Origin of the sequence: Fodinibius salinus (genome assembly GCF_008124865.1) — a bacterium.
GTDB classification, from domain to species: domain Bacteria; phylum Bacteroidota; class Rhodothermia; order Balneolales; family Balneolaceae; genus Fodinibius; species Fodinibius salinus.
This window is the reverse complement of record NZ_VNHY01000003.1, coordinates 1-57,671: the sequence shown is the minus strand read 5'-3', so window position 1 is coordinate 57,671 and position 57,671 is coordinate 1. Positions and strand designations below refer to the sequence as shown.

The 57,671-nt window shown below is 42.4% G+C and carries 49 protein-coding genes and 3 tRNA genes; 25 read left to right on the top strand and 27 right to left on the bottom strand.

Going from position 1 to position 57,671, the window contains the following annotated elements; translation table 11 throughout:
* Nucleotides 1-41 precede the first annotated feature (41 nt).
* A complete protein-coding gene (locus LX73_RS09410; protein ID WP_148899252.1) occupies nucleotides 42-410 on the top strand; it encodes a hypothetical protein in 369 nt (122 codons plus the stop codon).
* 165 nt (nucleotides 411-575) lie between these two features.
* Here the strand turns inward: LX73_RS09410 and acs are convergent, their stop codons facing one another.
* Entirely contained in the window at nucleotides 576-2,474 is a 1,899-nt protein-coding gene (acs, locus tag LX73_RS09405; protein ID WP_148899251.1) for an acetate--CoA ligase, read from the bottom strand.
* A gap of 340 nt (nucleotides 2,475-2,814) precedes the next feature.
* A complete protein-coding gene (locus tag LX73_RS09400) occupies nucleotides 2,815-3,381 on the bottom strand; it encodes an RNA polymerase sigma factor (RefSeq protein WP_148899250.1) in 567 nt (188 codons plus the stop codon).
* A gap of 409 nt (nucleotides 3,382-3,790) precedes the next feature.
* Between LX73_RS09400 and LX73_RS09395 the strand changes: the two genes are divergently transcribed.
* The 3 genes from LX73_RS09395 to LX73_RS09385 all read left to right on the top strand — a co-directional run bounded on the left by LX73_RS09395 (nucleotide 3,791) and on the right by LX73_RS09385 (nucleotide 7,657).
* A complete protein-coding gene (locus tag LX73_RS09395) occupies nucleotides 3,791-3,982 on the top strand; it encodes a hypothetical protein (protein ID WP_148899249.1) in 192 nt (63 codons plus the stop codon).
* Nucleotides 3,983-4,035: 53 nt separating this feature from the next.
* Entirely contained in the window at nucleotides 4,036-4,227 is a 192-nt protein-coding gene (locus tag LX73_RS09390) for a hypothetical protein (RefSeq protein ID WP_148899248.1), read from the top strand.
* 196 nt (nucleotides 4,228-4,423) lie between these two features.
* The gene (locus LX73_RS09385; RefSeq protein ID WP_148899247.1) at nucleotides 4,424-7,657 is read left to right on the top strand and encodes a CHAT domain-containing protein; all 3,234 of its coding nucleotides are present in this window, start codon (nucleotides 4,424-4,426) and stop codon (nucleotides 7,655-7,657) included.
* 37 nt (nucleotides 7,658-7,694) lie between these two features.
* Here LX73_RS09385 and LX73_RS09380 read toward each other — a convergent pair whose 3' ends face one another.
* Complete coding sequence (locus LX73_RS09380) at nucleotides 7,695-8,435, bottom strand: tetratricopeptide repeat protein (protein WP_148899246.1); 741 nt, start codon at nucleotides 8,433-8,435, stop codon at nucleotides 7,695-7,697.
* 284 nt (nucleotides 8,436-8,719) lie between these two features.
* On the opposite strand from LX73_RS09380, the gene LX73_RS09375 reads away from it, so the two are divergent.
* Both LX73_RS09375 and LX73_RS09370 read left to right on the top strand, forming a co-directional pair.
* Nucleotides 8,720-9,835 (top strand): glycoside hydrolase family 3 N-terminal domain-containing protein, encoded by a 1,116-nt coding sequence (locus LX73_RS09375; RefSeq protein ID WP_148899245.1) that lies wholly within the window; start codon nucleotides 8,720-8,722, stop codon nucleotides 9,833-9,835.
* Between the two features lie 10 nt (nucleotides 9,836-9,845).
* A complete protein-coding gene (locus LX73_RS09370) occupies nucleotides 9,846-10,424 on the top strand; it encodes a DinB family protein (protein ID WP_148899244.1) in 579 nt (192 codons plus the stop codon).
* Nucleotides 10,425-10,549: 125 nt separating this feature from the next.
* Here LX73_RS09370 and LX73_RS09365 read toward each other — a convergent pair whose 3' ends face one another.
* Nucleotides 10,550-10,996 (bottom strand): sterol desaturase family protein, encoded by a 447-nt coding sequence (locus LX73_RS09365; RefSeq protein WP_148899243.1) that lies wholly within the window; start codon nucleotides 10,994-10,996, stop codon nucleotides 10,550-10,552.
* A gap of 111 nt (nucleotides 10,997-11,107) precedes the next feature.
* Here LX73_RS09365 and LX73_RS09360 point away from each other — a divergent pair, with 111 nt between their 5' ends.
* Genes LX73_RS09360 through LX73_RS09350 form a run of 3 tightly spaced genes read left to right on the top strand, consistent with a single transcriptional unit; the run spans nucleotide 11,108 to nucleotide 13,583 of the window.
* Nucleotides 11,108-11,545, top strand: coding sequence for a LexA family protein (locus LX73_RS09360; RefSeq protein WP_148899242.1), 438 nt, complete (start codon nucleotides 11,108-11,110; stop codon nucleotides 11,543-11,545).
* 13 nt (nucleotides 11,546-11,558) lie between these two features.
* Nucleotides 11,559-12,257 carry a hypothetical protein gene (locus LX73_RS09355; RefSeq protein WP_148899241.1) on the top strand — a complete coding sequence of 233 codons (699 nt, stop codon included), beginning with the start codon at nucleotides 11,559-11,561 and terminating at the stop codon, nucleotides 12,255-12,257.
* Nucleotides 12,258-12,260: 3 nt separating this feature from the next.
* A complete protein-coding gene (locus LX73_RS09350) occupies nucleotides 12,261-13,583 on the top strand; it encodes an ABC1 kinase family protein (protein ID WP_148899240.1) in 1,323 nt (440 codons plus the stop codon).
* A gap of 82 nt (nucleotides 13,584-13,665) precedes the next feature.
* Here the strand turns inward: LX73_RS09350 and hflC are convergent, their stop codons facing one another.
* From hflC to LX73_RS09330, 4 genes are all read right to left on the bottom strand, one after another.
* Entirely contained in the window at nucleotides 13,666-14,613 is a 948-nt protein-coding gene (gene hflC / locus LX73_RS09345; RefSeq protein ID WP_148899239.1) for a protease modulator HflC, read from the bottom strand.
* Between the two features lie 6 nt (nucleotides 14,614-14,619).
* Nucleotides 14,620-15,633: an FtsH protease activity modulator HflK gene (gene hflK, locus LX73_RS09340; protein ID WP_148899238.1), complete on the bottom strand. Its 1,014-nt coding sequence runs from the start codon at nucleotides 15,631-15,633 to the stop codon at nucleotides 14,620-14,622.
* A 419-nt stretch (nucleotides 15,634-16,052) separates the two neighbouring features.
* On the bottom strand, nucleotides 16,053-16,499 hold the full coding sequence (locus tag LX73_RS09335; protein ID WP_148899237.1) for a BrxA/BrxB family bacilliredoxin: 447 nt from the start codon (nucleotides 16,497-16,499) through the stop codon (nucleotides 16,053-16,055).
* Between the two features lie 130 nt (nucleotides 16,500-16,629).
* Nucleotides 16,630-17,238, bottom strand: a complete 609-nt coding sequence (locus LX73_RS09330; RefSeq protein WP_148899236.1) for a superoxide dismutase — start codon at nucleotides 17,236-17,238, stop codon at nucleotides 16,630-16,632.
* 241 nt (nucleotides 17,239-17,479) lie between these two features.
* On the opposite strand from LX73_RS09330, the gene sthA reads away from it, so the two are divergent.
* Nucleotides 17,480-18,931, top strand: a complete 1,452-nt coding sequence (gene sthA / locus LX73_RS09325) for a Si-specific NAD(P)(+) transhydrogenase (RefSeq protein WP_148899235.1) — start codon at nucleotides 17,480-17,482, stop codon at nucleotides 18,929-18,931.
* Between the two features lie 133 nt (nucleotides 18,932-19,064).
* Here the strand turns inward: sthA and LX73_RS09320 are convergent, their stop codons facing one another.
* From LX73_RS09320 to LX73_RS09310, 3 genes are all read right to left on the bottom strand, one after another.
* Nucleotides 19,065-19,775, bottom strand: coding sequence for a DUF429 domain-containing protein (locus LX73_RS09320; RefSeq protein WP_148899234.1), 711 nt, complete (start codon nucleotides 19,773-19,775; stop codon nucleotides 19,065-19,067).
* Between the two features lie 16 nt (nucleotides 19,776-19,791).
* The gene (gene aspS / locus LX73_RS09315; RefSeq protein WP_148899233.1) at nucleotides 19,792-21,585 is read right to left on the bottom strand and encodes an aspartate--tRNA ligase; all 1,794 of its coding nucleotides are present in this window, start codon (nucleotides 21,583-21,585) and stop codon (nucleotides 19,792-19,794) included.
* Between the two features lie 170 nt (nucleotides 21,586-21,755).
* Nucleotides 21,756-21,829: transfer RNA gene (locus LX73_RS09310), tRNA-Met, on the bottom strand.
* Between the two features lie 277 nt (nucleotides 21,830-22,106).
* On the opposite strand from LX73_RS09310, the gene proS reads away from it, so the two are divergent.
* The 5 genes from proS (at nucleotide 22,107) to LX73_RS09285 (ending at nucleotide 26,990) form a co-directional block, all read left to right on the top strand.
* Nucleotides 22,107-23,573 carry a proline--tRNA ligase gene (gene proS / locus LX73_RS09305; RefSeq protein WP_148899232.1) on the top strand — a complete coding sequence of 489 codons (1,467 nt, stop codon included), beginning with the start codon at nucleotides 22,107-22,109 and terminating at the stop codon, nucleotides 23,571-23,573.
* A 9-nt stretch (nucleotides 23,574-23,582) separates the two neighbouring features.
* Nucleotides 23,583-24,260, top strand: a complete 678-nt coding sequence (locus LX73_RS09300; RefSeq protein WP_148899231.1) for a hypothetical protein — start codon at nucleotides 23,583-23,585, stop codon at nucleotides 24,258-24,260.
* Nucleotides 24,254-25,774, top strand: coding sequence for an NAD(P)H-hydrate dehydratase (locus LX73_RS09295; RefSeq protein WP_148899230.1), 1,521 nt, complete (start codon nucleotides 24,254-24,256; stop codon nucleotides 25,772-25,774). The genes LX73_RS09300 and LX73_RS09295 overlap by 7 nt, the downstream gene beginning before the upstream one ends.
* The gene (locus LX73_RS09290) at nucleotides 25,771-26,190 is read left to right on the top strand and encodes a VanZ family protein (protein ID WP_148899229.1); all 420 of its coding nucleotides are present in this window, start codon (nucleotides 25,771-25,773) and stop codon (nucleotides 26,188-26,190) included. Before LX73_RS09295 ends, LX73_RS09290 begins: the two co-directional genes overlap by 4 nt.
* Nucleotides 26,191-26,339: 149 nt before the next feature.
* Nucleotides 26,340-26,990: an energy transducer TonB gene (locus LX73_RS09285; RefSeq protein WP_148899228.1), complete on the top strand. Its 651-nt coding sequence runs from the start codon at nucleotides 26,340-26,342 to the stop codon at nucleotides 26,988-26,990.
* Between the two features lie 71 nt (nucleotides 26,991-27,061).
* Here the strand turns inward: LX73_RS09285 and LX73_RS09280 are convergent, their stop codons facing one another.
* Together LX73_RS09280 and LX73_RS09275 are read right to left on the bottom strand one after the other, a co-directional pair.
* Nucleotides 27,062-27,502: an NUDIX hydrolase gene (locus tag LX73_RS09280; protein WP_148899227.1), complete on the bottom strand. Its 441-nt coding sequence runs from the start codon at nucleotides 27,500-27,502 to the stop codon at nucleotides 27,062-27,064.
* An 11-nt stretch (nucleotides 27,503-27,513) separates the two neighbouring features.
* The gene (locus LX73_RS09275; RefSeq protein WP_246138216.1) at nucleotides 27,514-27,825 is read right to left on the bottom strand and encodes a DUF1844 domain-containing protein; all 312 of its coding nucleotides are present in this window, start codon (nucleotides 27,823-27,825) and stop codon (nucleotides 27,514-27,516) included.
* Nucleotides 27,826-27,985: 160 nt separating this feature from the next.
* Here LX73_RS09275 and LX73_RS09270 point away from each other — a divergent pair, with 160 nt between their 5' ends.
* Both LX73_RS09270 and serC read left to right on the top strand, forming a co-directional pair.
* Nucleotides 27,986-29,194, top strand: a complete 1,209-nt coding sequence (locus LX73_RS09270; RefSeq protein WP_148899226.1) for a DUF1015 domain-containing protein — start codon at nucleotides 27,986-27,988, stop codon at nucleotides 29,192-29,194.
* Between the two features lie 104 nt (nucleotides 29,195-29,298).
* Nucleotides 29,299-30,378, top strand: coding sequence for a 3-phosphoserine/phosphohydroxythreonine transaminase (gene serC / locus LX73_RS09265; RefSeq protein ID WP_148899225.1), 1,080 nt, complete (start codon nucleotides 29,299-29,301; stop codon nucleotides 30,376-30,378).
* A gap of 209 nt (nucleotides 30,379-30,587) precedes the next feature.
* Here the strand turns inward: serC and LX73_RS09260 are convergent, their stop codons facing one another.
* Nucleotides 30,588-31,205: a rhomboid family intramembrane serine protease gene (locus tag LX73_RS09260; RefSeq protein WP_148899224.1), complete on the bottom strand. Its 618-nt coding sequence runs from the start codon at nucleotides 31,203-31,205 to the stop codon at nucleotides 30,588-30,590.
* 163 nt (nucleotides 31,206-31,368) lie between these two features.
* Between LX73_RS09260 and LX73_RS09255 the strand changes: the two genes are divergently transcribed.
* A tRNA-Thr gene (locus LX73_RS09255) sits at nucleotides 31,369-31,441 on the top strand.
* 171 nt (nucleotides 31,442-31,612) lie between these two features.
* Here the strand turns inward: LX73_RS09255 and LX73_RS09250 are convergent.
* Both LX73_RS09250 and LX73_RS09245 read right to left on the bottom strand, forming a co-directional pair.
* The gene (locus tag LX73_RS09250; RefSeq protein WP_148899223.1) at nucleotides 31,613-31,846 is read right to left on the bottom strand and encodes a hypothetical protein; all 234 of its coding nucleotides are present in this window, start codon (nucleotides 31,844-31,846) and stop codon (nucleotides 31,613-31,615) included.
* A gap of 29 nt (nucleotides 31,847-31,875) precedes the next feature.
* Nucleotides 31,876-32,541: an RNA polymerase sigma factor gene (locus LX73_RS09245; protein WP_148899222.1), complete on the bottom strand. Its 666-nt coding sequence runs from the start codon at nucleotides 32,539-32,541 to the stop codon at nucleotides 31,876-31,878.
* Nucleotides 32,542-32,664: 123 nt separating this feature from the next.
* On the opposite strand from LX73_RS09245, the gene LX73_RS09240 reads away from it, so the two are divergent.
* The 3 genes from LX73_RS09240 to LX73_RS09230 all read left to right on the top strand — a co-directional run bounded on the left by LX73_RS09240 (nucleotide 32,665) and on the right by LX73_RS09230 (nucleotide 36,617).
* On the top strand, nucleotides 32,665-33,336 hold the full coding sequence (locus LX73_RS09240; protein ID WP_281289670.1) for a septal ring lytic transglycosylase RlpA family protein: 672 nt from the start codon (nucleotides 32,665-32,667) through the stop codon (nucleotides 33,334-33,336).
* Between the two features lie 77 nt (nucleotides 33,337-33,413).
* Entirely contained in the window at nucleotides 33,414-34,892 is a 1,479-nt protein-coding gene (locus LX73_RS09235) for a phytoene desaturase (RefSeq protein ID WP_148899221.1), read from the top strand.
* Nucleotides 34,893-35,054: 162 nt separating this feature from the next.
* Nucleotides 35,055-36,617: an amidase gene (locus tag LX73_RS09230; RefSeq protein WP_148899220.1), complete on the top strand. Its 1,563-nt coding sequence runs from the start codon at nucleotides 35,055-35,057 to the stop codon at nucleotides 36,615-36,617.
* A gap of 227 nt (nucleotides 36,618-36,844) precedes the next feature.
* Here LX73_RS09230 and fsa read toward each other — a convergent pair whose 3' ends face one another.
* Complete coding sequence (gene fsa / locus LX73_RS09225) at nucleotides 36,845-37,507, bottom strand: fructose-6-phosphate aldolase (RefSeq protein ID WP_148899219.1); 663 nt, start codon at nucleotides 37,505-37,507, stop codon at nucleotides 36,845-36,847.
* 224 nt (nucleotides 37,508-37,731) lie between these two features.
* Between fsa and LX73_RS09220 the strand changes: the two genes are divergently transcribed.
* The 4 genes from LX73_RS09220 to LX73_RS09205 all read left to right on the top strand — a co-directional run bounded on the left by LX73_RS09220 (nucleotide 37,732) and on the right by LX73_RS09205 (nucleotide 45,796).
* Nucleotides 37,732-38,973 carry an efflux RND transporter periplasmic adaptor subunit gene (locus LX73_RS09220; RefSeq protein ID WP_170245654.1) on the top strand — a complete coding sequence of 414 codons (1,242 nt, stop codon included), beginning with the start codon at nucleotides 37,732-37,734 and terminating at the stop codon, nucleotides 38,971-38,973.
* A 14-nt stretch (nucleotides 38,974-38,987) separates the two neighbouring features.
* Complete coding sequence (locus LX73_RS13135) at nucleotides 38,988-42,254, top strand: efflux RND transporter permease subunit (RefSeq protein ID WP_246138215.1); 3,267 nt, start codon at nucleotides 38,988-38,990, stop codon at nucleotides 42,252-42,254.
* A gap of 12 nt (nucleotides 42,255-42,266) precedes the next feature.
* A complete protein-coding gene (locus tag LX73_RS09210; RefSeq protein ID WP_148899217.1) occupies nucleotides 42,267-45,344 on the top strand; it encodes an efflux RND transporter permease subunit in 3,078 nt (1,025 codons plus the stop codon).
* Between the two features lie 122 nt (nucleotides 45,345-45,466).
* Nucleotides 45,467-45,796 (top strand): YtxH domain-containing protein, encoded by a 330-nt coding sequence (locus LX73_RS09205; protein WP_148899216.1) that lies wholly within the window; start codon nucleotides 45,467-45,469, stop codon nucleotides 45,794-45,796.
* A 159-nt stretch (nucleotides 45,797-45,955) separates the two neighbouring features.
* On the opposite strand, the gene rpoC is transcribed toward LX73_RS09205, so the two are convergent.
* From rpoC to LX73_RS09155, 10 genes are all read right to left on the bottom strand, one after another.
* Entirely contained in the window at nucleotides 45,956-50,308 is a 4,353-nt protein-coding gene (gene rpoC / locus LX73_RS09200; RefSeq protein WP_148899215.1) for a DNA-directed RNA polymerase subunit beta', read from the bottom strand.
* Between the two features lie 52 nt (nucleotides 50,309-50,360).
* The gene (gene rpoB, locus LX73_RS09195) at nucleotides 50,361-54,176 is read right to left on the bottom strand and encodes a DNA-directed RNA polymerase subunit beta (protein WP_148899214.1); all 3,816 of its coding nucleotides are present in this window, start codon (nucleotides 54,174-54,176) and stop codon (nucleotides 50,361-50,363) included.
* A 179-nt stretch (nucleotides 54,177-54,355) separates the two neighbouring features.
* Complete coding sequence (gene rplL, locus LX73_RS09190) at nucleotides 54,356-54,727, bottom strand: 50S ribosomal protein L7/L12 (RefSeq protein ID WP_148899213.1); 372 nt, start codon at nucleotides 54,725-54,727, stop codon at nucleotides 54,356-54,358.
* A 55-nt stretch (nucleotides 54,728-54,782) separates the two neighbouring features.
* Nucleotides 54,783-55,307: a 50S ribosomal protein L10 gene (rplJ, locus tag LX73_RS09185; RefSeq protein WP_148899212.1), complete on the bottom strand. Its 525-nt coding sequence runs from the start codon at nucleotides 55,305-55,307 to the stop codon at nucleotides 54,783-54,785.
* A 23-nt stretch (nucleotides 55,308-55,330) separates the two neighbouring features.
* Entirely contained in the window at nucleotides 55,331-56,029 is a 699-nt protein-coding gene (gene rplA, locus LX73_RS09180; protein ID WP_148899211.1) for a 50S ribosomal protein L1, read from the bottom strand.
* A gap of 15 nt (nucleotides 56,030-56,044) precedes the next feature.
* Nucleotides 56,045-56,476, bottom strand: a complete 432-nt coding sequence (rplK, locus tag LX73_RS09175; RefSeq protein ID WP_148899210.1) for a 50S ribosomal protein L11 — start codon at nucleotides 56,474-56,476, stop codon at nucleotides 56,045-56,047.
* A gap of 76 nt (nucleotides 56,477-56,552) precedes the next feature.
* Nucleotides 56,553-57,119 carry a transcription termination/antitermination protein NusG gene (gene nusG / locus LX73_RS09170; protein WP_148899209.1) on the bottom strand — a complete coding sequence of 189 codons (567 nt, stop codon included), beginning with the start codon at nucleotides 57,117-57,119 and terminating at the stop codon, nucleotides 56,553-56,555.
* Nucleotides 57,116-57,298: a preprotein translocase subunit SecE gene (secE, locus tag LX73_RS09165; protein ID WP_148899208.1), complete on the bottom strand. Its 183-nt coding sequence runs from the start codon at nucleotides 57,296-57,298 to the stop codon at nucleotides 57,116-57,118. Before secE ends, nusG begins: the two co-directional genes overlap by 4 nt.
* 25 nt (nucleotides 57,299-57,323) lie before the next feature.
* Nucleotides 57,324-57,396, bottom strand: a tRNA-Trp gene (locus tag LX73_RS09160).
* 181 nt (nucleotides 57,397-57,577) lie between these two features.
* Nucleotides 57,578-57,671: EF-Tu C-terminal domain-related protein (locus tag LX73_RS09155; RefSeq protein WP_148899207.1), on the bottom strand; the 94-nt coding region annotated here is incomplete at its 5' end.

Sequence of the window (57,671 nt, the reverse complement as noted above, 5' to 3'; positions counted from 1 at the left end):
AATTCCATATTAAAATTATGGCTTGTTAATTGCCTACTGAAATGAACAAAGAATTACATCCTAAAAATTTTCAGCGCATCTGTATCATCAACTGGCTACTAAGCGTTCCCTTCTTTGTTCTTTTCTCGTGGCCGTATCTTTATTTAGCGAACTATAGCGGTATCGAACAATCCATAGCCTATCTGGGAGCTATTTTCTTTTCTGTGCCCTTTATGATAACGATTCTCCACGGATATGTAACCATGGCCGTCGGCGAAGCACACCGACACCATTACTATCAGTGGCTTAGCGAACACCCGTTGACCTACGGCCTGCTCTTTCACCCGATCATGATACGCACACGATTTCGTCTGGTGTTATTAGTCATCAGCTTTCTACTTTTTCTGATGGGATCCCTGTTGCTCATTTAATTTCACTGCAGAGAAATCAAAATCGGGAGTAACCATAGCAAGAGAATCGCAGAGATACTCGGAAGGTAAAAATGAGCATTGTGCTTTTCGGTATCCCTGTAGATCCCGATGCGTAGCTCTGTGATTACCTCCCAACCCTCTGCAACTAATTTATATTGCTATTACTTAATATGCCTGGCCGTCTATAATGTCGTCGACCACAGAGGGATCAACTAATGTTGACGTATCGCCGAGATCGTCAGTTTCTCCAGCTGCAATTTTGCGTAAAATTCGGCGCATAATTTTCCCAGATCGGGTCTTTGGCAAGCCTTGCACGATTTGAATTTTATCGGGTTTGGCAATGGGACTGATAATCTTTGCTACCAAGTCATCAATCTCTTTCTTGAATGCTTCCGGATCAGCAATTTCCGAATTGCATGTCATAAAAGCGAAAACACCTTCCCCCTTCACATCATGCGGATAGCCGACAATAGCAGCCTCAACTACCTTATTGTGTTCGTCAATAGCATTCTCAATTTCGGCCGTTCCCAATCGGTGACCCGAAACGTTAAGCACATCATCTACACGTCCAGTAATGCGATAGTAACCATCCTCATCTCTGCGGCAACCGTCACCAGTAAAATAATATCCCGGATACTTATTAAAGTAGGTATTCATATACCGCTCGTGATTGCCCCAAACACCGCGCGTCATACCCGGCCAAGGCTGTTTGATGACCAAGTTTCCCTGCACATCATTTCCTTCAATCTCATTCCCGTCCTCGTCCATCAGCGCAGGTTCAATGCCGGGCAGTGGTAGTGTAGCATAGCCTGGTTTGGTCGGTGTAATACCTGCCATCGGGGAAATCATCATACCACCAGTTTCGGTTTGCCACCACGTGTCTACAATAGGACAATTTCCATTACCAATTTCCTCGTCATACCAGTGCCAAGCTTCTTCATTAATAGGCTCCCCAACGGTACCAAGCACCTCAAGTGAGCTAAGATCACAATCTCTAACATAGCTAATGTCCTCTTTCATAAGAGCCCGAATAGCTGTGGGAGAAGTATAAAAGTGAGTTACCTCATATTTTTCGCACACTTGCCACAGACGACCAGGGTTAGGATGCATGGGCGTACTTTCAAAAATAATACCCGTGAGTCCATTGAGTAGCGGCCCATAAATAATATAAGAGTGTCCCGTAATCCACCCCGCATCCGCAGTACACCAATACACATCATCCTGTCCAACCTGAAACACATTTTTGAGCGTAGAGCTCACGTATGTCATATAGCCGCCGCAGGTGTGAACCTGCCCCTTCGGCTTACCGGTTGAGCCCGAGGTATAGAGAATAAACAACGGATCTTCAGCCTCCATCACTTCCGCTTCATGGTCGGCAGAAGCATTAGCCATCAGATCGTGCCACCACTCATCGCGGCCTTCTTCCCAATCAATGTCGTTACCCACACGCTGGCAAACAATTACGTCGTTGACCATTGGACAGCTTTGCAGAGCCTTATCGGAAATTTCTTTCAGAGGTACCAACTTGGTTCCACGCTCCAATCCATCATTTGTAATAAGCATTTCTGCATCACAATCCTGAATACGATCAGCCAGCGACTGCGCCGAAAATCCCGCAAATACAATGGAATGCACGGCCCCGATACGTGCACAGGCCAGCGTGGCAATGGCAATTTCAGGCGTCATAGCCATATAAATTGCTACCCGGTCGCCCTTGCCTACTCCTTTTGATTCCAAAACATTGGCAAATTTACATACTTCTTCGTGAAGCTCGCTGTAAGTTAAATTGCGCGGTCCCTCATCGGGATCATTCGCTTCAAAATGGAAAGCAACCTTGTCTCCGTGCTCATCCAGATGACGATCGAGACAATTTTCGGTAATATTCAGCTTGCCCCCCTCAAACCATTTAACGTTACCGTCTTCAAAGCTTCCGCTATGCACCTTATCCCACTTACGGTGCCAATCAAAAGTTTCTGCTTTTTGCTCCCAGTACGCTTCCTTGTCCGTAATACTTTGCTGATGTACTTTTTTATACTCGTCGAAAGATGTTATATCGGATTGCATATTACCGTCGTCTTTATATTCGGGATTTCCGTTTCATACAGATGAAGTATGTTAACTAATCTGAGCCGAGAATCAAGTGTGAAATTAACTTTGCTATGATAATAGAGGATACAATTAGCAACAATCACGATAACTGTAGCAAACCAGTTTAAGTAATACAATCCTAAATCATATATAGCGGTAATGACAAATAAAAAACAATCCTGAGGATTATGAACTGTACCTGTCACATTGCGGGTCTCATCTTTTTTAATGGTTTCGAGACAGCTAAAAGCCAGTAATCATCTACAATCTCTACCTGGGCTATTTTTTGATGTTTTTGGACTAGTAGGTCTATAACCTACTGCTGTCTTTTTCGTTTATAGCACTCATGAAGTCGACTTAAAATACGCGATTTTCTGGTGCGGACATTAGCCCCGGAAATACCAAATTCTTCGCTGGCTTCTTTGGTAGTGGTATCGGGATTATCAAAAAAATAATCTATTAATTTTCTGGATCGCTCCTTAAGCTCATCCATGCAAATTTCCAAAATCTGCTGGCGTTCTTCGTCCAACAGATTCTGAAACTGTTCAGCCGGATCAACAAAATGATCTTCAGCTTCATCCAATGGAGTATTCAGAAATCCCTGCTCTCGTTTAAACTGTAAAAATTCATTGCGGGTTGTTCTCAGCAAATAACTATATATCGATCGGCTATCCTGAATTTTATCGGCTTCAATACGTTCATAAACCTCAAGCAAAGCTCGCTGCGTAACCTCATCAGCAGTTACTTTATCAGCACTCATTACCACCTGTAAATAGTCCCGTAAGCGACTGGTAATATCTTGAAGCAGTTCGTTCGTACGATCATGCTTATTCTGCTTGATCGCTTCTATCAGTTCGGAATAATCACTTCGAGAGGTAGCCAAAGTAAATGAATAAACTTAAGATGAAACCAATATTATTATGCCAAATCGTACTATTCAACTGCTTGATGAAATATATAACTATAGAATTATCAATCAAATATCAGCATTAATCGGACATTATTTTCAATTATATAAATAAACTTTATACTGAATATGATATAAAAACTTGTGGCCATAACATCCGATATACCGCTACAGGCACGGATTTATCCCTTAATTACACTAACGGTGAAAAATGTTACAACATAATTTTCGGGCATCCCAGATTGCAAAATGCGATTTTTTTGTAACAAATGCCCTGTTCATTAATCCTGTAATTAAGAAGGGGTATATACTTTTATATGGTTAAGCACGAAATACCCGTAAACAATTTTACTTACATAAATACGAACAAAACCAACAATCAATTATGAAATCTCTTATCAAAAAACTTTTCGCCCTCATTTTTATCGTAACTCTCACCGTCGGTTGTGCTTCTTCACTGACGGCACCTCAAGCAGAACAACAAGCTGACACCGAGCAGGTTAATGATGACCTGTCAGACAATGTAGATTTTGGTACGGATTCTGACATGAATACCATGCGTGACAAGCCTGAATAAATATCTCCACCGGCACTCTCTTACATAATTACAAACAAAACCAACAATCAATTATGAAATCTCTTATCAAAAAACTTTTCGCCCTCATTTTTATCGTAACTCTTACTGTCGGTTGTGCTTCTTCACTGACCGCACCCCAAACAGAACAACAAGCTGACACCGAGCAGGTTAATGATGAGCTGTCAGATAATGTAGATTTTGGTACGGATTCTGACATGAATACCATGCGTGACAAGCCTGAATAAATATCTCCACCGGCACTCTCGATTTTTACTGACAGTAAGAGGGGCAAAGCTCTGATAGCGTAATTCAATATTAAGCTCCGGTTAGCATTATTGACTGCAAGGAGGGATTTCCAACTCCCTCCTTTTCTTTTTGGTTTACTATCACGGCTACAGTAGATTTACTGTGTAAAAGTGATTGTATAAATTTCCCTAACTTATGTTATTAGCATTTTTTCTGGGCTTTCTTCAGGTATTTTCTGCTTCGGACAGTACAGGTATTGCCGAACAAACGAAATCGCAGGCTATACACTATATCAACCAAATAGAAGAAGAAACCAATGTGGCGGAAAATACCTGGGCCCTAACACTGCTGGGTAGTAAAAATGAAGCACTACAATCATTTATCGAGAAAAAAACCAGGCAGCGTTCCAGTGACTTAAAATCATTTCAACAATTTGAAGGCTCTTTTCCTGATCAGCTTCAAAAAAGCGTGTTTCAAACCGGATCCGCTGATCTTCTTATCGCACTATTACTCTCGGTGGAAAACAAAAATCAAAAGAAAAAGATATACCGCAATTTTGTTTCACGGTTTACTTTTCCTGAATCTCCCAGTATAAGGTATAAGAAGCTTTGTGAGACAATCATCCAGCAAACAGAAATAACAAATGATATGTTGACGGATGAGACTTTTCTGTTGCCGCATTTTTTCATTCTCTACGACAAAAATTATTCAACCTATTTTTCCGATGACTATCTGCAAAATATTACTCAAAGCTGGCGTTCTCAGTTTTCATCTGATAACACACTAGATAATACACTTGGCAAACTCAGCCGTTTTCGGGCGTTATATATAACGGACCAATATTCCGATATCCTCTCCCTCTATAACTTTATGATTGGGGATCAATTATTTCCAAACTCGCCCCTTAAATTACGATTATTTAAATACCTGGACTATTCTATGTACCGGCTGGGGCATTATGACAAAGGGTTAAATATTGTCCGAAAGCTTGCTATTCCATTGGCAAAAATATACGGTAGCCAATCAGTGATTTTGAGTCTCAAAATGAATCAGGCCACCTATCTCTACGATATTGGGAAAGTATTGGAAGCCCAACCACTTTTTGAGCGCATTATAGCTCAGGCAAACGAAGCCAATATTGCCTTACCCCGGGCCATTACCTATAACAACCTGGCGCTCACCTACTACAAGTCCGGACAATATAATAAATACTTGCAGCTTCAAAACCAGGCGTTGAATACCGCGAAAGAAAACAACAATTATGATCACCAAATTGAAATCTATAATAATTTATTTATCTACTATAGAAAATCCAGTGACAAGAAAAATGCCCTAACATATATCAATGAAGCCTTAAAATTGGCCCGGGAGAAAAAAAATAACACCGATCTCGGAACTATTTATGTATCAATAGGTTCATTCTACAAAAAATTTGGATCAAACTATGAACAAGCACTAGCATACTTCAAGAAAGCTGAAAAAAAATTGGACCCCAGTAATAACGCTGCTCTGTTTATCGACTTATTAAACGAAAAGGGTCTAACATTTGAACAACAAGGAAAACTGAGGCAGGCGATTGATATACATGATCAAATCATCAGTCTTACATCAGACAAAAAGGGTGTAAATTACGTAGATGCTCTTATAAATAAGACAGTAGTTAATTTAAAAATGGGCAATCTGACATCTGCGGGGCAGCTCATAACAGAATTCCAGTCTTTTAATATGGACCAGCTCGATTTTCACCAGATAATCAAAGCCCAAACAGTTGAAGCGGACTACCTGCATCAGAAAGGAAATTTCCAACAGGCATTACAAATACTGAATCCGGCGTTAAAGCAAATCCTGGAACGAGCCAGGAGCAGCGCCGATCTAAAATCGGGGTTTTGGCACGTAGAAGATGAATACCTGGATGCTTTTGAGTTAGCAGTGAATATCCATAAACAAATGGAAGAATACGGCAAAGCCGTTAAAAAACTTGACCAGTTAAAAACAATTAATGACGCTTCACTGTATCAAAACCCATTGGTAAAATCCAGTGTACTTAATGAATCGGAACTCACCCGGTATCAACGGCTTGTTAACCAATTAGATGCTACACGGAAAAAACTATTGACGGCAAGGCAAGAGGAACAGCTTCAAATCCGGCAGAGGATAAATAAGCTCAAAATAGAAAAAAGCAACCTCGACAATAAGCTTACCAATGTAACCGAAGACCAATCATTTTCTGTTGGTGATGTCCAGAAAAAACTCTCGGCCAGGGAGCAGGTGTTGCATATTACGGAACTTAATGAGCAATATTACATCGCCAATATTTCCCGGTCGGATATCCGCATTACCACGGTTCCACTGGATTCAACACTAAGAAATAAATTATCGGATGCCGTGCACCAGGTGGCTTCAAATAAAACAAACCTAGACTCACTATATACTATTACCAAACTACTGGGTATTGACAAGCTCCCAACGCATTTGAAACAGCTCACCATTATTCCCGACCGATATTTATACCAGTTACCTGTTGACATTCTGCCGATTTCTAAGCCGGATAAAAGTTACAGCTACGGGCAAACAACCTATGCTATCGAACAATTCAGAACGCGCTACTTAACTTCGCTAAGTAATTTCTTTAACCGGCGAAAGCAGAAAATGGGAAAGAAACACAACTTTGATTTTGTAGGGTATGGAATTTCAAATTTTAACAATTACAATAACCAATCGCTTGTGCCCCTACCCTATGCTGAAGAGGAAGTAATTGCTTTAAAAAACTCATTAACCCATCTCAAAAATACCAAAACAGTTATAAATCAAAACGCTACAAAAGAAGACTTTATTCGTACAGCTCCCAAAGCTGATATTCTACACATGGCAACACATAGCACAGTTTCGGAGCGGGATCCCATGTTTTCTGCCATCTACATGAATAATGGGCAACGTACAGACAGTACATTTAACAGCCAGGTATTTGCCTATGAACTATTTGAGCTCAACCTTAGCAACAAAATGATCATGCTTAACTCCTGCGAATCAGGTTCAGGTTCTTACATCCAGGGATCAGGTATTATGGGTATGAGCAGAGCACTACGATATGCCGGAGCAAATACACTGGTGCTTAACCTTTGGTCAGTAAATGATATGCTCGCTTCTGATTTCGCTACCTACTTTTACAAGCAGCTAAATAAAGGTATGTCAAAAACCGAAGCACTCAGAGATACCAAAATTCACTTTCTGGAAACAAAAAACGCAAGCCCTCATTTTTGGGGCGTATATATGCTAATCGGCAATGACGATCCCATTGTAAAACCCAATAGAGATACCAATATAGCAGTTGCCAGTGTGTTTTTGTTCTTTTTTATCATCACAACGGGGCTTTCCTTTCTTAAAGATCAGGGCATTATTGGCAGGAATGACGCACAAAAAGCTGCTTAAGGAAGGTAGGAGAAACGATAAAAATCACTTTCACCTGTTATTCTGCAGTAGAAAGAGCCTCTAAATAGCTTTTGGATACACGACGGTAAGCTCCATTCAGCTCATAGGCTTTCTGTATATTCGCACGGGCATTCCCCAACTGATCCAAATGGAAATAGGCATTACCAATGTACCAATATGTTTTTTCAAGTATTAGTACATCTATGTTAGACTTCTGGTCTAAGACCCGATTGTAAAACTGTACTGATTTCTTATAGTTACCCTGGTTGTAATGTAATGATCCTAAATTTAAACTTAATTTTGCAATCCATTGTGGCTTCGATGCTGATTGCAAGGCCTCTTGGAGCAAATCAATCGCTTTACTAACATTACCGGTATTAGCAAGACGAATTGCACGTTGTATTACATTATCTTCTGCTTTTTGGCCAGACATACTGCCCCCATCCGAACGATAATAATCTAATTCAACAACTTCTACCGGCTGCACAGTCTCCGTACCTGTAGAAGTGTAGAAATTCATATACGCCAATACGCCAATCAGTAGAGCTACAGCAGCTGCAACTGCTGAATACCAGTACATTCGGGTAACATTTGCTTTTTGTTTGGTGCTTTTCTGAGATATACCTTTTACATTTGCAACAGTCTTCAAATAATCGAGCTTTTCACCATCTCTAACTAATTCAGCCCAAAGCTGTTCTGTCTCTTCCGGTGAAAGTTGACCATCTACATAACGGTGGATTTTGTCCTCTATATCATTATTATTTGGTCTCTCAAACATTATGGTGCATTTTTTTATTTACTATCATTGGTCAATCAGACAAGATATTTAAGCCTTCGTTGATACCGCAACTTAAATAAGAATCTTGCCAACAACTATTCCTCTTTCTATTTACAGGATGATCTCACAGGCCATTTGTTACAAAAAAACTTTAGGTTATTGTACAATTAACCCAATATGTGACATTTACAGGCTTTAAAGCAATACTTTTATAAATTAACATTTTTTAATTTATGTACTGGTTCCCGAAATTGGCACCACTAATCTTCAATTAACAATCTGTAATGTTTACCTATATCATTCGCTTTATTACCGCCTTATTTATGTTTATAACTCTCATTTCTTGCAACCAACCCGATGCCTCAAAGGTGTCGCTGGATGTTAAGGTCGGCCAAATGATCACGGCCGGTTTTCGAGGCACAGCTATTGCCGATACAAATCACATTGTGCGCGATATCAAACAATATCATTTAGGCGGTGTTGTACTTTTTGATTATGATGTTCCTGCTGACACCTCGGTTCGAAATATTACATCCCCCGAACAATTGAAATCCCTGGTCGGGAATGTAAAAAAGTTGGCTGATCGTCCACTGCTGGTCAGTATAGATCAAGAAGGCGGCAAGGTGGTGCGTCTAAAACAAAAGTATGGATTCCCCAAAACGGTATCGGCCCAATACCTCGGGGACATTGATAATGCTGACAGTACTCGTCACTATGCTCGTCAAATTGCCCTAACGCTATCTGATATGGATATAAACATGAATTTTGCACCGGTTGTTGATCTCAACACAAATCCCCAGAATCCTGTGATAGGAAATTTAGAGCGCAGCTTTTCAAAAAATCCGGATATTGTCACAAAACATGCGCGTATCTTTATTAACACTATGCACAACTACGATATTTTAACAGCCTTAAAGCATTTTCCCGGCCACGGCAGTTCTAAAAAAGATTCTCACTTGGGGGTGGTAGATGTCAGCGATACCTGGTCCGACAAAGAACTTATCCCCTACCGGCAGCTTATTGATTCAAATCTCGTGGATGCCGTAATGACTGCTCATATTTTTAATGCTCAAATTGATTCTTCTTATCCGGCTACGCTATCTAAACCAACCGTCAGTGGCGTTCTTCGGGATAGTCTCGGCTTTAATAAGGTGGTAATCTCCGATGATCTGATGATGGGCGCTATCCGCAAAGAATACGGCCTTAAGACAACAATCAAACAAACGCTGCAAGCCGGCGTTGATATGCTTGTTTTTAGCAATAATTCCATTTATGATCCTGAAATCGTCCCCAAAGCCCACCGTATTATTAAACAACTCATTGATGAGGGGGTAATCTCTGAAAAGCGAATTGACAAATCGTACCAACGCATCATGAAGCTGAAAAACAAGATTCAATAAATAAGGACTTATGACCAAACAATACAGTTATAAATGGTATGTCCAGCAGTTCGAGGAAGCCCAGCGGAGTGCCAAATCATTTATTTTATCAGTAGATGAGGACTTATTCTTGCAGCCGCCTGCCAAAGGCAAATGGAGCGCAGCTGAATGCTACAACCATCTGATACAGTTTGGGAATTTGTATCTTTATAATTTGTCAGCCGGTATTGCTAACGCCACTGCTACAACCGATAATTTACAACGTCCCTTCAAACCACGCTGGATCGTCCAACAGGTTCTTTCGTTCTTTGCCCCTCCCTATAAAATCAAGATTCCTACCTTGAAACCGATGGAACCTGATCCTGTTTCCAATTATAACCAGCAAAAACTGCTTGACGAATACCTTGAACTGCAAAATCGGTTTATTACTCAGCTTAACAAAGCAGAAAAAAATAACTTACATCTAAACGCAACACGCGTAGCCCATCCGGTTTTTTCATTCCTCTCAATGACCCTTTCGGAATGTTTTGCTGTCATTGACATACACCAACGGAGGCATCATTGGCAGGCTAAACAAACGTTGGAGGCATTGCAAAAAGCGAGTAATTAAAGCGTTTACAGGTTCAATTGTTTATTCTTTTTTTAAAAAATTTATTGCTCTATCACATTAAGGGGACTTATAACCCTCCTTCCAAGGCTAATTAGAGCTTACTCGCCATAATGACATCCAATAAGCTACTTCTTGTATTTATCATAGGGGAACAGGAATAAGCCGTATGGTTCTTGCCCTTCTTTATCAACAGACTGGTGATGTCGCTGATGGGCGTGGCGAATGAGGCGCATAATCTTGCTGTCACTTTTAAAAGGCATAAATCGCTTATGTGCAAAAAGATCGTGGATTACAAAGTAGAGTATGCCATAAACGGCAATGCCCATACCTATAGCAAAACTCACTGATTCGACAGGGGTCTCAATTCCCATATATATAAGCAGAATGGATACACCCCCAAAAAAGATTGAAAACAAATCATTGGGCTCAAACCAACCGTGATGCGACTCGTGGTGCGAACGATGGATTTTCCATAGTAGTCCATGAAACAAAAACCGATGCACTAAATACGAGACTATTTCCATTCCGGCAAAACCGAGCAGCACAAATCCCGAAAAAATTAATACATCCATGACAGTATGGTTTCAGTGGTTTTAGATACATTCCGTATTGTTCCCCCTAATCAGGGACTTAATCACCACTAAAGATTGTTTAAATTACAGAATTCAGCAAAACATAATGCGATGGAAAATTTTAGCATAACCGATATTTATTCAGGCAACATCGATCGGAACAATGAAAATGATCCCAATCGCTTTCGAAGAGAAACCGGATTCCCCTCTCCGGCTCAAGACCACTATGAACGGCGTCTTTCGCTGGATGATTATATTATCAGGCATCCGGCTGCCACATTTTTTATGCGGGTAAAAGGAAACGGATTGAACGATATTGGCATTTATTCAAAGGATATTCTCGTGATAGACCGTTCCCTTAAACCAACGGCCAACTGTTTGATTACGGCCATACTGGAGGGCGAAATAGTTGTGCGAAAATTGATCAAAACAAATGGAACAACGTATTTAGCCAAAGGGAAAGATCTTAAAGAGCAAACAGAAATTACTGAAGCACTCGATTTTAAAATATGGGGTGTCGTTTCTCATAGCATTCACGAACACAGCTAAAAAGTAAAAACTCATGGCATCATTTGATCCGGAAACATTTAAAACTAAATATAATATTGCCGAAGCAGCTGCCCATCTGTATTCGCAAGGTAATGGGCAATTTTATATCAGAGATGTTGCGGCTGCACTGGAGATGGATCCGGCCGAGATCTTCAACTATTTCCCAAATAAAGTTTCCATTCTGCGCTTTTATTATGCATCACTGATCATCCGTTATGAATCGATGGTAAGTGAGATTGAAGGGTTTAATTCATACACGCTTAGCGAAAAATTTTCGAATTTTGCCTTCACGCTCTTCGATATGCTGGCAGAGCAAGAAGAGTTTGTAGAAGATACCTTTGATAAGCTAATCGTCAACAGCTGTACCAAAACGGATTTTGAACGTGAGGTAGAACGTTTGCTTAAACAATTCTTGGAGAACGATTCGCAACTATCTATCAGTTCATCAGTGGCATTAAACGACTGTTCCTATAGTTTTTTACGACGGCAATTTTTAGAGTTAGTTCGCTTTTGGCTGCACGATGACAGCGATAACCGTGAGTTGACAATGCAGCTTACCGATAAATTAACTGCTTTCTTGCAAGAGCTATTTTATAACACCGTCTTGGATAAGGGGGCAGACCTACTCAAATTTTTTAACGCTAACAGGGAATCCTTTTTCCAAAATATTCCATTTCTTAAACAGATTTGTTCAAAAATTGAAATTCGATAAGCCATGGGTAACGATTTTCCATCTTCTAAACTTGAGCGCGGCAAAATATTTGCTAAAACGGGACTTAAAGTAGGTACCAACTATGCTAAACGGTATCTCAAAAAATCCGTAGGCAACAAAGAGACCGAAGAAGGTCAACAGTTTCATACCAACAATGCTCGACAGGTATTCAACGAGTTTTCTAAACTCCGAGGTACCGCACTGAAAATAGCACAATCACTGAGTATGGATGAGGGTATGCTACCCGAAGAGTTTGCAGAAGTGATGACCGAAGCTCAATACAGCGTACCACCTATTAACAAGGCACTGGCCCGATCAATCATTAAGCGGGAGCTTGGGGATTATCCAGAAAGATTATTCGCTGAATTTAACTCTGAAGCTTTCGCTGCAGCATCTATCGGACAGGTACATCAAGCGCGGTTAAAAAATGGGCAAAAAGTGGCTGTTAAAATTCAATATCCCAATGTGCGAAACACTATATCCTCAGATATGACGATGGCTAAAACGTTGATGAGACGCCTTGTAAACGGCGGTGCAAACCTCGACGAATATTTTGATGAGGTTGAATCAACGCTGATAGAAGAAACCGACTACCAACAAGAGGCGCAGTACCTTAACTATTTTCATGATCGATTTGACGGTAAGGAGGTTGCTACACCAAAATACATCGAAGAGTTATCTTCCCAAAAAGTACTTACAATGTCCTTTGTTGAGGGGCATCATCTTAAAGAGTACCTCGCTACCGACCCCAGCCAAGAAGAACGCAATTACTTTGGACAATTGCTCTGGGATTTCTTCCACGATCAGGTAGAACAACGCAATTTTATCCATGCCGATACCCATCCGGGCAACTTCTTTTTTCGCAATGACGGTAAGCTGGGCGTTGTTGATTTTGGATGCGTTAAGAAATTCTCTGAAGAATTTACCCAAAATTATATGCAGCTGTTACCCACTCACCTTGAGCAAGATGAACAACAAATTCGCGATTTATATAAGCGGCTGGATATTATCAAAGAAAATCCGCCGAATCCCGAAAAAGAAGAAAAATTCTTTCAATTCTGTAAAGGCTACGGAGACACATATGCCCAGCCGTATATGGGGGATCAATTTGATTTCAGTGACCCTGAATTCAAAAAGCGAATCAACCATTATGCCAAGAAAATGCCGATGATGAACGAGCCACGCGGCGACAAAAACTTTATCTACAGCACTAAGGTACACATTGGACTTTACAGCATCCTCATGAAACTAAAGGCTACAATCGATACCAAGCGCAGTAAGGTGATTACGCAAACAGTGTTAGACAACATGCAGGATGAAGCCTGACAGAAACTGGTAATCTCTTCAATAATTCTCAAGGCTGCTCCAATAAGCAAAAATGCCTATTGAAGCAGCCTTTATTGATTATTTATTCCTGAATGTCATTCAAGAACTTATAGAAATCGCTGTTGGTGGAAAGAATAATCGAAGTTTGTTTATCAAATGCTTTGTTATACGATTCCATAGTTCGGGTAAAGTCATATAGCTTGCGTGCCTCAGCAGACTGGTCGTAAGCATTCGCATAAATGGCTGTTGCCCGTGCATCCGCTTCACCGCGAATTTCTTCGGCCCGACGGAATGCGTTTGACTGTATGGAGTTTAGCTCGCGCTCTTTTTCACCGTTAATGCGCGCCGCTTCACCCTGTCCCTCTGATCGGAACTTATCAGCAATGCGGTTACGTTCACTAATCATGCGGTCATATACCGTTTTGCGTACATCTTCAACGTAATTAATACGCTTAAAGCGAAAATCGAGAATGTTAATACCAAGCTCTTCGGCTCGTTTATTAGCAAGCTGCTGTATTTTAGTTTGAATGGAGTCACGACCTACAGCAATATCAGCCAGTGAATCTTGCACCACATCAATAACTGTTGCAGTTGATTTTGGATCACGATTGGTCGAACGCACTACTTCTACCAGATCGCGTGAGGCGATCGCATTTCGTGTCTCTCCGTCCAGGATATCATCCAGCCGAGACTGAGCACCTCGCTCATCGCGAAGACGCTTAAAGAACTGCAGTGGATTGGTAATTTCCCAGCGGGCATAGGTATCCACAAAAATAAACTTTTTGTCGCGTGTAGGTACTTGGTTACGATCACCGTCCCATTCCAGGTATCGTTCATCAAAATAATGAGCTTTTTGTACAAATGGGATTTTAAACTTCAACCCGGGCTCAGTGACTGCTCCGCCTACCGGATCACCAAACTGTGTGATAATAACCTGCTCTGTTTCATCTATAATATACATTCCATCCAGGCCCACAAGAATGAAAGCACCCAGAACAATAATAATCGAAATACTTTTAATATTCTTCATAGCTATTTAATTCTCTCCGTTAGCTTTTGAATTTGGCTGATTAAGTTTTACCCCATCCATCTGCATTTGCAACAGCGGAAGTACATTATTCCCATTCTGGTCGGTCACAATCTTATTACCGATTTGGGGTAGAATTTTTTCAATAGTTTCAAGATAAAGCCGCCGCTTGGTTACTTCGGGTGCTTTTCTATATTCGCGATAAAGCTGATTAAAGCGTGAGGCCTCACCCTCGGCTCTGTTAGTCCGATTTACTGCATACCCTTTGGCCTTTTGGATCGTCTCTTCTGCTTGGCCACGAGCTTTGGGGATTACCTTGTTGTATTCTGATTTTGCCTGATTTATCAGCGTTTCTTTTTTCTGTTGGGCTTCATTTACAGCATTAAAAGCCGGCTTTACGGGATCAGGCGGATTGATATCCTGCAAGACAATCTGCTCAATACGTAACCCCGATTCATACTCATCACAAAGCTTCTGGATAAGCTCCTTCGCCTTAGCAGCTACTTCAGCACGTCCCACGGTAAGAACCTCATTTACCGTTCTATCACCTACAATCTGGCGCATGGCTGCTTCTGATACATCGCGTAATGTTTGCTCCGGCTCACGAATCTTAAACAAAAAGTTATAGGGATCTTGCACCCGGTATTGCACTACCCATTCCACATCTGCCAAGTTTAGATCACCAGTTAACATCAAAGACTCGTTTGTATATGGTTTCTTGGCATAGCTAGTATTAACGCCTGCACTAACGGTACGATAACCAAATTCATGCTTAAGCTGTCTTTCTACGGGCACAAGCTGTACACCTTCTAAAAATGGCAGTTTAAAATTTAAGCCGGGTTGTGCCGTACGGGTAAATTCTCCAAATCGTGTTATTACACCCACTTCTTCTGGATTAACAGTAAAAAAAGAAGAAAACGCCAGCACCAACACTACAACTGCAAGAACAATATAGCGAATGTTCTTGCTCAGCTTTTTAAGTTGCGGCGGTATATCCATATCGGAAAAATTATTGTCAGCCATTTTGTTTATTCCTTAATGAAAAAAGATGGTTTTGTTCGTTGAATTTCGAAGCGAATGATACTGATATTACAAGCCAATTAACAGTTTATACTCATATTCGAAAAGAGTATACGAGACGGGTAATAGCTTGTTGCATTTTGACGATTAGATAATTTTAAAAATCTATTTTAGGATGCAACCTAAACACCTATCCTTCAGGTTATCCCGAATCCCTGAAAAATAGCCGATGAACAGCTACGATCACCGGCTATAAAATAAGAAAACAAAATTCGGTTTAAATAAACCAATGCCTATCTAAACTGTTCCCACCATATCAAAGTAGCTATGATTACGGAAATCAGTACTCTTTGACAACTACGCTATCTTCAAATTAGTTCAGCGCAGGCAGGTTGATATAACCTGCTCATCAGAAAGTACGCTTACTCTTCCTCTTCGCCGTTAAAAGCTTTAAATACCATCTTTAGGTCTTCTGCAATATCATCTTTAGTTCGACCCTCAATGCGATGGCGCGGAATCATAGCCTCAATTTCGCCATCTTTGAAATAAGCAAAGGCCGGTGAGGAAGGTGGGTATTCGCTAAAATATTCGCGTGCACGAGCTGTAGCTTCTTTATCCTGTCCGGCAAAAACTGTCACCATGTGATCTGGTTGGTTTTCGGCATCATCAAGAGCCAGCTTAACACCCGGACGCGCATTACCAGCTGCACATCCACAAACTGAGTTAATAACCATCAGCATCGTGCCTTCATCATATTCATCCATTGCACGATCTACGTCATCGACCGTTTTTAATTCTTCAATTCCCAGCTCAGTCAGCTCTTCCCGCATCCAGGAAACATCAGGACCTGCACCTAATCCAAATTGCATAAGAAATATTGTTTTTAATTTTGCTTGTTATTAAATAGTAAAATATAACATTCAATTATAAAGGTTTGAAGAAGAAAAGCACTTCATTTTTACATGAAGTGCTTTTCTATACTCAATTAACATACAAAGTTTAGGTGGCATCCGCATAATATTCATTCACCTGATCCCAATTGACCAGATTCCAGAAATTATCTACATAACTGCCACGTTCATTTTGATAATTCAAGTAATAAGCGTGCTCCCAAACATCAACACCCAAAATAGGCGTCAACCCATTCATATAAGGACTATTTTGGTTAGCGGTGGAAAGCACTTCGAGGCTCCCATCATTCTTAACGCAGAGCCAGCCCCATCCTGAACCAAACTGTCCAGTAGCGGCGTCATTAAATGTTCCTTTAAAAGAATCGAAACTGCCAAATTCTTCATCAATGGCTCCGGCAATATCTCCTGTTGGAGTTCCACCACCGTTGGGCGAAAGAATTGTCCAAAATAGTTTGTGATTAGCATAACCACCGCCATTGTTGATTACAGCCTGTCGCTTTCCTTCAGGAACTTCAGTAATTCGCTGCAGCACATTCTCAATAGGGAGATCAGCAAACTCGTGTCCCTCAAGTGCGGCATTTACCTTGTCGGTATATCCCTGATGATGTTTGGTATGATGAATCTTCATCGTACGCTCATCAATATGGGGTTCCAGCGCATCGTAAGCATAAGGTAGATCAGGTAATTCGTAAGCCATGATTAATCAATTTTTGAAATTTGAAATAGTTAATAATAATGTATGAATAATTCTGGCAACTATTCTTGGTATCTCAAGTATAAGTTACTGTATATAAGATATATTTTAAATCAAAATTATGAGATAAATCGTTTCATATTTTTATTTCAATATTCCTCATTATGGCAGAGAAATGATCCTAAAATTATTCTATTTTGTTATACCTAATGCTTAATCCCATTTACCGCAAGTATAGGTTATTATGAACAGAGATTACGATGTTATCGTTATCGGAACCGGTCCGGCCGGCTTTTCATGTGCCATGCAAAGCTCCAAATTTAACAAGGATGCGTTGGTCATTGAATCCCACCAAGAATATCTGGGTGGTACTTGGATTAATTCGGGTACGGTCCCCAGTAAAGCACTCAGAGAAGCTTCAGAAACTATTCTCGGATTTAATGATCAGTTTGGTGATGAAGACCACAAAAAGCCGTACGAGCGCTTTCGAATGGCTGACCTGTTGCAGTATAAACAGGAAATACTGGAGAAAGAAAACCGGAAGGTCAAGAATGACCTCATCAAAAATGAAGTTGATGTAGCACGCGGTTTTGGACGTTTTTTGGATGAACATACGGTAGAGGTAGAAACGCATTTCGGAACAACAGAAACATATACCGCTGACTATATTTTAGTATGTACCGGTAGCAACCCACGTGAACCGGAGAATTTCGAGATCGACGGTGACAAGATTCTGGATTATAAATCTATCCTTGAACTCACTCACATTCCGCGCCGGCTTACCATTGTAGGATCGGGCGTGCATGCTATTGAATATGCCACCACCTTTTCTGCTCTTGGTACGCGGGTTACAGTACTCAGCGATCGCAGTGAAGTGCTTTCTTTCCTAGATCATGAAATTAAAGAACAGCTGCAGTTGGTGCTCGACAATAAAAACATCAACCTAAAAACGGATGTAGCAATCCAGGGTGTGGATTTTAACAGTCTTCGAAATTATACCGAGGTGACCTTCACATCTGCCAACGACGGAGACCGACGGCAAGTGCTTGAAACCGAACATGTGCTCTATCTGGGAGGACGTAAATCCAACATTGAGGGTTTGGGGCTCGAAAATACGCAGGTAGAAGTTGATAAGGAAGACTGCATTGTAGTGAACGATGATTTTAAAACATCCAGCGACAGTGTCTATGCAGCCGGAGATGTCATTGGCTTCCCCAGGCTAACCTCTGCTTCTTTTACCGAAGGGCGCCTTGCCGCCTGCAATATGTTTGGAATTCCCGCCCTCGAAGTGCCAAACGAAATTCCCTACGCCATCTATACCATCCCGGAAATTGCCAGTATCGGTCTCACCGAAAAAGAAGCCGAAGAACAGGAACTGGATGTTTCGGTCGGTCGCGCCTACTTTAGTAACATTGCCAAAGCAGATATGACCAATCACACCGAAGGCATGCTTAAACTTGTCTTCGAAACTGAATCTCTGGACCTGCTGGGCGTACATATTCTGGGTGATGATGCGGCCAATATGATTCACCTCGGGCAATCAGTAATTTCCTTTGAGGGTGATGTTCGCTATTTCATCAATCACGTCATGAACTATCCCACTATGAGTGAAGCGTACCGTATTGCCGCTTTTAATGGCGTAAATCGTGTTTTTAAAGCGGGCGTTAAATACCAAAACATTCTTGAAGATAAGTAGCTTGCAATACCAACATATTAGCTAAACTAAATCTCAATATTGGTATTATAATTGAACTAATTCAATTATTGGCCTAATCGCTACTTTATAATTTCCGTATTAATATAATCAAACGGGTGCTGTGACTATCAATTTACACGTAGTGAATGGCCATTGGTAATCCTGTATTATCGGTGGGCGGATCGTCGGGCAGTGTCTTTATCTCTTCGTCAACTGATCGTAAAGCAAAGAGCGCCAGCGACATGGCATCCACAATGTCGTCTTCGTCTACTTGGTTACGGCGATATTCTTCTTTGATATCGCGAAAAAAGTCATCCGCATATTTACTATTATCCTTTAGCAATTTCAGCCGGTGACGCAATCCTTTCTTTGTGGCTTTCTTTTGCAGGATGGAGTTGTTGCCGTTGAGAATCCGAAACAACAATTCGGGGTGACTTTCATACACTTTTTCCCGCAGTTCTTCGTTTTCCTGCAGGTACTTATCCACAATTTTAATGTTGGGCGTAATATTCCACGACTGCAACGAAATTTTCTTACCCGTAGTCTCAAAGCTGGTCATTGATGCCTCGGCATAAGTTGGTGCATACAAGGCCGAGCGTATGGGCGGATTAAACACACTGGCTTGATAATCAGGGCCCAGCACATCACGGAGCTCGGCATCACACTGCCGGACATACTCTTTCTCCGTTAAGCCGATGGGCACATCAATAAAGATACGATCGAAATCCTCAAAAAACTCTTTAAGTTTTTCGTCGGACTCCAGCAACCAGTATCCCGCGTTCTCATCATCTATACTTATCGCTATCCATCCGGCACGGCAACCGTCTAATCCTAATGTCTTCAATCTAATAGCTTTTTAGTTACTCTTCCTGTGCAGCCTTCTCGGCATAGTGCTTAAGCTCGATATGCAATTCATCGAGCTGCTCCTGATCCACAAAATCTGGGCTGTTATCCATTGTACTTTGCGCCTTCTTATTTTTGGGAAAGGCAATCACATCCCGCAAGCTACTTTCATCTGCCAAAATCATCACGATCCGATCTACGCCAAGTGCAATACCTCCGTGCGGTGGGGCTCCGTATTTAAAGGCTTCCAACAGAAAGCCAAACCGCTTTTCGGCCTCTTCTTCATCAATCCCCAACAAATCGAACATCCGGGTTTGGAGTTCACGATCGTGAATACGAATAGACCCGCCGCCAATTTCGTAGCCGTTAAGCACCAGATCGTAAGCTCGTGAATTCACCGAAGCAGGATCATCATCCAGCAGATCAAGCTGATTCATTTTGGGAGATGTAAACGGATGGTGCAGTGCATGATACCGCTGGTCTTCCCGACTCCATTCTACCAGTGGAAAGTCGGTAACCCATAAAAATTCATATGCTTCTTCATCAATAAGGTCATGTTCGTTACCCATCATCAGACGCAACTGCCCCATCTGCTTATATACATCAGGGCTCGCACCTGCCAAAATGAGTACCAGATCACCCATGTCAGCATCCGCACGATCCACCATAGCATCCACTGTACTATCATCAAGAAATTTGCCAACGCTACATTTTACACCGTCATCTTCATTTAGCTTTATATAAATGAGACCCGCCGCACCGGTTTCATCCTGCACGCGTTCGGTAAGCCGATCAATTGCACCACGTCCCATATCTCCCTGATCCGGGACCGTAATACCCAGTACTGCGCCACCGTCTTGCACGGTGTTGGCAAAAATATTGAAATCAGAATTTTCGACGAGATCAGAAAAATCGGTAAATTCCAGGCCAAAGCGCGTATCCGGCTTGTCAGTGCCATACGTTCTCATTGCCTCTTCGTAGGTCATTCGCTCAAAAGGAGCTTTAACCTGCTCATCAATGGTATCAGCCATAAGTTTCTGCATCAGCCCTTCGGTAGATTCCATTACATCTTCTTCATCTACGAACGACATTTCGACATCAATCTGAGTAAACTCCGGCTGACGATCAGCACGCAGATCTTCGTCCCGAAAACACTTTACGATCTGAAAGTAGCGGTCAAAACCCGAAACCATAAGCAACTGTTTGTAGGTTTGCGGACTTTGCGGTAACGCAAAAAAACGACCGGGATTTACGCGACTGGGCACCAGATAATCACGTGCACCCTCTGGCGTACTTTTCATCAGTACTGGCGTCTCCACTTCCAGAAAATCATTCTCATAAAAATATGAGCGCGTGGACTGGTAAAAATCCGAACGCATAATCATATTTTGCTGCAACTCATTGCGCCGCAAATCTAAATAACGATATTCCAGACGCAAATCTTCACCGGTTTCAATATCATCCTTGATTTCAAAAGGTGTGGTTTCGGCCTCAGAGTAAATAGTTAAATCATTAACATCTATCTCTATTCCTCCGGTAGACAGCTCATCATTGATATTTTCTTCGCCCCTTTTTTTGACTGTACCTTTTATACCAATCACATATTCGGTTCGCAGCTGTTCAGCTTTGCTGTGGAGACTTTCATCCGTTTCTTTAAAAACAATTTGCGTAATACCGTACCGGTCCCGTAAGTCTATAAAGATTACGCCACCCAGATCGCGGCGGGTATCTACCCATCCATTAAGGATAACCTCTTCTCCCATGTTTTCGGTTGTCAGTTCAGCACAGTGATGTGATCGTTTCCACGCCATAAAAGTAAATATCTGCTAAATTAAATTGATCTGTTTTCAGAAGCCTTGAAAATAAGTATTATGCAGACCAATCGCTTATTGAATTGATATTCCAAATAACTGCACACCTTCAAGAAAAGTAACCAATAAAAAAATCCTAAAGCTCCATAAGGAAAAACTTCAGGATTTTGTAGCGTGGGACGGAATCGAACCGTCGACCTCCGGGTTATGAATCCGACGCTCTCACCAACTGAGCTACCACGCCATAAAATTATGTGACTTGATTCAGGGATCGAACCGTTGAGACTATCAAGCAGTTTCAATCAAATCAAGAGTTGCCAAATATATAACTTTTTCTTGAAAATATTAAGTAGAATCAGCCATCGTTTTCTTCTACACTATCAATTTCAATCACCGGCTGACAAGAATACCGATACATCGGAACCTGACGAGGTCTATAAACTTTTTTGAGGCTCCTTTAAATCACCTTATTTTCCAGCTTATAAAATCAAAACCTAACATTTTCAATTTTATCAGTTCTCATGGCAAAGAAGATTACCAGTAAAGACGAAGATTTTTCGCAGTGGTATCAGGATGTAATTCGCGAAGGCAAGTTGGCCGACCATTCTCCAGTACGCGGCTGTATGGTTATTCGTCCCAACGGCTATGCCCTTTGGGAAAACATGAAGGATTCGCTGGATCAGATGTTTAAAGACACCGGCCATGAGAATGCTTATTTTCCGCTTTTTATTCCAAAATCATTTTTATCGAAAGAAGCCCAACATGTTGAAGGCTTTGCCAAAGAGTGTGCCGTCGTAACTCATAACCGACTGCAAAGCTCGGAAGACGGGGTTGAAGTAGATCCCGAATCGAAGCTGGACGAAGAGCTAATTGTACGTCCGACTTCCGAAACCATCATCTGGGATTCCTACCGGGACTGGATTCAATCGTATCGCGATCTGCCAATCCTGATTAACCAATGGGCTAACGTCGTACGCTGGGAAATGCGGACGCGGATGTTTCTACGCACCATGGAGTTTCTCTGGCAGGAAGGTCACACCGCCCACGCTACAAAAGAAGAAGCGGTGGATGAAACCAAGCAAATGCTGGAAGTCTATCGTACTTTTGCCGAAGAATATATGGCTATGCCGGTTAAAACGGGTGTAAAAACTGAATCCGAACGCTTTGCTGGTGCTGTAGATACTTATTGCATAGAAACACTTCTGCAGGACAACAAAGCGCTGCAGGCCGGTACATCGCACTTCCTGGGGCAGAATTTTGCCAAGGCCTTCGACGTAAAATTTCAAAGCTCCGAAGGTCAACACGAATATGTTTGGGCTACCAGCTGGGGCGTTTCTACGCGACTTATCGGCGGGTTGATTATGACACATTCTGATGACCAAGGACTCATTATTCCCCCTAAGCTAGCACCTAATCAAATTGTAATTGTACCCATCTGGAAAAATGATGAGCAGAAAGAAGAGGTGCTTGATTACTGCCACGAAATTATGGACGAGCTCAATGAGCTGGATATCCGTATTAAACTTGACCATCGTGAAAACATGAGCGTCGGCTGGAAGTTTAATGAACACGAAGCGGCTGGTGTTCCACTTAGGCTGACGATTGGTCCCCGTGACCTAGAAAACAATAATGTGGAAGTAGCCCGCCGAGATACCGGCAACAAGAATATTGAAGACCGTGAAGGCATTGCACAGCACGCTGCTGATCTCCTCGAGACTATCCAGGAGGACTTATATAAAAGTGCACAACAACGCATTGACGAAAATACCCATTCGGTAGATTCCTATAATGAGTTCAAAGAAATAATCGAAGAGGAAGGTGGCTTTGTATATGCCCACTGGGATGGTACTGCAGAAACCGAAGAAAAAATCAAAGATGAAACGAAAGCTACTATCAGATGTATTCCGCTGGAAGATGGAGAGCAAGGCGAATGCATGGTAACCGGCAAACCATCCAAGCAAAAAGTATTATTTGCCCAAGCTTACTAAACAGTGGCTATGGAGCAATCGCCCGTAGACAGTACACTTAACATTTTTGATCGATTTGCCGAGGAAGGATTAGCACGTCTGATTTCTGACCTCGGCAACCCCCTATTTATGCCGCCCGCCATACTTTTGGGGAGTTGTATACTGTTGAAGCAATCCCTATGGACAACATTGCAGGTTACCGGTATAGCAATTATATGCTATAGCCTTCTACCCTTTCTACTCACATTCTTTTTGTTTCGACGTGGCATTATCCACTCCATGGACTTGCCTATCCGAAAAACGCGCACGGCATTATATGCTTTTTCAATAGCTACTGCATCTCTCGCTTCACTGATTATTTATCAACTAACTTCTGTACTCCACACCTTTATTTTTATTCTGTCACTAGTGGTACTGGCAAATCTTGCTATCTCATTCCTTCTAAATCTACGTTGGAAAGTAAGTGTACATTCGGCTTCAGTTGCTGTCGCAGGTACTGTTTATTGGCTTATGTTTCTTTGGAGCATTACTGAATATCATACTATCACATTAATTTTATCCTTAACCCACCTTTTACTACTTTTACCTATGATCATGTGGGCGCGCTATCATCTAAGCGTACACTCATTTACAGAATTGGTTGGCGGAACCACAGCCGGCATTCTGCTTACAATTATTGAGCTAATCATATTCATAAATATATGGTAAAAGAGACTCTTGACGCACCTTACTCTCACTATCTGCTTGATGCTGAGCTGAGCCAAAAAGTTGACCATCGAACTACCGAAGAGATGGACATAGATGGTTTTACGCTGATGGAAATAGCAGGATCGTCAGCTGCCAAAAAGATTTTGCAGCACAATAAGCAGCTTCAACACAATGTTTTTCTGTGCGGTAAAGGAAACAACGCCGGGGATGCACTGGTCGTAGCCCGGTATCTTTTGCAGCATGATGCTAGAGTGACGCTAGTATTTATAAGTGGTACTGATGATCTTTCCAAAGATACGCAAAAGAACCTTAAACTTCTCCGGGCCTTTGATAAGAAAGACCGCATCACCATTTACGAAAAGTGGTCAGGTTTTTCTGCTCCAAATAACTATAATTTTATCATTGACGGGATGCTTGGAACCGGGCTAACGAGTGATCTCCGGGGCGATTATGCTAAAGCCGTAGGCTGGGCCAACCAGCAACAACATCCGGTACTAGCTATGGATATCCCTACCGGATTACATCCCGATTCCGGAGAAAAGATGGGCAAGGCAATAGAGGCAGTACGTACCTTTTCCTTTGGCGGACGTAAACAAGGGTTTTATCTTAACGACGGACCTGCAGTTACCGGAACTATTGACTATTGCGACCTCCCCTTTCCCAATGCTTATAAAGAAGACTGCAAGACATTTGCCCTCGATACTGATTGGGTATCCCTTCCCTCTTACACACCAGGCAAACACAAGTATGATTCCGGCGTACTGCATATTGTGGCCGGTTCCGAAGGATTAACGGGTGCTGCCATTATGGCCGCCAGAAGTGCCTGGGCCGAAGGACTTGGTGCCATTATTATTATCTGTCCACGGGGGCTGCTATCCGTATTTGAACACAATCTGCCATCAGTTATCAAAAAACCGGTAGGTAAAAAGGAAGATTATTATTTTAAAGAAAGTCATGCCGAACAGGTACAAGACATTCTCCAGGAAAAAGAAAGCAGCATGCTGCTTGGGCCGGGTCTGGGGCGAAATACCGATACAATATCATTTGTAGAGCAACTACTCACAACAACTACAACTGATACTATTATTGATGCCGATGGCTTGTGGTGCCTATCTCAATTAGAAGAGTGGCCCAAAACGGACCAAGCAAACTGGATATTAACCCCTCATCCCGGCGAACTCCAAAAACTGATTAAAGATGAAATCGGTGAAGGTCATCAGCGATTAAATACCGTTCGAAAATTATGCCAAGAAAATAACACCACAATATTATCGAAGGGCATGCCGGGCATAATCGGAACCCCCAGCAGAAAATGCTATTTAACAAATTACAACACCAACTATTTCGCCCGTGCCGGAAGTGGTGATGTGCTGGCGGGAAAAGTAAGTGCCTTCTCCGCCCTTGGTTTAGCCGCTGATGAAAGTTGCGCAGCTGCTCTGCTCAATGGTCAACAAAAATTATCTTCATTGCAAAAGGATACCAACAAGATTCCCGAACCTACTGATTTTATATGAGGTTAATTTCTATCTATTCATTTCTTGAGCGAAATAGCTTTCTTTTCCCTCTGGCAATCGGGGTGCTTACCCTTCTTATGCTTGGACTTACCCTTGTACCTACCGATGTGATGGGAGACAATAAAATGTGGGACTATGACAAATTGGGACACTTAGCTCTTTTTGGAGGCTGGACTCTAACACTAGGGCTATATAACCAAATTGGCAACTTTCCCATCCCTAAACTTAATAAATGGATTATCGGTGGATTAGGCATTGCATTTGGTCTGATTATTGAAATTTTACAATACTCTCTCCCTCTCAACCGCCATGCAGACCCCCTTGACTTTGCATTTGATATCCTTGGATGTCTCCTTGCTCTCTGGGTACTGCACTATACGCCCAATAAAGAACGGTTACAATCGCTCAATAAATAGCTCAATCTCTACTATGCTCATCAGAATTAGTATTTCATTCATAAAATAATTGTGATATATTTTTCGTTATTAAAGTGGATATTAAGCAGAATAATTTGTTTCATTTATCCAAAGAAAATTTGATACCTTAATTTAATGCGGAGGTAATTATGCGATCGGATAGAAAAAAACCATCGTCTGATCTTCAAAACTATTACACCTTGTTTTTACAAGGAGGGATGATTGTTGTCCTGCTTCTATTTGTCTTGGCAGCAAAAATTGACTTTGTATCCGAAAAGCCCGATGCGGATTTGACGGAAGAGCAAGAAGTCACCAAGATGGAAGAAGTTGTTCAAACCAAACAGGAAAAGAAACCCCCAGCTCCACCTGCTCCTCAAGTACCTGTAGAAGTACCAAATGACGAAATTGTCGAAGATCAGAGTATCGATCTGGATGCCGATATGAGCATGGACGAAAAGCTTGAAATGCCACCTCCACCCGAAGAAGAGGAAGAAGAAGATTTCTTCGTCGCTGTTGAAAATATGCCTGAACTGAAAGGTGGTCTTGCAGGTTTGCAGAAACAAATTAACTACCCCGAAATGGCACGAAAAGCCGGCATTGAAGGAAGGGTTACTATTCAATTTGTTGTTACAGAAGATGGTAATGTTGAAGACCCGAAGGTTATTCGAGGCATTGGTGGCGGTTGTGATAAAGAAGCCTTACGCGTGGTAAAGCAAGCAGAATTCAAACCAGGACGCCAGCGAGGTGAGCCGGTTCGTGTACAATATAGCCTGCCGATCACCTTTAAACTACAAAACTAGTTTAACATAGTTATCAATTACGGAAGGGATGCACTTTTCAGTGCATCCCTTTTATTTTTATGCGGTTATTCTTACTGCTGCCACTGATCAAAAGCATCAAGTACTTCAACGAGGTTAGCATAGCCCATCATAATTTTAGCCTTCTCCAAATCAAACCATTTTACTTCCTCAATGCCTTCCTCCTCTTGAGCATTAAATTCTCCTCCTTGGTCTTCCTCATTTAACTGCATCGCAAACCAGTGGGTTGTTTTGCCAAAGTAAGTACCAGCCTGCTCATATTCATGATAGGTTTCATGCAATTTAGTAGCAATATTAGGAGTTGTAGTAAGGCCTACTTCTTCGGCTACTTCCCGGACGGCACATTCTTTAATTGTCTCTCCATCTTCTAGTTTGCCCTTGGGTAAATCCCACTTTCCGCGCCGATATATAGCCAGAATATTGGGCTTTATCTTCTGAGAGCCCTCTCGATAAACAACTCCTCCTGCTGCTGTTATCGGTTTGATCTTAGACATACTGCAAAAAATTATTCCTCTTCCGAATCGTCATTTTCTTTTTCTTCAGCATAATTCATCCGCAAGTTATTCAACGTCTCTTTAAGATAATTATCCAGCTTATCCGGCAGATTGCCTTCCGTAAAATCTTGCAGCATTACTAACGTGTCAATGGCAAATTTGGCTGATTTAAGCTCGCGTTCAGTTTCTCCGGTTTGCGGGTTCTCCATCTTCCCCATCCCCATCATAGCTATCTGTTGATGCTGCTGGACGAGCATCATAAAAAGAAGCTGCTGCTGTTCATCTTCTGATAAATTATCGCCGTTTAAATTCATTTCATCCATAGTAAATAATTTTATTCAAATTCATTATAAAATAAGATCTTTATTACAAATAATTAATAGAAGAGTCCTAAATTTTCCTTTACAATTCTTTAAAAATTCCCGTGAACCAAGTACCTTGTCCAGCCTTGTTAACAGAAATTTTATACGAAAAAAATGATTCATGGCGGTAATACATCCCTTTAACGCATGGAGGCCTAAAACTGACGAAGTAGAGCAAATTGCCTGCGTTCCCTATGACGTGGTAAGCGTTGAAGAAGCACGCACAATGGCGGCGGGTAATCCCAAAAGCTTTCTACATGTTGTGCGTCCCGAAATAGACCTACCCGAAGACACTGATCCCTATCACGATGAGGTTTATGACCAAGGCGCAGAAAATCTGAGGCAGCTCATTACCGATGGTACTCTCACACAAGATGACGAACCCTGCATTTACATTTATCAGCTGATTAGGAAGGGGCGCCGCCAAACTGGTATTTTTACTTGCGTGTCTGTGGATGACTATGATAATGAAGTGATCCTTAAACATGAACTTACGCGACCCAAAAAAGAGGATGACCGAACTAAACACATCCTTACCCAGCAAGCCCATGCCGAGCCCGTTATGCTTACGTACAAAGACAACCGGCAGGTTCAAAGCTTGATTGATGAAGTGGTCCAAACAGATCCTTTATTTGATTTTAAGGCTGAGGATGGAGTAATCCACAAAATATGGAAAACTGCATATACGGATGAGTTTGTAAAAACGTTTAAGGATATCTCAAATTTATATATTGCCGACGGTCATCACCGTTGTAAAGCAGCTTCGCGGGCAGCAGAAACGAAACGACAAGAAAATGCCAGCCATACAGGTGATGAAGCCTATAATTTTTTCCCGGCCGTAATATTTCCGATGTCAAACATGCACATCATGGCATACAACCGAGTTATCTATTCCGTGCCCGAGAATTTCTATCAAACACTGGACAATAAGTTTGATCTTTCATCTGTCAATGATCCTACACCATCTGAGAAAGGTAATATCTGTATCTATATAAATGGACAATGGTATAAGATGCAGCTACCGATAACAGATAATCCAAACAGTGTAGAACAACTGGATGTGCACCGTCTGCAAGAACATCTGCTTGCTCCGCTACTGGATATTACTGATCCCCGACGAGATGATAACATCTCGTTTGTAGGCGGCATCAGAGGCACTGGAGAACTGGAAGAACTTGTTGACAATAACAGCGCTGAAATGGCCATCAGTATGTATCCAACAGATATTTCTGAACTTGTTGAAGTCTCGGATGCTGGCAAACTGATGCCTCCAAAGTCAACATGGTTTGAACCGAAGCTACGATCGGGACTGCTGGTACACACTTTTTAATTTGTTCGAAAGATTCTGTTTACCCAGAAAATTCGGAATCAGGGCAGAATGACATAATCACTTGATTCTTTAAATCTCTAATAACTCTACAACACACAACTATTATGGATCGCGTTCATAACTTTAGCGCCGGACCTGCAACATTGCCTCTTGAAGTACTTAAAAAAGCAAAAAGTGAATTTACCGAATACCAAGAGATGGGACGATCGGTGATGGAAATCAGCCACCGCAGCGCCGAATACACCGAAATTGACCATCAGGCCAAATCACGGCTGCGGGATCTGCTAAACCTCGGCACCGATTTTGAAATTATGTTTCTGCAGGGTGGTGCCAGCTCACAATTTATGATGGTTCCATTTAATTTTCTGCGCGATGACCAAACAGCTGACTATATTGATACCGGCCGATGGTCAAAAAAAGCCATCAGAGAGGCAAAGATTTTTGGCAATGTCCACCGGCCATTTAGCAGCAGAGAGTCGGGATACGACAGTGTCCCCACCGATGATGAGCTAAATCTCAGTGAAGACCCTGCCTATGTACATTACACTTCTAATAATACTGTGGCCGGCACTCAGTTTGCCGACGAACCGGAGACCAATGGTGTCCCGCTTGTTTGCGATGCTTCATCCGACTTTCTGGCAAAACCAATAGATGTGTCGAAATATGGACTGATTTATGCCGGCGCCCAAAAAAATGTAGGTCCTGCCGGAGTAACTATTGTTATCGTACGCAAAGATTTTCTTGAACAAGCAATTACCGAAGACGTGCCTACAATTCTCCAGTACCAGACGCATGCTGAAAAGATTTTCAACACGCCTCCTACCTATAACGTGTATATGGTCAACCTGGTGTTGGAATGGATTGAAGAGCAGGGCGGGCTTTCATACTTCGAGAAATTCAATAAAGAGAAAGCTACTCTTGTATATGATGAAATCGACGCCGATGATTTTTATCGCGGAGCAGTCGATAAAGATTCGCGATCACTTATGAACGCTACTTTTCGCTTGCCCACCGAACAGCTGGAGCAAAAATTTCTTGGCGAAGCTGCTGAACATAATCTTCTGGCACTTAAGGGACACCGCAGTGTCGGTGGTATCAGGGCCAGTATGTATAATGCTTGTCCACGCGAAAGTGTAGAAACACTGATACAATTTATGCGAGACTTTCGGAAGAATAACGGGTAGAGTAAGTTTAGAGACCGTTTACCCCCTAATCAAGCACAACAATTCATATGCTGGGCCACCTCGCTCAAGAGGAAACAACGAATACTGTTTTGTATTGGGGAATCTAAAATAATAAATCTAAGCTCGCTTAATTCTCGCCATCGGAGTGATATAAGTACTGATTCTATAAAATCAGTGCGATAAGATCGAAAAAATCTTTTTACAAAACATCACATCAGTCCAAATACCGTAAGAATATGATCGATGGTATTTGGTACAAACAGTATCAGGTAAAGAATGCCCCAGACAGCACCCGCCGCATGGGCTTCGTGATTAATTTTTCCGCGCGCCTGCTTACTGGCATACATGCTGTATCCTAGATATCCAATGGCGAACACAATAGCCGGAATGGGTATTGGAATTAACATAAGATAGATAGGCTCCAACGGGAACAACAGAATAAAGGCAAACAGCACCGATCCCACCGCACCTGACGCTCCCAAGGTTGCATAATTAGGATCATCTTTAAATTTGATAAGCGACGGAATTCCCGCTGCGATCAATCCGCTAAGATACAAGCCCAAAAAATAATTGCCGCCCAGTACTCTTTCCATGACCTGACCGAAAAAGTAGAGCGTAAACATATTAACAAACAAATGACCGATGTTGGCATGCAAAAAGCCTGAAGTCAACAGCTCGTACCATGACTTCTGCCGAACCGTGCGGTACGGTTTGAGATATCCCCATTCAATAATAGGAGGATATAAATACAATGCTGCCAGCGAAAAAAATACATTTATCGCTACTAAGTAAAATGTTACCGGATAATTTGATATAAACTCATTCATGCGGTGCTATTTTTTTGCCCTAAGATATAGAACGGAAACTGTGAAGGCTAATAAAAATTTGTCAACCCAAACGGAGAGTGGTTATATTTGGATCTTTGTTCAAATAAAATATCTGCATTATCCAAAAGCCAGTGTAGCCAGGGATAGAATCCCAAATTGATAAGCCGAAGTAGCTCAATTGGTAGAGCGACGCTCTCGTAAAGCGTAGGTCGTCGGTTCGAATCCGATCTTCGGCTCTTCATTTGAAGCCGTTAAACAGGGTTTAAAGGTTATTATGTATTTATTGCGAATTATGTCGCGCTGAATGTTACGCTACTTAATAGAGTTTGTGTGCTACAATTTTTAGGTGACCTCGTCAACGTCTATATTATCGAACTCCTCTTTTCGCTTTAAATAAATTGATGTGATCACTCCAATTCTTGTAAAGCATTAAGCAAGACCTCGTACTCTTCTCGGCATTCTTCGCACCGCTGTAAATGTTCCTCGACAAGCGGCATTGCTTCTTCGGGTGATTTACCGCTAAGCTTCAACTCTACAAATTTTTCGACCTGTTCATAACATTTACCGCAGGCAATTTCCTCATCAGCTGTAGCGGCAACAGCACCGAGTATTTTTTTTGTTATATTCGTTGTCAGTTTCATAATGTTAGTTCATTGCGTTCCTGCAATTCTCAGGATTCTGAAATTTGCTGTAATAATTCTTTAGGGTCAATACCCTGAACTTCCAGTTCATTTTTGAGCTTTTTGCGAGCATCATACAACAACTTATAAAGATTATTTCGGTTGGTATCCATCTCTTTGGCCACCAAAAAACTAGGTTTATTTTCGATAAGCAGTGCCTCTATCACTCGTTGCTGCCGTTTGGTAAGCAGCTCTTCAATCATTTGCTCAATTTTTTCAACAACCATCTTTTGGGCCGTATCAGTCTCCGGCGAAGGATTATTACCAGCAAATGATCGAGAAGTAAATTCTTCTCGATCTTTACTGCTGTAGCCCGCTTTCATTTCATCCAGCGATACATTATCCCAGCGTTTGCGACGAAGCTCGGTAAGTCCTTCGCGCACGGCTATTTTCATAGCCCAGGTCATAAACTTACTTTCACCTCTGAACGTCTCAATATTATTTAAAACTTTTAGGATACTGTCCTGTGCAACATCTTCCACAAACTGCTGCAGTTCCCGATCCACATATTTATGCAAGGCTGGCTTTAGACCACGGATAAGCTGACGGCTAAGTTCATCAACGGCTTGCTCATTCACCGGCTCAGACAACAAATCCACCCATTGATCATTACTGTAGGGAGGTTGTGGATTTTTATTTTTGAACCACCGGAGCATTATTCAGATATTAGTTTATCGAGTAATAAAAACTGAAAATAGGTAAGCTCTCAGGAGATACCAATTATTTGTATTAGCAAATTCTGTAATTACAATTGAATATTATCAATAAACAAATTTAGTGTGCGCTATCTCTCATTCATTATACTTTTGTTAGCTTTCCTCATTTCGTCTTGTGGTACCACTGAACGTATGGGAGCACCCGATACAGATAACACTACAAAATCCACCTCATCCTCTTCCAAAAAAATTGAGGATGGCAAAGCCAGCTGGTATGGTCCCAATTTTCACGGCAAGCTTACTGCCAATGGCGAAAAGTATGATATGTATGCCCTTACGGCTGCGCACCGTACCCTGCCCTTTAACAGTATCATAAAAGTCAAGAATTTGGATAACGGTCAGTCAGTAACAGTTCGAATTAATGACCGTGGGCCTTATGCCAAAAATCGGATTATTGACCTCTCTAAAAAAGCTGCCCAGGAAATTGACATGTTGGGAGCCGGTACCGCACGTGTCTCTTTAATTTTAATGGAAGGTGATCTTGAAAATTCACGTGTCACTGACCTAAAAACACCCACTTATACAGTACAACTTGCATCATATCGCAAAAAAGATAAAGCATTTTCCCATTCCCGAAAAATAAGCGGTTCACGCGTCGAAACTATTATCCTAGACAGCCAAAAAGTGTACCGAGTGTATTACGGACGATACACAGACAAAGATACGGCTCGTCAAAAAAAGCGTATGCTTGCCCAAAAAGGATATAAGGGCTACGTTAAGCAGATTGAAAACTGATATTCTTGATAAATCCCGGAATGGATTACCGTTTCTTTTTGGTTTAGTCACTTACCTATAATGCAGTTCACCAATAAATGAAGAAAAAAATAATTGTAATTGGCAGTGGCTTTGGCGGACTTGCCACCGCTTCGCGGCTACTCTCACGCGGACATGAAGTTGAAATTTTTGAGAAGCGCGACAAGCCCGGCGGACGTGCTTACGTCTATGAGCAAGACGGCTTTACATTTGACGGGGGGCCCACCGTAATAACCGCTCCGTTTCTTTTTGATGAAATTTTCAATGCCGCCGAAAAAAATCGGGAAGACTATTTTGAGCTCGTGCCATGTAATCCTTATTACCGGATTTTTAATGGCAACGGCGAAAAGTTCGACTATAATGGTGATCACGAGTTCGTACTCAATGAGATTGAACGCTGGAATCCCGACGATAAAGAAGGCTATACCAAGTTCTTACAGTCAACCAAAGCTATTTTTGACAAGGGATTTGTAGAACTGGCCGACCAACCTTTCTTAAATCTATGGGATATGATTAAGGTAGTGCCTGACCTTATCAAACTGCAATCGCATAAGACCGTATTCAAATATATTGCCCAATATATTGACAACGACTTCCTGCGCAAAGTCTTTTCATTTCATCCCTTGCTAGTAGGCGGCAATCCTTTTGATACTACTTCTATTTATGCCATGATTCACTACCTGGAACGCCAGTGGGGGGTTCACTATGCCATGGGCGGCACGGGCGCCATTGTCAATGCACTGGCCACACTTATCAAAGAGCAAGGTGGTGCTATTCATTACAACACCGAGGTCGATGAAATTATGATCCAAAACGGCTGTGCAACCGGAGTTCGGCTGAAAGACGGAAGCACACACCAAGCCGATCAAGTGGTATCTAATGCGGATGTAGCCTTTACCTATCGCTATATGATTCCCGAAAAGGAACGTTCAACCTATACCAATCGAAAAATTGAACGTACTAAATACAGCATGTCACTCTTTGTGATTTATTTCGGCACTGACCGGCGTTACCTCGACTCCGAGCTAGAGCACCACAATATTATTCTCGGAGAGCGATACAGGGAACTACTGACTGACATTTTTCATGACAAAAAACTGGCAGAGGATTTTTCTCTTTATTTGCACATGCCTACTAAAACCGATCCCTCACTGGCTCCCGAAGGCTGCGAAGGATTTTATGTACTCTCACCAGTACCTCACCTTGACAGCGGCACAGACTGGAAAGAAAAAGCCAAACCATACCGCGATGCTATCATTCATTTTCTGGAACAAAACTACTTACCCAATCTGGAAGAGCATATTGTAACGGAACATCATATTGATCCCCTACACTTTCAGCAGACTCTAAACAGTTATAAAGGGTCAGCCTTTTCAGTTGAACCGATCCTAACACAGTCGGCCTGGTTTCGCCCCCATAATAAATCAGAAGATGTGGATGATCTGTTTTTTGTGGGAGCAGGCACCCATCCGGGTGCAGGACTACCGGGCGTACTGTCATCAGCTAAGATTGCTGAAGATCTTATCTGTGAGGAATAACTTTTTCTCAAATGTACAGCCCAAAGAAGTACATCAGTATGATAAAGGTGAACGTTTATCAAAACTCTTACCTACATCGACTACCGAATATTGATTCTCTGATGGAAATATTGTTCAGCTCTTGTATATTGTTAGCGTAATTCCGGATAAAATTAATACATCATGAAACGCATACTTTTTCTGATAGCAATACTATCAATTAGCTTTATATCTTGCCAGCAAAAATCTACTTACAAGCAGATTGGGCTTGAAGAAGTTACAATTCAAGAACTGCAGGAAGGCTATGACAATGGGGATTTTACTATTGCGGATGTAACCCACGCCTACCTGGATCGCATAGAAAAGATTGATCAAAACGGGATGAAATTAAACTCGATGATTTACCTTAATCCTGATGCCATAAAAAAGGCCAAAGCACTTGATAAAGAATTAGCCAATGACAGTATTCGTGGCCCCCTACATGGTGTCCCAGTTGTTTTAAAGGACAATATCGACACCAAGGATATGCCCACTACAGCCGGAGCACGGGCACTTGAAGGATCCGTACCAGATGATGATGCCTTCATCACTAAAAAACTACGTGAAGCGGGAGCGGTTATCCTGGGTAAGGCTAATCTCAGTGAATGGGCAAACTTTCACAGCAGCTTTTCGTCCAGCGGGTGGAGTGGTCTCGGTGGACAAACACATAATCCGTATGATCTCAGCCGCAATCCTTGTGGGTCCAGTTCTGGTTCGGGAGCTGCCGTTTCGGCTAATCTTTCAGTCATTGCTCTGGGAACAGAAACAAATGGCTCTATTACCTGCCCCTCTTCAGCTAATGGTATCGTTGGCATAAAACCGACCGTTGGGCTATTGAGTCGCTCGGGAATTATTCCGATATCACACACGCAAGATACTCCCGGACCTATGGCGCGAACAGTGACTGATGCAGCCATCGCATTGGGAACAATGACAGGGGTAGACAGCGCAGATAACAAAACCAAAGCAAGCAGAGATCATCATTATACAGCCTATACACAATTTCTCAATGAAGATGGTCTGCAAGGAAAGCGCATTGGGTTTTGGACGAAACCTCTAGGCAGCCATCACCGCGTAGATACACTGATACAACAAACAAAGCGTCTTATTAAAGAGCAGGGAGCAACCATCGTTGAAATCGACCAGATTTCAGAAGAAAATATTAACGGCGATTCTTTCCAGGTCTTATTGTACGAATTTAAACATGGACTCAACAAGTATTTCGATTCCCTCGGCAAAGACGCTCCAATAGATAGTTTTGATGAGCTTGTCAAAAAGACACTAGCTGACTCGGTGGAAATGCATTATTTCGATCATGACTTGTTAATTCAAGCTAATAAAAAGGGGGATTTAAATTCGGAAGAATACCAGAAAGCTCTTGAACGTCTGATGACTTATGCAAAAGAAAAAGGGCTCGACAAGGTTATGGATGAACATAATTTGGATGCTATTATGGCTCCTACCGGCGCACCGGCCTGGAAAACAGATCTGACGGACGGCGACAACTTCTCGGTTTCCTCCAGTTCTCCCGCGGCGCATGCCGGTTATCCCAATATTACAGTACCCATGGGGTTTATTGACGGACTCCCTGTAGGCGTCTCTTTTTTTGGAAGGGCATGGAGTGAACCTGCGCTCATAGAAATTGCCTATGGGTTTGAGCAGGCTACGAATATTCGAAAACCTCCTACACTTAACAATGCAGAATAATAGTCAAACACCGGTTGAGATGGCCTCGACCTTAGCCAATACAGTTAGTTATAAACTGGTAACAATTGAACAATAAGAATTTATTATTACCAGTAACCCATTATTAAACTCGCTATCTCAAACATCCAATTTTGAGATACTGTATAAATTTATCTTGGTTTTCCAGACCACTTTGTGATCGTTCGCAGTAACGATCACAAAATTTGAATGGTCTTTTAACAGGTATTCTACTTATTCTCGAGTTCTCCCTGCAAGGTCTCCCAGTCGTTCAGAAAGCGCTCAAGTCCACTGTCAGTTTTGGGATGGTGCAACAGCTGATCGATCACTTTGAGAGGCATTGTAGCAACATCAGCACCAAGACGGGCAGATTCAAGAACATGCATAGGGTGACGAATGCTTGCCGCCAGTATCTCTGTATCAAAACCATAATTATCGTAGATAGTAACTACATCTTTGATAAGTTGAATACCGTCATCAGAGATGTCATCAAGACGACCAATGAACGGAGAAATATAGGTAGCACCTGCTTTGGCAGCCAGTAATGCCTGCGTGGCAGAAAAACAGAGCGTACAGTTCGTACGAATACCCTCATCCGAAAGACTGCGGATAGCCTTGATACCCTCTTTGATAAGCGGAACCTTAACCACCACGTTATCTGCAATATCAGCAAGGCCACGGGCTTCAGCCATAATTTCATCATATTCCGTGGAAACAACTTCGGCAGAAACATCACCGTCAACCATATTGCAAATTTTAGCAATGTGTCCTTCAAAGTCCGCCACACCAATTTTGGCACATAAACTGGGATTTGTTGTTACTCCATCCAGAACACCCAGATCATGAGCTTCCTGAATTTCATCAAGGTCGGCAGTATCAATAAAAAATTTCATATTCAGCAGTATAGAATTGTGTTTTTGTTCAAATCTAAAATAAGAAATTTTCTTCGCCTTTCTTAAACCCAACTACCTTAATGATCTTTTTTAAAATCTAACTTCGACGTTTAATCTTGTTAAAAATCATTAAGTTTAATTTTTCTTTGGATTAAGTGAATCATTTACTTCTGACATTCGTAGGTATGTTGTTGCCTAAAAATTCATCATCAAACTCTATGAACGTGAAAAATCTATCTTTACTTTCAGTATTGTCATTAATTATTGTTTTACAAGCATGCAGCGGCGGTTCTGGCGAATCTTCACGCTCTAACTGGTCGGGGCAAAATAAACAAGAGGATCCTCCCACCAGCGTAGAAACTATCACCGTTTCTGCCCAAAACATCTCTCAACAAATAAAATCATTCGGAAATATACGGGCACAAGAAATTGTACAAGTAACACCACAGGTTTCAAATCGCGTTGTCGAAATTCATGCCGAGCTGGGTGATACAGTACAACAGGGAGAAGTGCTGGCTAAAGTTTATGATGCTACCTATCGAGATCAATACAAGCAGGCCCAGTCGCAACTTGAACAAAACCGATCAGCATATGTAAGAGACAGCTTGCAATTTCAACGGCAAAAAGAACTTTATAAAAAGGATTTAATAAGCGCTACAGAATTTGACAATGCCAAAGCCACTTTTCAAAATAGTAAAGCCCAACTGGAATCGTCGAAAGCTAATTTGACCGAAAGTCGAGAAAACTTAAATAATACAAAGATTTCTTCTCCGGTTTATGGAACGGTACTCAGCCGAAAGATCTCAGAGGGCGATGTTGCCACTACTGGCCAAACAGCTTTTGAAATAGCTAATCTAATCGGATATCAAGCCCGAGTACATGTGCCATTTGAGGAATGGAAAGAAGTAGAAATTGGTCAGCCGGTCAATTTTCGCGTTTCCAACCAATCTGATATCAGCGGGCGGGGGCGCGTGACCCAAAAAAGTCCGCGTCTGGATGCCAATACCGGACTTGGAGAAGTAAGAATTAGTTTAACCGAGCGCGGTAACTCCATTTATCAAGGTGTGCTTGTGGAATCAATTATTGATGTAGAAACACATAATGATACGCCCGTCATTCCCAGAGCTGCTCTCGTAGAAAACGTACAAACCCTTATCGAACCCGAATCAAACTCCATTCAGCTGCAACGCAGCTACTCAGTTTTTGTAGTTCAGGGAGATAGTATTGCCTTTGAACGTAAGGTTGAGTTAGGTATTCAACAAGGTAACAGTGTGGAGATAGCAAGTGGCATTAACGCAGGCGATGAAATTGTCATCACCGGGCAATCTGACCTTACAGACAGCACAAAGGTGCGTATTGCTGATCCCGAAAATTTTCAGCCCTCTTCGAAGGAAGAAGTCCCGATTCAAGATATGAAAGATCAACAAGCTGACTCCGTCTCCCAAGATACAAGCGCAACCTCCTAACTACTTATTTATTTATGAAAGCTTTAGCAAAAAAGGCGGTTGAACGACCGGTTACATTTTTCATGACCAGCCTGATCGTAATTGGATTTGGGTTGTTTGGACTTTCCAATTTGCGGTTAAACCTCTATCCGGATGTCTCTTTCCCCACTATCACCGTTTATACTACCTACGAAGGTGTAGCCCCGGGCGATATGGAAACGCTCGTTACACGTCCCATTGAGGAACAGGTGGGCAGCATAAGCGGTGTGCGCGAAGTCCAGTCATCTTCAAAACAGGGAGCTTCAGTTATCAAATTGAGATTTAACTGGGGAACCAATCTGTACCAGGCAGAATCAGATGTTCGTAAAGAACTCGATTTTGTACGCCGAACCATTCCTGATGATGCCGAGCAGCCTATTGTTTTTTCGTATGACCCTAATCAAGAACCAGTCATGGTCCTTACTCTTACCTCTGATACTCAGAGTCCCCGGGAGTTGCGTACCATTGCAAAACAAGATCTGGAGCAGCAGCTGGAACGAATAGAAGGCGTAGCCTCAAGCGAAACGGCCGGCGGTTATGAACGGCAGATTAATATTGATATCAGTAACGAACAGATGCGAACGTACGGCCTCACTATTGGCACCATTGCCAGTAAACTGCAGGCCGAAAACATCCAGGTACCCGCTGGTGAACTTATAGAGGGGCGTACAATTTACTCACTGCGTACTATCGGTGAATTCAAGAATGTTGATCAAATTCGCAATACCATTATCGCCCAGCAAGATGGTAATCCGGTACGCCTTAATGATGTGGCAACCGTTGAAGACGGTATAGCACAGCCTATTGGCAACGTGCATGTAAATGGAAAAGAAGGTGTTATCGTCAATGTATATCGGCAAAGCGATGCTAATGTGGTAACGACGGCTAATGGCGTAACCGGACAGCTTGATACCATGCAAGATATACTGCCGGGTGATGTTTCGGTAGATGTGCTTACCAACAAGGCAAATTTTATTCAAAGCTCTATTAACAATCTACTGTGGACCGGCCTGCAGGCGGTAATACTTGTGATTCTTATTTTGCTGGCCTTTCTGCATAGTGGACGCTCTGCGCTTATTATTGCTATTTCTATTCCAGTATCTATAATATCTACCTTCAGCATCATGGACTGGACCAACCTGAGCCTCAATATCATTTCGCTGTCGGGACTTACCCTTGCCGTAGGTATGGTTGTAGATGATGCCGTAGTAGTCCTCGAAAACATTTTTCGCTTTAAAGAAGAGGGACACAACCGCAAGGAAGCCTCTATTTTCGGGGCTCAAGAGGTAGCTGTGCCAGTGGTCATTTCTACGCTCACTACTCTGGTCGTTTTTATTCCCATACTATTTGTACCCGGCATCGCCGGATTTTTATTCCGTGACCTAGCACTGACCATTTCATTTGCCCTTATTGTCTCTTCTCTCGTTGCCCTCTCACTCATCCCAATGATGAGCTCTATTTTATTGGATACTGAAGAAGAAAAAGAAGAAAAAGATATATACCTAAAGAGACTGCTGGACTGGAGCCGGGGCAACATCTGGAAACGAATTGGCATTGCCCCTCTGCTTCTTCTCGGCGTTATTGTCTATCCTATCTACTGGATTTTTAGGGTTGCAAAACGAAAAGCCGGCTGGTTTTTCAGCAATAAAGTAGGTCCTGCGCTGGATAATTTTCTAGTGGGTATTGAAAAGGCCTATTCTAAAAGGATTGACCAATTACTTAACAATAGCGGTAAAGTAGTAATATCTGCGCTGGTACTATTTCTTATCACCTTACCACTGTTCAATGTTTTAGGCGGCGAGTTTTTCCCAACAGTGGATGACAATTCCTTTATTCTGGATATACAGCGCGAACCCGGCGTAAGTCTGTTTGAACTGGGGCGATCCATTAAACAAGTAGAATCTATCGTTGACAAAGAAGTACCAGAGGCCGAACTGATCGTTGCCGATTTTGGAGATAAAGAAGGCATTGAGGGAGCTGATAACCCTGGCGGTTATCAGGGAACTATACGAGTTGAACTTATTGCTCAAGATCAGCGGCAGCGCAGCGAATCCCAAATTGTATCTTCCTTATTAGACCAGCTGGAGACCGTAGCAGGAACAAATATAAAAGAGGTGCAACAAGATCCACTTAGACCTGAGGGAGAAAGTGGCCTTGTCGTCCAGCTTTACGGCTATGAACATCAAGTAAAAGAACAACTTGCAAAAGGTATTAAAAAAGATCTTCGCGAACTGGAAGGTATTGTAAATGTTTTCAGTACTGCCGACCAAGGGCGGCCCGAACTACGCGTAACCATGGATAGGGAACGAATCTCGCGGCTGGGAATGTCCACCTCTGATGTCGCCACTGCTATCAGTAATGCTGTCAAAGGCAATTTAGCAACTAATTATGTGGATCAGGGTATTGAATTTGAAGTACTTGTACAGCTCGAACAAAATGATAAGGCCAGCGTCCAAGCTCTTCGGAGCCTACAGATACAGACACCAAACGACAACTGGGTTCCCCTTTCTAGCCTAGCTACTATTGAACGATATAGCGGCCCCACAAACATTCTGCGCATCAACCAAGAACGGGTAACCGAAGTATCAGCCGATCTTTCCGGCGTTGACTTGAAAACAGCCAGCAGCCGGGCACGACAGCAGCTGGAACAGATCAACTGGCCGGAAGGATATCGATATGAAATCAGTGGCTCGGCCGAAGATCAACAAGATTCATTCAACTTTTTGTTTATCGCATTTATCATTGCCGGTATTCTCACCTATATGGTAATGGCATCACAGTTCGAAAGCCTGGTTGAACCATTTATTATCATTCTTACTATTCCACTTGCTCTTACTGGGGTTATACTGATGCTCTGGGGAACTGGCACTGCCATCAGTGTTACCTCATTGGTTGGACTTATTTTGCTCTCGGGCATTGTTGTAAATAACGGTATTGTAATGATTGACTACATAAAGATTCTGCAGGCCCGCAATTATTCACGGCATGAGGCCATTGTAGAAGGAGCTACGCGCAGGCTGCGCCCTATTTTGATGACTGCTTTTACAACTATCCTATCGATGGTACCGCTGGCACTTGAACTCGGCTCGGGATCAGAAACATGGAGCCCCATGGCACGTACCGTTATCGGTGGACTCACCATGTCAACACTGCTGATGTTATTTGTGGTACCTTGCCTATATAAACTAATTAATGCTATGGTCGAGAACTTCGGCTTCGATGCGGTTCACAAACAAGATCCAATTGCACAACCAGAAGGTTAATTGAACACAGCTATGAAAAAGTTTTCAATAGCCGAACGTATTTTAAACAGACCTATCAGTGTCATTATGGTTACACTGGTAGTCATAGGATTCGGGATTTTCTCGCTTTCCAATCTTAAGATTACACTGTACCCATCCTTTAATATCCCCATCCTTGCCGTACAAACCACTTATGGCAATGTGGCTCCCAAGGACATGCAAAATTTGGTGGTAGAACCTATTGAAGGAGCGGTGTCTTCCATTGAGGGAATTGACGAGCTGGAAAGCAACATCAGCAAAGGAAGTGCTTTTATTATACTTCGGTTACAGGAAGGGACGGATATCCGTCGTACTGAATTAAAAGTGCGTGAAGAAATGTCCCGTATTCGTAACAATCTGCCTGAAGAAGCCTCAGAGCCCATTATTTTCCAGTTTGATCCTGAACAGTTCCCCATCATGCGTCTTAGCCTTAAAGCTGAAAATCAGGGGCTTGATAAACTGCGGCAACTTGGCATTGATTTTATTGAACCACGCATTGAACGACTGCCGGGCGTAGCATCAGCCGATACCCGCGGTGGTCTAGAACGGAAGATATTCATCAATGTCGATCCGATGTCATTAGCACAGCACAACTTGGTGCCCTCCGATATTGAATCAGTATTACGTTCTAACAATGTACAAGTTCCAGTGGGTGATATCCGTACTGGCAAAAACAGCTACAGTGTACGTGCACAATCGATGTACCAAGATGTGGATGAAATAAGCCAAACGATTATTAAAAAGAGTGAAAATGGCGTTCCCATTCGAATGAAAGACGTAGCTGAAGTAGAAGATAGTTTTGCCGAAATTAACACTCTTGTCGAAATTAACGGTAAGAACAGTGTATCCATAGGAGTCCAAAAAAAGTCCGATGCCAACACACTGGATGTAACCTCTGCGGTCGTAGAACAACTTAATAACATTAACACTAATTTACCTGATGGGGTAAGCCTAGAAGTTTTGACAAATGATGGTGACAATGTAGAAAATTCTATTTCTAATCTTACCCAATCTGCCCTCGCGGCTCTTGTCGTTGTAATCATAGTTTTACTTATCTTTCTCGGCGGATGGCGGATCTCTCTAGTTGTAGCCTCCAGTATTCCTGTATCAGTCACGGCTAGTTTTGCTGCCATGTACGCGGCAGGACTTACACTTAATATTCTTACTATCACTGCCCTCGCACTGGCAATTGGCCTTCTTGTTGACAATGCTATTGTGGTATCCGAAAGTATTGCCCGCAAGCTTGAAGAAGGACTACCCAAAATGGAAGCTGCTCTTGAAGGAACAAATGAGGTCATCGGAGCACTCCTCGGGGCCACTCTTACCACGCTGGGTGTATTTATTCCAATTATTGGATTGTCTGGAATTCAGGGACAGTTTTTCTCCCAGTTTGCTCTCACTATAAGTATTTCTGTAGGCATCTCATTTATTGCTTCTATCATTTTAGTGCCAGTCATGGTACTGCTATTCCTGAATGAAAATAAGTTCCAGGGAAAAAGTTCGTCATCCGGGGCACTACAAAAGTTAGAAAATTGGTACGAAGATACACTTCGCTGGGTGATGTTTCACAAATGGACTGCCGTTGTCTTCGTCATGCTAATTCTGGGAGGCTCATACACGCTTTTCCAGAACCTGGACTCAAACTTTTTTCCCCAGTCTGATTCCGGTCGGGTGTCTATCAGTATTGAATTGCCCACGGGAACTAAACTGGTTAAAACAGCACAAGTGATGCGCGACTTTAGCGAAGAAATAAAAAATAAGGAACCTGTCAAAACGGTTATCACCCAAATTGGCCAAAGTGGTTTTAACCAACGTACCAATGAAGGAGAAATTACCGTTAACCTTGTTGATCTCGAAAAGCGAAATATCTCTACCAATAAGTTTTCTGCCCAGCTACGCCAAGAACTATCATCACCGGGCGTAGAAGTAAATATTCGCGGTCAAGGCGGAGGTCGTTCATTCGGCAGCGGCATAACGCTAAGCTTAGTAGGACCTGATATTGAGGTATTACAGGCTATTTCTGATAAAATCAGACAGACCCTACTCAAAGATTCTAAGGTTATTTCAGTAGATAATGGTTGGACTGAACCCACGCCCGAGCTACATTACCAAGTCAACAGACAACGCATAAGTCGTATGGGTAGCTCATTAAACGAAGTTGCCCGCTCTCTTAAATCTCAGGTACAAGGTACACGTGTTGGTTTTCTACGTCAGCAGGGTAAAGAAGTTCCCATAGAAGTCCGGACATCTAAAAAATCTCTTACAAATCGCGAACAACTTTTTGATCTTGAACTTATTAAGACCGACTCTCAGCGCGTACCTGTCACTGCTTTGGGTAGGTTCGAAAGTGCAAAGGGCGTAAATTCTATTAACCGGCGTGACGGTGAAACCATTCTAGACGTCAGTGTAGAAGTGGACGGCAATGCTTTTGAATACCGTCAAAAGATTACTGATATCATCAAAGAACAGATTGTTCTGCCGGAAGGTTATCGGTATGAATTTACAGGGGGTACGAGCGACTCCCAGGAAGGGTCCAACGAAGTCCTCTGGACTCTTTTATTTGCCGTTTTGTTAACGTATATGATTATGGCTTCGCTATTTGAAAACTTTCGGGATCCGTTCATCATCTGGTTTTCTATTCCCCTGGCATTCTTTGGTGCACTCGCCGGCCTATGGATTTTACAGACTCCGTTAAGTGCTACTGCTTATATCGGCATGTTCATGCTGGTGGGTATTATTGTAAATAATGGTATTGTATTGGTGGACTATATGCACTTATACACCAAACATAATGAGCACTCCGATTCGCTGTTTAACAACGTTATTGAGGCGTGTAAACGGAGATTGCGTCCCATTCTGCTTACTGCTCTTACCACTATCTGTTCAATGATTCCATTGTCACTAAGCATAGGTACAGGTGCTGAAATTTGGGCGCCTCTGGCACGAGCTGTTATTGGCGGTCTTTTCTTCGGCTCTATTTTGACACTCTATATTTTACCAGTTTTCATCATGGGTATCAGTAAAAAACGAAGGAAAGCAATCAAAGACCATCTGAAGACTTTGAAAAACTAAATATAGCTTTAAATTATTTGAATAAATCACATATTAAATTCACAGTTTAATCGTTATATTTATACAGACTTTGATTAAAATTAACCAATCAATTACAAGACTGCAGGAGGCGTTAAACAATTATGAGTAAGTCAAAAGATTTTACTTTAGGCTTAATTTCCGGAGCTGTTGTCGGATCAGCTATTGCATTATTATATGCTCCAGACAAGGGCAGTAACACCCGTGACGTACTTTCATACCGTCTTAGCAATTATATGGATGAACTTAGCCATTTGATTGATAAGCTGTCGGATGAAAAGGAAGCTATTTCTGAAGCCAAAAAACAAGGCAATTTGGTAGTAGAAGATGCACGTGATCGTGCAGAAAATTTGATTAACGAGGCCGAAGACCTGTTGAACAATATTGAAGATACAAAAACCGATGGCGCTGATGATACCGAGGGAACTGCCTAATAATCTAGTTATACATTTTTAATTAGTTAAAAGGAGATCTTTTCAGATCTCCTTTTTTATTTATCCCCCTAAAGCTATTAGAATATACTAAAAGAAAAAAAGGCACTCGACTTTAAGCCGAGTGCCTTTTTTATAGTTACCAATCAGAATATCAGACGATCAGGATTCATCCTCCTCAACATCTGCTTCTGTTGCAGAGACTTCCTCTTCTTCACCTTCACCATTGGGTTCTCCAGCTCCGCTGAGCTCGTTAAACACTTTGGCTACTTCCTGCTCGTCCTCATCCAGTTCTTCTTTCTTGCCAACAATCAGATCATCGTATTTTCGCAGTCCGGTACCCGCAGGTACTTTATGACCGACAATCACATTTTCTTTAAGACCTTTCAATAGATCCTTCTTGGCTTCAATAGAAGCCTGAGTAAGAACCTTTGTGGTCTCCTGGAATGAAGCAGCAGACAACCAGCTTTCAGTAGAGAGAGCCGCACGTGTAATACCAAGCAGTATCGGCTTCGAAATAGCCGGCTCAGCTTCACGCGTTTCAATCTCTTCTTCACCTTCTCTGATAAGCTCGTTATTGATCTCCCGAACTTCTCGGCGATCCAGAATACTACCTTGCTTGAGATCGCTACCACCAGTTTCAGTGACAACGTACTTACCGATAAGCTCATCATTCTTATTATTAAGCTCAAATCGATCTACTTTATCTCCTTCAAGATACATCGTATCTCCGGAATGAGTCACTTCTACCTTCTGCATCATCGTACGAACGATAGTCTCGATGTGCTTATCATTAATTTTCACACCCTGCAGTCGATAAACCTCCTGAATTTCATTCACGAGATATGATTGTACCGCATATGGACCGAGAATATTCAGAATCTCTTCAGCCGGGATAGTTCCGTCAGAAAGTTGTTCACCCGCTTCCACATAATCATTTTCCTGCACAAGGATGTGCTTGGAAAGTGATATGAGGTACGTTTTTTCTGTTTTACCGTCTTTACTTTCAACAATAACTTCCTGCTTACCGCGCTTGCGACCACCCATACTGACGATACCGTCAATTTCTGATACTGCAGCAGGATCATTCGGTGAACGAGCCTCAAATAGCTCAGTTACACGCGGCAGACCGGCTGTAATATCCTTTGACTGTCCGGTAGTACGTGGAATCTTGGCCAGCACCTGCCCGGCAGAAACATCCTCACCGTCATCCACCACAATGTGAGTGTCAACGGGTAGCGTCTTTTCACGAACGCGATCATCACTGCCTTTAACCATTAAAGTAGGTACCAGCGAACGATCTTTGGAGTCAATTACTACCTTCTCACGGTGACCGGTTTGTGTGTCAGTTTCTTCAGAGAAGGTGATATCTTCCATGATATCCTTGTACTCAATAGTCCCATCAATTTCCGCATAAATATTTGCATTATACGGATCCCATGTACAGATCGGCATATCTTCGAGGAGTTCATCCCCCTCTTCAATAAGCAGCTCTGAACCATAGGGAATATTGTAGGTTGTAAGTACTTTACCTTCTTCATCAACAATCTTGACTTCACCAGCTCGGCTCAATACAACATCATGAATCTCTTCACCGTCATCATATTCGACAACGCGGATGTTTTCGAACTCAGCCGTACCTTCGAATTTTGCCTTATGCTGCGACTCTGACTCCATTCGTGAAGCTGTACCACCTACGTGGAAAGTTCGTAGCGTCAGCTGTGTACCGGGTTCACCAATTGATTGGGCCGCAATAACACCCACGGCTTCACCAACCTGAACCATTGTTCCCCGTGAAAGATCCCGACCGTAACATTTAGAGCATACCCCTTGTTCACTTTCGCAAGTCAGTACCGATCGAATCTCTACCTCTTCGATAGAGGTTTCAGCTATACTTTTCGCTACTTGCTCATCAATCATCTGATTTGCTTCACAGAGAAGCTCATCGTCAATAGGATCATAAATATCATGCAGCGAAACGCGGCCAAGAATTCGATCTTCAAGGCTCTCAATAACATCTTCGTTATCCTTGAGCGCTTTCATCTTAATACCGCGCAGCGTTCCACAATCTTTTTCGTTGATGATGATATCTTGCGATACATCCACAAGGCGACGTGTTAAGTAACCGGCATCAGCAGTTTTAAGTGCGGTATCAGCCAGACCTTTTCGTGCACCGTGCGTAGAAATAAAGTATTCAAGTACTGTTAGGCCTTCCCGGAATGATGACAAAATAGGATTTTCGATAACCTCATTACCTTCCTGCATAGAACTTTTCTGAGGCTTAGCCATCAGTCCACGCATTCCACCGAGCTGACGAATCTGCTCTTTAGAACCACGAGCTCCGGAATCGGCCATCATAAATACCGGATTAAATCCTTCTCTGTCTTCCGTTAATGATTCAAACAACGACTCTGACACGCGGTTAGTAGTGCTTGTCCACTTGTCAATAACCTGGTTGTACCGCTCGTTGTCGGTAATGAAACCCATCTCATAACGGTCAGTAATTTCACTAACCTCATCCTGAGCATTTTGGATGAGCTCTTTTTTCTCATCAGGAATTACAATGTCTTCGAGACTGAACGATAATCCACCAGTCGTTGCCTGATTAAAACCAAGACGCTTCATCTCATCAAGAAATTCGGCAGTACGAGCAGTACCCACTTCATAATGAATATCACCAATAAGTGAACGCAGCTCTTTTTTACCTAAGGTTCTATTGACATACTCTATACCTTCGGGTAGAATCTTGTTAAAGATTACACGTCCCGTCGTTGATTTCACAATTTCATATCCTTCATTCCCATCTTCATCAGTAACCGGAATGCGAATATTAATTTTGGCATGTAGATCCAAGCGATCTCGATCATAGGCAATAAGAACCTCATCGAGATTAGCGAACGTTTTACCTTCGCCACGCTGATCATTGGCCATCTTGGTTAGGTAGTAAATACCCAGAACCATGTCCTGCGAAGGAACGGCAATAGGTCCACCGTTGGCAGGACTTAAAATATTGTGCGAGCCCAACATCAATACTGATGCTTCAAGAATGGCATCATGACTCAATGGTAAGTGTACAGCCATCTGGTCACCGTCAAAGTCAGCATTAAATGCCGTACATGACAGCGGGTGAAGCTGCACAGCTTTCTCTTCAATAAGTACCGGTTGGTAAGCCTGAATACCGAGCCTGTGCAATGTCGGTGCACGATTTAACAGAATGGGATGCCCTTCAATAACATTTTCCAGCACTTCCCAAACCACTTTGTCTCGGCGATCTACTACTTTCTTTGCCGATTTTACAGTCTTCACATATCCGCGCTCAATCAATCGTCGGATGATAAATGGCTTATAAAGCTCAACCGCCATTTCTTTCGGCAGACCACATTGATGCATCTTCAGATCAGGACCGACAACAATTACAGAACGGCCGGAATAATCTACACGTTTACCAAGCAAGTTCTGTCGGAATCGACCGCTCTTCCCTTTAAGCATATCGCTTAGAGACTTAAGAGGTCGATTGTTGTTGCGTACCGCATTCGATTTTCTGGAGTTATCATACAGCGAATCTACCGCTTCCTGCAACATCCGTTTTTCATTGCGCAGGATTACGTCCGGCGCCTTAATATCAACCAGACGTTTCAATCGGTTATTTCGGATGATAACCCGTCGATATAAGTCATTAAGATCAGAAGTTGCAAATCGACCACCTTCCAGAGGTACAAGCGGACGAAGCTCCGGAGGTATCACCGGAATTACACTTTGTATCATCCACTCGGGACGATTTTCGGTATGCTGATTTGCTGCCCGAAATGATTCGATAACCTGCAGACGCTTCAGCTTCTTCTTTTTCCGCATCTGAGAAGTCTCATTCCGTGCTTCATACCGCAAGCGGTACGCCAGCTCATCCAGATCCTGCGTTTCAAGCAGCTCATAGATAGCTTCAGCTCCTTCTTTAGCACGGAACTTCTCTTTGTTATCATCTTCCATCTCCCACTGATCTTCAGGCAACTGCTCCTGAATGTCGTAATACTCTTCTTCGGAGATCAGGTCACCTTTCTTATAACCGAGATCGCGGGCTACTCCCGGATTCATTACTACATAGGTCTCATAGTAAACAATCTTCTCAAGATTTTTGGAAGAATACCCCAGCAAATAAGCAAGTTTGTTGGGCAACGATTTGAAGTACCAGATATGTACCACAGGTACGGTAAGCGAAATGTGACCCATTCGCTCTCGTCGAACTGCTTTTCTGGTTACTTCAACGCCACAACGGTCACAAATAATACCCTTATAGCGAATTCGTTTATATTTACCGCAATGGCATTCATAATCTTTTACCGGCCCAAAAATCTTCTCACAGAACAGGCCGTCCATTTCGGGTTTGAAAGTACGATAGTTGATTGTTTCGGGAGTCAAGACTTCGCCGTGCGATCGCGAGAGAATAGTCTCAGGCGACGACAGGGAAATTCCAATTTTATCGAAGTCTTTCGAAACTGTTAATGTATTAGTAGTCGGCAAGGAAATACCTCCGGGTTGACTTTATTTAACAGTATAAATTCTGTTATTCAAATTAATCAATGTGAATGTCGAGTCCGAGTCCCATCATTTCGCGCAGCAGTACCTTAAAGGACTCGGGAACATCTCCTTCGGGCAGATTTTCACCTTTTACAATGGCCTCATATACGCGCGATCGACCTTTCACATCATCACTTTTAACAGTAAGCATCTCTTTAAGGATATTTGAAGCACCATACGCATACAGTGCCCAAACCTCCATCTCACCGAGACGCTGTCCGCCAAATTGAGCCTTACCGCCCAGCGGCTGCTGGGTAATAAGCGAATAAGGACCAATAGATCGTGCATGCATCTTGTCTTCAATCAGGTGGTTAAGCTTAAGCATGTAAATATACCCAACCGTAGATTTCTGATCCATCGGTTGGCCGGTTCGGCCGTCATACAATGTTACACGTCCATCTCTGGGCAATCCGGCTTCTTCCATCTTGTCTTTTACCTGCTCTTCGGATGCGCCATCAAATATTGGGGATGCAAACTTAACACCCAATTCTTTGGCTGCCCAACCGAGAATGGTCTCATAAATTTGACCAAGGTTCATTCGTGAAGGTACACCCAGTGGGTTCAAACAAATATCAACGGGAGTACCGTCTTCCATATACGGCATATCTTCAACGGGTACAACTTTTGCAATCACACCTTTATTACCGTGCCGTCCGGAAAGTTTGTCACCTACCTGAAGCTTGCGCTTTTTGGCAACATAAACTTTTGCTTTCTGGATAATGCCCGGCGGTAGATCGTCTCCTACCTGAATCTGATACTTACGGCGCTTAGCCTCAGTATCAATTTCTCGGCGTAACTTTCGATAGTTTTCAAAGAGCAGTCGTACATGTTCTACCAGTTCATCATCGGTAGCCCAGTCAATATTTTCATTAATATTAACGGGATCCAATTCTTGAAAATCGGACTTGCGATATTTTTGTCCTTTCGGAATAAGCTCAACACCGCTAAAGTCATACACACCAGGCGACGTTTTATCTCTGAGCAGAGTATAAAGGTTATCCACCATTTCTTCGTTGAGCTCTTCAACCTTCTCGGCATGACGTTCATTTTCAAGCTCAACCTGTTTCTTCTCCTCTTTTCGGGAGATCTGCTCATCACGCTTGCGGCTAAAGAGTTTGGTATCAATAACTGTACCTGATACCCCAGGTGGAACTTTAAGCGAAGCATCTTTCACATCTCCAGCCTTATCTCCAAAAATAGCTCGCAGGAGTTTTTCTTCCGGCGTGGGATCGGTTTCACCTTTTGGGGTAATTTTACCGACCAATATATCACCGGGATTAATCTTCGCACCAGTTCGGATAATACCTTGTTCATCAAGATCTTTTGTAGAATCTTCACTCACATTCGGAATTTCACGCGTCAATTCTTCTTCACCGCGCTTGGTATCCCGAACTTCTTGTTCAAATTCTTCAATATGGATAGAGGTGTAAATATCATCCTGAACAATGCGTTCACTTACTACAATTGCATCCTCAAAGTTATATCCTCTCCACGGAACAAAACCAACAAGTAGATTACGTCCCAAGGCAAGTTCTCCCTGATCGGTTGCACACCCATCAGCCAGTGTTTGACCTTTTTTAACCTCGTCACCTACTTCTACAATAGGTGTCTGGTTGATGGTCGTATCCTGATTTGTTCGCTCAAACTTGGAAAGATTGAACTTGCGGATGCCATCATCAAAATAGCAATTCTGCTCCATTTCGGAGCGATCATACTTCACATGAATTTCCTCGGCACTTACATAGACCACTTCCCCATCTTCTTCGGCAGTGATAATAGCGCGGGAATCTTTAGCCGCACGGTGCTCGAGACCTGTTCCAACAACGGGCGCTTCGGGACGAAGCAGTGGTACTGCCTGACGCTGCATGTTTGCTCCCATAAGCGCACGGTTGGCATCATTATGTTCCATAAACGGAATAAGTGCTGCTGCAACTGATGCAATCTGATTGGTAGAGACATCCATATATCCAACCTCATCAGGAGAAGCCATCTGGTAATTTCCGTCTCGGAAACGAGAGAAAACGTTATCATTCTTAAACGCACCACTTTTATCCAACGGAGCATTTGCCTGTGCAATGACCGTTTCATCTTCCTGCTCGGCAGAAAGATATTCAATATCATCAGATACCTCCCCGTCTTCGACTTGGCGATACGGTGTTTCAATAAATCCAAAGTCATTTACTTTCGCGTGTACACAAAGCGAAGTAATTAGTCCAATATTAGGACCTTCTGGCGTTTCAATTGGACATAAACGTCCATAGTGCGTGTAGTGAACATCACGAACTTCAAAGCCTGCTCGTTCACGAGTTAATCCACCGGGTCCCAGTGCAGACATCCGACGCTTATGCGTAAGTGTTGCAATAGGATTGGTCTGATCCATAAACTGCGACAGCTGATTCGTACCAAAGAATGTGTTAATCACAGAAGAGATGGTACGCGCATTGACTAAGTCCTGAGGTGTCAGCTGTTCAGCATCACGCGAGTTCATTCGTTCTTTGATCGTACGAGACATCCGAGCCAATCCAATAGAAAACTGTTGACCCAGTTGTTCACCAATAGTTCGAACACGACGATTACTCAAGTGATCAATATCATCCACCTGAGCCTTCATGTTCTTTAATCTGATAACCTCTTCGATAATGGCAACGATATCCTCCTTAACCAAGTAGCGGATATCCATATCGACATCAACCTTCAACCGCTTGTTAAGACGATATCGACCCACTTCGCCGAGATCATATTTCTTGTCGCTAAAAAACAATCGCTCCAGCACTTGTCGTGCTGTTTCAGCGTCCGGCATTTCACCGGTTCGAATTTGCTTGTAAATTTCTCCAAGTGCCGACTCTTCGTCATGTGTAGGATCTTTGCGGATAGTATTCATAAACACATCCCGCTCAGAATCTTCCGGCTCCATGGTTTGGATGCGTACCTTTTCTACGTCGGCCTCTTTGAGCTTGCCGTAATCATCTTCTTCAAGCTCATGGTCAATTTCGAGTAGTGTCTCGCGGCTCGTTGCTTCAGTTACTTCGCCGGTATCTTCATCAACTACTTCTTCCACCTGCTCAGTTACAATATCGACCGCTAATCGTTCACCAACCAGCTCTTTCTTAAACTGTTTCTTGCTTTCAATTTCAACAACTTCGGATTGGCCAAACAGATTAAACAACTCCTCATCTGTGGAATATCCCAATGCTCTGAGAAGAGTTGTAAATGGAACCTTCTTTTTACGATCAATATATGCCCACAGCACATCACGGATATCTGTAGAAAACTCAATCCAAGAACCTTTAAACGGAATTACACGGGCATTGTAAAGCTGCGTCCCGTTGGGGTGTTCATTGGTTCCAAAGAAAGCACCGGGCGAACGATGCAGCTGACTTACAATTACGCGTTCTGAACCATTAATGATAAAACTACCCTTGGATGTCATCCACGGGAGATCGCCCAAAAATACTTCCTGTTCAATAGTTTCGGTTGTTTCATCGTCATCATCAACAGCCGACAACCGAATTTTTGCTTTGAGCGGTACGGCATACGAGAGTCCACGCTCTTGGCATTCCTTCATGCTATATTTAGGCGTATCTACGCTATAATGCATGAATTCCAGGATATGGGTTTCCCGCGAATCCTGAATAGGAAAATTATCGTTAAAAATCTTTTGCAGTCCCTGATTTTTACGATCTTCAGGAGCTACATCCAGCTGGGTAAACTGCTCAAATGAATCAAGCTGAACGCCCAGAAAATCTGGATAGTCCAATACATGTTCAGTACTTGCAAAAGATAAGCGGTCGGTGAAAGGAATTTTTTTCATTTTACTCTGTTTACTCAAAAGAACCTCTCCATTAAAATTAAGTTGATGTTGATGAGCCGAATTTGCCGCTTCGGTTACACTTTATAATAAGTGTATTACTAGCATGCAAATAGACGCCAATAGCCAATACCGTCAAATACGATATTGGCTAAGGCAAAATATATGTTAGGAGGCTTAAATTACTTAAGCTCAACCTCTGCACCGGCATCCTCAAGCTGAGACTTGAGATCTTCGGCTTCTTCTTTTGCAACACCTTCTTTAATAGGATTAGGTGCATTATCCACCAATTCTTTAGCCTCTTTGAGGCCAAGGCCGGTGATTCCACGAACTTCCTTAATAACGGCAATCTTTTTGTCGCCGGGACCATTCAGAACAACATCAAATTCTGTTTGTTCTTCCTCGTCACCGCCTTCTCCGCCACCAGCAGCAACTACTGCGCCACCTGTTGCGGGTTCGATACCGTATTCTTCTTCAAGAAAATCAGCAAGTTCGTTTGCTTCTTTTACAGTTAAATTGACTAGTTCTTCAGCTATTTCTTTAACGTCAGCCATTTGTTTATTCTCCGATTGATCTTTGAATTGAAAATTCGTTGTGTTGTTGATTTAATTATTCGTCGCCTTCTTCAGCGATGGTTTCAAGAGCTCCGGCAATATTTCTACCGGGAGCTTGAACTGCATTAACCACATTAGAAACAGGACCAAGTAATAGACCTGCAATATCTCCAATAACTTCGCTCTTGGATTTCATTGCGGCCAAAGTTTCAAGCTCATCTTCACCGTAATAATCACCGTCGATGACAGCAGCTTTGAACTTGGGCTTTTCTGTTTCTTCAAATAGTTTTTTAATCACTTTCGCAGGTGCAGCAAGCTCTTCTTCTACAAAGGCAAAGCCATTTTGGTTGGCCAGATGGGGATATAAATCCTCATATCCGCCTACTTCGTCCATGGCTCGTTTTACTAGGGTATTTTTATACACCTTGTATTTAATATTGCCTTCAAAGAATTCACCACGCATATTGTTGACTTCTTTTACAGACATACCCGCATAGTTGGTGATATAAACAGCACCGGAACTATTTAGGTCTTCTGTAATTTGTTCAACAGTTTCCTTCTTTTCTGCTAATGTTGCCATTATATGGTTCTATAATTTTATCGTTATGCAGACATGATCGATGAACGACTTAATGGAATACTCGGGCCCATTGTTGAACTCATAAACGCGCTTCGTATATATAATCCTTTAGCGGAAGCGGGTCGGAGTCGCATGACCGTTTTGAAAAATTCCATTGCATTCTCACGAAGCTCTCTGGGATCAAAACTTATACGTCCGATTGATGCGTGCAGAATTCCGTAGTCATCTACACGAAAATCAATCTTACCAGATTTCGCTTCATCAATTGCATCAGCAACGTCGTTTGTAACTGTACCACTTTTAGGATTGGGCATAAGTCCGCGCGGACCCAAAATGCGTCCGAGCTTACCAATTTGTCCCATTACATCCGGAGTGGCAATAACTACATCAACGTCTGTCCATCCATCTTCAATTTTCTCGATATACTCGTCAAGGCCCACATGATCTGCTCCTGCCTCTTCGGCTTCTTCTTGCTTTGCTTCACTGACCAGTGCTAATACACGCACTTCTTTACCTGTGCCATGTGGCAAGGTAACAGAACCGCGCACCATTTGGTCGGCATGTCGGGGATCTACTCCCAAACGCAAATCCAGGTCAACGGATTCATCAAAGCTAGCCGTAGAGGTTTTCTCCACAAGATCACAAGCTTCTTCCAGAGTATATTCCAACTCAGGATCGATGAGCTTTGCGGCCTCTTGGTACTTTTTTCCTCGTTGTGACATAAATTAATTTACCTTCTATTTATCTCTTTGTACACGCAGCCCCATACTTCGGGCAGTTCCTGCAATCATCTCAGCAGCGTTCTCTACCTCAAAAGCGTTAAGATCCTGCATTTTCTGTTCTGCTATCTCCTTGCACTGGGTCCAGGTAACGTCGCCAACCTTGGTACGGTTGGGTTCTCCGGAACCTGTATCAATGCCAGCAGCTTGTTTTAGCAGTACTGCAGCAGGCGGAGTCTTAGTTATGAAATCGAAAGACTTATCCTGATAAACCGTGATTTCAACCGGAATAATAGTACCGGCATCTTCTTGGGTCTTAGCATTAAAAGCCTTACAAAACTCCATAATATTTATTCCAGCCTGCCCTAAAGCAGGTCCAACGGGTGGGGCAGGGTTTGCCTGTCCGCCCCGAATCTGGAGCTTAAGTACTTGATCTACTTCTTTTGCCATTTTAATTAGTAATTGTACTTATGTTTATTTGCCGCGTAATAGCTCACTTTTGCATCAAGTGATTATATAATAGTGGTCAAGTTGCAGGTTCTACCTGGTTCACACCAACTTCAACCGGGGTCTTTCGACCGAAAATACTTACCAGAACTCGTAATTTTAATTTATCTGCGTTTACTTCTTGTACGGTTCCGTCAAAATCTTTAAAAGGTCCGTCAATAACTTCAACAACATCTCCCTCATCGTACGGGATTTCAATCTTACCTCCCTGCTCCATAGCGTCATCATCACCTTCTACCCGGCCGAGAATACGATCAACCTCAGCTTTACGCAATGGCTTGGGAGCATGCTGTTTCTTTCCAGTTTTCAAAAAACCAATCGTTGAAGGAGCCCCCTGGATAAGATTATTGACTTCTTCATCATAAATTGTCTTCAACAAAATATAGCCTGGGAAAAAATTCTTTTCGCGTGTTTTCTTTTTCCCCGATCGTATTTCAACGACTGTTTCAGTGGGGATCAAAACTTCAATGATCTTATCTTCCAGTCCTTGCATCTCAATCTCACGATCCAGATATCGCTTTACTTTCTTTTCGTGGCTGGAAAACACACGAACGACATACCATTTATGTTGTTCCTCTTTTGTCATTGATATATGGCCTCTAATACCGTGCTATAAACTTGATCTATCACAAAAATGAATGCGGACAATAAAACCGTAAATACAACAACAACAATCGTATAATCGATCAATTCTTGCTGATCCGGCCAAGAGACTTTTTTCATCTCTTTGCGTATGTCCTGTATGTATTCCTTAATCTTATCCATGAATTACAATTCGGTTCAATACTTGCACGGGTGGAAGGACTCGAACCCACAACCTTCGGTTTTGGAGACCACTGCTCTGCCAATTGAGCTACACCCGTAAATTAACTTGTGCAGTTTCCAGATCAGCAAGAAATCCAGCTGCTATTTCTTTTCACTGCCCTACTCCCGAACCAGTCGGGAAGCTACACCCAAAGATGCGAGAAGAACAGACCAAATTTCCAGCCTACTCCTCCCAACAATCATTAGATTATCGCTACAAGGCGATACTATCTTAGAAGTTTAATCTATAATTTCAGTTACAACGCCGGCCCCAACTGTGCGGCCGCCTTCGCGAATCGCAAACCGCAGCCCTTCTTCCATGGCTACCGGTTGG

Excerpts from the sequence above, each read along its gene's own strand:
- nusG (WP_148899209.1), bottom strand. The coding sequence starts at position 57,119 with ATGACAAAAGAGGAACAACATAAATGGTATGTCGTTCGTGTGTTTTCC.
- LX73_RS09295 (WP_148899230.1), top strand. The coding sequence starts at position 24,254 with ATGGTAAAAGAGACTCTTGACGCACCTTACTCTCACTATCTGCTTGAT.
- LX73_RS09385 (WP_148899247.1), top strand. The coding sequence starts at position 4,424 with ATGTTATTAGCATTTTTTCTGGGCTTTCTTCAGGTATTTTCTGCTTCG.
- LX73_RS09330 (WP_148899236.1), bottom strand. The coding sequence starts at position 17,238 with ATGGCTTACGAATTACCTGATCTACCTTATGCTTACGATGCGCTGGAA.
- LX73_RS13135 (WP_246138215.1), top strand. The coding sequence starts at position 38,988 with ATGAAAGCTTTAGCAAAAAAGGCGGTTGAACGACCGGTTACATTTTTC.
- secE (WP_148899208.1), bottom strand. The coding sequence starts at position 57,298 with ATGGATAAGATTAAGGAATACATACAGGACATACGCAAAGAGATGAAA.
- proS (WP_148899232.1), top strand. The coding sequence starts at position 22,107 with ATGGCAAAGAAGATTACCAGTAAAGACGAAGATTTTTCGCAGTGGTAT.
- LX73_RS09360 (WP_148899242.1), top strand. The coding sequence starts at position 11,108 with ATGGAAAATTTTAGCATAACCGATATTTATTCAGGCAACATCGATCGG.
- LX73_RS09205 (WP_148899216.1), top strand. The coding sequence starts at position 45,467 with ATGAGTAAGTCAAAAGATTTTACTTTAGGCTTAATTTCCGGAGCTGTT.
- LX73_RS09230 (WP_148899220.1), top strand. The coding sequence starts at position 35,055 with ATGAAACGCATACTTTTTCTGATAGCAATACTATCAATTAGCTTTATA.
- LX73_RS09335 (WP_148899237.1), bottom strand. The coding sequence starts at position 16,499 with ATGCAATTTGGATTAGGTGCAGGTCCTGATGTTTCCTGGATGCGGGAA.
- fsa (WP_148899219.1), bottom strand. The coding sequence starts at position 37,507 with ATGAAATTTTTTATTGATACTGCCGACCTTGATGAAATTCAGGAAGCT.
- acs (WP_148899251.1), bottom strand. The coding sequence starts at position 2,474 with ATGCAATCCGATATAACATCTTTCGACGAGTATAAAAAAGTACATCAG.
- hflK (WP_148899238.1), bottom strand. The coding sequence starts at position 15,633 with ATGGCTGACAATAATTTTTCCGATATGGATATACCGCCGCAACTTAAA.
- serC (WP_148899225.1), top strand. The coding sequence starts at position 29,299 with ATGGATCGCGTTCATAACTTTAGCGCCGGACCTGCAACATTGCCTCTT.
- LX73_RS09270 (WP_148899226.1), top strand. The coding sequence starts at position 27,986 with ATGGCGGTAATACATCCCTTTAACGCATGGAGGCCTAAAACTGACGAA.
- LX73_RS09235 (WP_148899221.1), top strand. The coding sequence starts at position 33,414 with ATGAAGAAAAAAATAATTGTAATTGGCAGTGGCTTTGGCGGACTTGCC.
- sthA (WP_148899235.1), top strand. The coding sequence starts at position 17,480 with ATGAACAGAGATTACGATGTTATCGTTATCGGAACCGGTCCGGCCGGC.
- LX73_RS09285 (WP_148899228.1), top strand. The coding sequence starts at position 26,340 with ATGCGATCGGATAGAAAAAAACCATCGTCTGATCTTCAAAACTATTAC.
- LX73_RS09380 (WP_148899246.1), bottom strand. The coding sequence starts at position 8,435 with ATGTTTGAGAGACCAAATAATAATGATATAGAGGACAAAATCCACCGT.
- LX73_RS09390 (WP_148899248.1), top strand. The coding sequence starts at position 4,036 with ATGAAATCTCTTATCAAAAAACTTTTCGCCCTCATTTTTATCGTAACT.
- aspS (WP_148899233.1), bottom strand. The coding sequence starts at position 21,585 with ATGGCGTGGAAACGATCACATCACTGTGCTGAACTGACAACCGAAAAC.
- LX73_RS09290 (WP_148899229.1), top strand. The coding sequence starts at position 25,771 with ATGAGGTTAATTTCTATCTATTCATTTCTTGAGCGAAATAGCTTTCTT.
- LX73_RS09355 (WP_148899241.1), top strand. The coding sequence starts at position 11,559 with ATGGCATCATTTGATCCGGAAACATTTAAAACTAAATATAATATTGCC.
- LX73_RS09350 (WP_148899240.1), top strand. The coding sequence starts at position 12,261 with ATGGGTAACGATTTTCCATCTTCTAAACTTGAGCGCGGCAAAATATTT.
- LX73_RS09260 (WP_148899224.1), bottom strand. The coding sequence starts at position 31,205 with ATGAATGAGTTTATATCAAATTATCCGGTAACATTTTACTTAGTAGCG.
- LX73_RS09245 (WP_148899222.1), bottom strand. The coding sequence starts at position 32,541 with ATGCTCCGGTGGTTCAAAAATAAAAATCCACAACCTCCCTACAGTAAT.
- rplA (WP_148899211.1), bottom strand. The coding sequence starts at position 56,029 with ATGTCACAACGAGGAAAAAAGTACCAAGAGGCCGCAAAGCTCATCGAT.
- LX73_RS09375 (WP_148899245.1), top strand. The coding sequence starts at position 8,720 with ATGTTTACCTATATCATTCGCTTTATTACCGCCTTATTTATGTTTATA.
- LX73_RS09370 (WP_148899244.1), top strand. The coding sequence starts at position 9,846 with ATGACCAAACAATACAGTTATAAATGGTATGTCCAGCAGTTCGAGGAA.
- hflC (WP_148899239.1), bottom strand. The coding sequence starts at position 14,613 with ATGAAGAATATTAAAAGTATTTCGATTATTATTGTTCTGGGTGCTTTC.
- LX73_RS09210 (WP_148899217.1), top strand. The coding sequence starts at position 42,267 with ATGAAAAAGTTTTCAATAGCCGAACGTATTTTAAACAGACCTATCAGT.
- rplL (WP_148899213.1), bottom strand. The coding sequence starts at position 54,727 with ATGGCTGACGTTAAAGAAATAGCTGAAGAACTAGTCAATTTAACTGTA.
- LX73_RS09410 (WP_148899252.1), top strand. The coding sequence starts at position 42 with ATGAACAAAGAATTACATCCTAAAAATTTTCAGCGCATCTGTATCATC.
- rpoB (WP_148899214.1), bottom strand. The coding sequence starts at position 54,176 with ATGAAAAAAATTCCTTTCACCGACCGCTTATCTTTTGCAAGTACTGAA.
- LX73_RS09365 (WP_148899243.1), bottom strand. The coding sequence starts at position 10,996 with ATGGATGTATTAATTTTTTCGGGATTTGTGCTGCTCGGTTTTGCCGGA.
- LX73_RS09250 (WP_148899223.1), bottom strand. The coding sequence starts at position 31,846 with ATGAAACTGACAACGAATATAACAAAAAAAATACTCGGTGCTGTTGCC.
- rplK (WP_148899210.1), bottom strand. The coding sequence starts at position 56,476 with ATGGCAAAAGAAGTAGATCAAGTACTTAAGCTCCAGATTCGGGGCGGA.
- LX73_RS09395 (WP_148899249.1), top strand. The coding sequence starts at position 3,791 with ATGAAATCTCTTATCAAAAAACTTTTCGCCCTCATTTTTATCGTAACT.
- LX73_RS09280 (WP_148899227.1), bottom strand. The coding sequence starts at position 27,502 with ATGTCTAAGATCAAACCGATAACAGCAGCAGGAGGAGTTGTTTATCGA.
- LX73_RS09275 (WP_246138216.1), bottom strand. The coding sequence starts at position 27,825 with ATGGATGAAATGAATTTAAACGGCGATAATTTATCAGAAGATGAACAG.
- LX73_RS09300 (WP_148899231.1), top strand. The coding sequence starts at position 23,583 with ATGGAGCAATCGCCCGTAGACAGTACACTTAACATTTTTGATCGATTT.
- rplJ (WP_148899212.1), bottom strand. The coding sequence starts at position 55,307 with ATGGCAACATTAGCAGAAAAGAAGGAAACTGTTGAACAAATTACAGAA.